Below are 57,671 nucleotides of genomic sequence, written 5' to 3'. Positions count from 1 at the left end.
CCGGGCGCGAATCCGTGCTGCGACTGGTCGTCGACGGTGTCGGCCCCTCCCGGAACGCCGGTACCGACACGGCCTCGGACGGCGTATCGGTGCGCATCCTGTGGTTCGACCCGACCGCCGACGCCGACTGGGCCGACAAGGATGATCCCCGTCAGCCGGCCACCATTCATCACGATGGCCAAGGGCAGATCCGCGAATGGTGGTGGCGCGACGGCGAGATCGTCGTCTCCGACAAGCGGTTCTCGCGGGCCATTCAACGGGATGACGGGTACGCGTACAAAACCTACGTGCTCAGGCATCAGCCTGCGATCCCGTCCGACCCCGACTCGACCAGCACCGTCATCGTCGCGTACGACGAAAACCTCTATTCGCTCGGTTCCGGTTCCGACTGACCATGAGTCCTGGTTCCGGAACGTGGCTGAAACCGGCCGATAAAAGGGTCATACATGACCGATTTCAGCCGCGGCATGGAACGGATGAAACGCAAGCGGCGTCAGAGGACCGTGACTCACGGTCTCCTGACGCCGCATACGTTTCGGTGCAATCGGCTCAGCGTTTGCCGGCGTAGATCTGCTGGTCGATCACGTCGGCGAAGACGCGGTTCACGGCCGGCCGCACGACCTTCAAACTCGGCGTCAGGCACTTGTTGTCCTGCGTGAAACGGTCGGCCAGCACCACGAACTTGCGCACCGACTCGGCGCGCGACACGGTCGCATTGGCGCGATCCACATACCGCTGGATCTCGTCGTGCACGTCCGGCAGCTGCGCCGCGTCCGTGATCGGCAGATCGGCTGCGAATCCGTGCGCCGGCAGCCATGCGGCAAGCCCGTCCGGGTCGAGCGTCACGAGCGCGCCGATGAACGGCCGCTGGTCGCCCACCACCACCGCATGTTCGACGATCGGGCACTTGACGATCTCCTGCTCGAGCGGGATCGGCGACACGTTCTTGCCGCCGGCCGTGATGATGATGTCCTTCTTGCGTCCGGTGATCGTCACGCGGCCCTCGTCGTCGATCGACGCGAGATCGCCCGTGCGCAGCCAACCGTCCGACGTGAACGCCTCCGCGGTCTTCTCCGGCAGGTTGTGGTAGCCGCGGAACACGTTCGCGCCGCGCACCTGCAGTTCGCCGTCGTCCGCGATGCGCACCGACGAGCCGGGCGCGGGCTGACCGACCGTGCCGATCACGTTGTCGTCCACGCGCGTCACGGTGAACGGGGCGGCCGTTTCGGTCATGCCGTAGCCCTGGATCATCGGCAGGCCGATGCCGTTGTAGAAGTGCGCGAGATCCGGGTCGAGCGGTGCGCCGCCGCACGCGACGAACCGGATGCGCGGGCCGAGCGCGCCGCGGATCGTACGGTAGACGAGCGCCTCGTACGTCGCCCGTTCGGCGATCGCCTTGGCTGAATGCGGCGTGCCGGCCTGTTCGTCGCGCGACCACTGACGCGCCGCGGCCACGGCCTTGGCGAACAGGCGGCCCTTGAGGCCCATGCCGGCCTTCTGCGAGGCCGCGTTGTACACCTTCTCGAACACGCGCGGCACGCCGAGTAGGTACGTCGGCTGGAACGAGCGCAGATCCGGCAACAGCGAACGCGTGTCCGGCAGGTAGCCGACCACGCCGTCGTCGGAGCCGATCGAGCAGTACTGGATGTAGCGCGCGAAGCAGTGCGCGAGCGGCAGGAACAGCAGCAGTCGGGGATGCCCGTCGCAGATCATCTCCGACAGGCACTCGTAGCCCGCGCGCACGATCGACAGGAAGTTGCGGTGCGTGAGCTCCGCGCCCTTCGGCGCGCCGGTCGAACCGGACGTGTACACGATCGTCGCCAGATCGTCGGCGCGCACCGACGCGATGCGTTCGTCGAGCTCCTCGTCGGAGACGGTGACGCCGAAGCCCTGCAGCGCGCCGAGCGCGTTGCCGTCCATCATCAGGATCTGCTGCAGGGCAGGGCAATGGTCCTTGACCGAGTCGAGACGGTCGAAGCGCTCGCGGTCGTCGGCGATGGCGAGTTTGACGGCGGAGTCGTTGAGGATGCGTTCGGCCTGTGCGGCGGAGTCGGTGTCGTAGATCGGCACGTTCACTGCGCCGATCGCGGCGAGCGCGAAGTCGAGCACGCCCCACTCGTAGCGGGTGGCGGAGAACAGGGTGACCGCGTCGCCTTTCTTGATGCCGAAGGCGATGAGGCCCTTGGCGGCGGCGAGGACGAGTTTGTGGAATTCGCCGGTGGTGATGTCGTCCCAGCGGCCCGGGCCGAGCTTGCGCGAGGCGATGACGGTGTCTTCGCCGGTGCGTTCGATGCGTTCGGTGAGGAGCGAGTAGAGGGTTTCGTCGTCGCGTACGACGATCGAGCCGGGGGTGGTGTATTCGGTGCGCATGATGTGCCGTGTTCCGTTTCCGCGACCGGTTGCGGCCGGTCGCTGCTGGTGCTGTGCTGGTGTGCTGTGTGCCGTGCTGCGTCGTGCTGTGTGCCGTGTCGTGTGCGATGGGCAATCGTGATGCGCGATGAATGATGCGCGTCGCGTGACCTCGCCGTGCGGGATGACGCGCAGCTGACGTTTGCTTCTGTTCTGTCAATTAACTTACGATGCCGTAGGTTATGTCGCGTTGTATGCCGTCACGAATTCCGGGCTGCGCGTTTGTATGCGGCCACAAACGACATGCGGATTGGACGGATTGAGCGGATGTTGTCCAGCCGTGTTCGACTCATGCGATGGTCGTGTTCACGTCTGTTCAGGGCTGTTCCTTTGCATGTGTGATGTTGAGCGATACAATGTGAAGAAATGGTGAAGTTGTGATCGCTCACATATTAACTTGAATCGAGTCAGCGTAAACCATACTTGGCTGTTAGCGTTCATATAGAGAGAGGTACACCATGTCTGCTGCCGCCACGGAACGGTTGGCGAAAACTTCCGCCGCCAAATCACATGAAACGAAAGCCAAGGCGGACGCCGATTTCAACGGCGTCCTGCCGCTCAAGGAGAAGGTCTCCTACCTGAGCACCGATATGGCGGGCAACCTGCTGTATTCCTCGCTCGGCACCTACATCATGTTCTTCTACACCGACGTGTTCGGCATCACCGCCGCGGCCGCCGGCTGGATCCTGCTCATCGCCCGCATCGGCGACTGCATCTCCGCCCCGGTCTGGGGTTCTATCGTCGACCACACCAAGACCAAGTGGGGCCAATCCCGCCCGTTCTTCCTGTGGATGGCCGTGCCGTTCGCGCTCACCGTCTTCCTTGCGTTCACCGCGCCCGACCTGCCGCCGATGGGCAAGGTCGTCTACGCCACCATCACGTACATCCTCGCCGCCGGCCTCGTCTACACCGGCATCCAGACGCCGATCACCGCGATCCTGTCCAACCTGACGCCCGACCCGGCCGAGCGCGTCAAGGCCAACACGTTCCGTCTCTCCGGCGGCCTGTTCGGCACATTCATCACCGCCGTGTGCACCATCCCACTGGTCAACTGGGCCGGCAAGGCGCTCACCGGCCAGACCAACCAGAAGGTCGGCTTCATGTTCACCTTCGCGGTGTACGGCGTGATCGCCGTGGCCCTGCTGTGGTTCGCGTTCCGCAACATTCGCGAGCACAACTACGATCCGAAGACCCAGAACCCGCTGCCGTTTAAGGAAAGCCTGCACGCCATCAAGGGCAACTGGCCGTGGATCACGCTCATCGTCGCGTTCGTCATCTTCTGGATCGCGCAGGAGGACCGCATGTCCGTGGCCGTGTACTACGCGAAGTACAACCTGAACAACGAGAACCTCGCCACCGTGCTCAACGGCATGCAGATCCTCGGCCTCGTCACCACCTTCCTCATCCCGGTCATCTCCAAGCGCCTCGGCAAAGCCGGCAAGACCGACACCATGATCCTCGGCATGGTCATGGCCATCATCGGCCAGCTGCTCCTGCTCACCGCGTCCAACAGCTTCGCCCTGTTCGTCGTCTTCTGGGCGATCTCCATCCTCGGCGCGGCCATGGCGCTCGCCATGCCGTTCGCGATGCTCGCCGACACCGTCGACTACGGCGAATGGAAGAACGGCATCCGCGCGGCCGGCCTGCTGTCCGCAGTCGGCGCATCGTTCTGCATCCAGTTCGGCTCCGGACTCGGCAACCTGATCCCGTCCAAGATCATGGCCGCCGCCGGCTACGTCGCCAACCAGCAGCAGAGCGCCCAGGCGCTCGACGCGATCAAGTTCTGCTTCATCTGGCTGCCGATCATCGTGTACGCGATCTGCATCTTCATCATGCTCTTCTATCGCAAGTTCGAGAAGAACGAGCCGGCCATCCGCGCCGAGCTGGCCAAGCGCCGCGCCATCGCGGACGCCGCCGCCTGACCCGATCGCGTTCGTCACGTTCACCCGCAAGGCATCCTCAAACGCAGCCGCCCGCGTACCCCGCAACAAAGGTCCGCGGGCGGCTGCGTTTTTTGCGATTGAGCCGAGTTGAATCGTGTGGGAAATGGACTAATATATGCTTCTGCTTGTGATTGTGAGCGTTCACGACGTGTGACAGGCGACAATGAAGCCCGACCATCGCAACAGCATGAGAGAAAGAACATGCCGCCCGTTTCCATATGCGGCGCGGCATCAAGGTGAATGAGGTTTCCACCATGGGCAATCCCAGTGATTCCATCGCGCTCGGATCGGACGAGCGCAACCAACGCGGCTCCGGCCGCTACATCGTCGGCCTCGCGCTGAGCGCCGGCCTCGCCGGTCTGCTGTACGGCTACGACACCGTCTCCATCTCCGGCGCCATCGACTTCCTGCAGACCAAGTACTCCCTGAGCCCCGCGCTGCAGGGCATGGTCATCTCGTCGATCATGATCGGCGGCGTGATCGGCGCCGGCTTCTCCGGCTTCCTGTCCGACCGCTACGGTCGCCGCAAGCTGCTCATGTTCGGCGCGGCGTTTTTCTTCGTCGCCGCACTGTGGTCCGCCTTCACGTTCAGCCCGTTCACGCTGATCCTCGCCCGCATCATCGGCGGCGTCGGCATCGGCCTGGCCGCGGCGCTCGCCGTTACGTACATCACCGAGTCCGCGCCGACCAACATCCGCGGCGCGCTCACCAGCGCGTACCAGCTGCTCACCATCTCCGGCATCTTCCTGACCAACGTCATCAACTACTTCATCGCGTCCTCCGGCTCGCACGACTGGGGCGTGAACATCGGCTGGCGCTGGATGCTCGGCATCGGTGCCATCCCCGCCGCGATCTTCTTCGCCGCGCTGTGGTTCAGCCCCGAATCTCCGCGATTCCTCGTGCAGGCCGGCAAGGTCGAAGAGGGCTTCAAGGTGCTCGAACGCATCAACGGCACCGAAAAGGCGCGCCACGACGTCGAGGAGATCCAAAACCAGATCGCCGAGGAGAAGAAGGCCAACGCCCAGTTCTCCGACCTGTTCAAGCCGGGCCTGCGCAAGGCGCTGCTCATCGGCATCTTCCTCGCCATCTTCAACCAGGCCATCGGCATGAACGCCATCAGCTACTATGGTCCGGTCATGTTCAAGGACATGGGCTTCGGCGGCAACACCGAATTCCTCGCGTCCTCCTGCGTGGGCGGCATCGAGCTCGTGTTCACCGTCGTCGGCATGTACCTGATCGACACCGCCGGCCGCAAGAAGCTCATGGCCGTCGGCTCGGGCCTGATGGTGCTGTTCGCGCTCGGCATCAGCTTCGCGTACGCGAACAACTACCAGCTGCTCATGCTCATCTTCGTGATGTGCTTCACCTCCGCGTTCGCGTTCTCGATGGGCCCGATCCCGTGGATCATGATCCCGGAGCTGTTCCCGACCTACCTGCGCGGCCGCGCCACCGGCATCTGCACCGTGTTCCTGTGGGCCACGAACTGGGCGATCGGCCAGTTCACGCCGGTCATGATCAGCTCGATCGGCGGCATGGGCACGTTCCTCGTGTTCGCCGGCACCAACCTGCTGTGCTTCCTTGGCGTGGTCACGTTCGTGCCCGAAACCAAGGACAAGACGCTCGAGGAGATCGCCGAACTGTGGAAGCCGAAGTCCGAGCAGTCCAACGCGCAGCTTGAGGTGGTGCGCGCCACCGCCGACCTGCGTCAGGCCGAGTCCGACATCAAGGCTGCTGAGGCCGAACTGGCCCGCGCCCGCCGCGCCAAGGAGCGCGCGATCGCGACCAAGGCCGCGGCCGAAGCGCTCGTCGCCGCGCAAAAGCAGCACTGACCCGCTTTTCCGGTTTTCGGAAAGGATATCTGCGAGTTGTAGGTCCCTCGATCCGCGTGCAGACGAATCAAGGTCAATGGCGGCAGCCGAAATCGGCCATTTCTTGGTATGGCCGATTTGATGTGGATGCCGGGAAATCCCACAAGGGACCTACAACTCGCAGATATGCGATCCGCATGGCCATCACATTGCCTGTGACGTGGTCTTGGTCACTCGGTCACTCGTCCGATCCGACGTCGTTTCGCTGCCACGGTGCGGGCCGTAATCCTCGAACGGGATCGTCCCTTGTCTCCCCAGGCCTCCGCTGGGCGCGAACGTTCGCGGCGACCTTAATGACACCCCTAGCGAAACCCAACGCCGATTGTTAGTGTGGACACGGTGATTTTCGCGGCGCGGTACGGCCGCTCGGACGCACGGGTTCGCCGTGCACGACAGATGTTGAGGTGGGGAATGTTCGACAAGCGGCTGTTTGCGCTCGCTGACGGCATCGGCCGGCTCGTCGCCGGCAAAGTGGCGCTGATGTGGCTGGGACTGCTCGCCAACGTCGCGTTCGTGGCGACGCTGGTCATGATGTTGGGCGATCTGCTGTGGTGGTTCGATCCGATGGCCGCGCACGGCACGTTCGGTGGGGCTGCGTTCGGCGGGGCTGCGTTTGCTGCCCGGCTGCCGTGGTATCTGCTTGCGCTCGCGCTGATCGCGGTCGTGCGGTATCTAACCACGCGCGGTGCGACCAAACTCGGCTTCGAGGCCGCTGAGCGCGTCAAACTGTCGCTGCGCGAAAAGCTCTACCGCAAGATGCTGGCGCTCGGCCCCTCCTACGGGTCGCGCGTCAAAACCGCCGACGTGGTCCAATCCGCCGGCGAGGGCGTCGAGCAGATCCAAAGCTTCTTCGAACTGTTCCTGCCACAGCTGTTCTACTCGGTGCTCGCGCCGCTTACCCTGTTCGCGGTGCTGCTGCCCGTCAATCTGCCGGCCGCCGTCACGCTGCTCGTGTGCGCGCCGCTGATCGTGGTGATCGTGGGGCTCGTGGCCATGCGCGCGGCCCGCGTGTTCAAGAAATACTGGGGCAAGTACACCGACATGGGTGCCGCGTTCCTTGACAACCTGCAGGGCCTCGAAACGCTCAAGATCTTCGACGCCGACGAACGCGCCGCCCGCGACATGGACCGCAAGGCGGAGGAATTCCGCGTGATGACTATGAACGTGCTGCAGATCCAGCTGCGCTCGCTCACTGCGATGGACACCGTCGCCTACGGTGGCGCCGCGGCCGGCATCGGCGTCGCGGTCTGGCAGCTGGCGACCGGCTCGCTCGGCCTGCCCGGCGCGATCATGATCGTATTGCTGTCCGCTGACTTCTTCATTCCGCTGCGTCAGCTCGGCTCGTTCTTCCACGTCGCGATGAACGGCATGACGTCCACCAAGCGCATCTTCGCGCTGCTCGACGCGCCTGAGCCGCGGCACGGTTCTGCAACGCTTGCCGACGATGCCGGGGCGCCGGTCGTCACGTTCGAACGGGTCGGCTTCGCGTACGGGAACGACGATTCCGCTGCCGATTCCGACGCCGGCACCGTGGTGCAATCATCTGTGAAACCTTCCGTGAAACATTCAGGCTCGGCTGGTGAAGCCGTCGATGCACCTGCCGACGCGTCCGATTCATCCTGGGTGCCGCATCCGGCGCTTGTCGACGCGACGTTCATGGCCAATCCCGGTCAGGTGACCGCCATCGTTGGCGTGTCCGGTTCGGGCAAGTCCACTGCGGCCGCGCTGCTCGCCGGCACCACCGTCGGCTACACCGGTTCGATCGCGCTGTTCGACTACGCCGGACGCCACGAAGTCCGCGATCTAACCGACGAGTCGCTCATGCGCGCGGTCACCGTCGTCGGCGCGCGCAGCCACCTGTTCGCCGGCACGCTGCGCGACAATCTCGCGATGGCGTATCGCACCGCGCATGACGCTGCAGACGGTTCCGCGGCGGACGGTTCGGCCGATCCCGAGGCGGAAGCTACGATGTGGGACGCGCTGCGCCGCGCCCGCATCGACGACTTCGTCCGCGTGCACGGCGGACTCGACATGACGATCGAACCGGACGCGGCGAACCTGTCCGGCGGCCAGCGCCAGCGCATCGCGATCGCTCGTGCGCTGCTGCACGACAGTCCCGTCATGGTGTTCGACGAGGCGACCAGCAGCGTCGACGTCGAAAGCGAATCGCTGATTCTCGCGTCGATCCGCGAACTGGCGAACGAGGGCAAAACCGTCATCATGATCACGCATCGCATGGCGAACGCGGCCGACGCGGATGCGATCGTCGTGCTCGACCACGGCCGCGTCGTCGAATCCGGTAGCCACGTGCGCCTGCTCGCCGCCAACGGCACGTACGCGCGGCTGTTCCGCACGCAGCAGACCGTCGAACAGGTCGGGCGGCGCGACGGGGCGGTCGATTCGGACGCGGACCGCGCCAAGGCATCCACGGCGGGCAAGCCGAACGTCCATGCCACAGGGCAGCGGGCTGGTGCCAAGGTGAACGCGACGAACAAAAATCGTCGCCGTGCCGGTACGGCAGACAAGGCCGGTAATTCCGCCGTCATCGTCGCCACCGCCGCGGCCGGAACTATTACGGGCGCCAACGGGACCGCCGACAACGCCGAGGCAGTCGCGTCCTCGACAGCCCGCCCGTACCGTCTCATCCCGCGCCTGCTGCGCGAGGCCGCGCCGCTGTCGCGCTTCATGGTTCTCGCCTGCGTGTGCGGCACGCTCGGTCACCTCGCGGCCACGTTCCTGCCGGTCTTCGGCGCCATGGCGCTGTTTGCCGTCGCCGGACACCCGGTCTGGGGTATGGGCGTCGCGCCGTCCGTTGTCGCCATGGCCGTGTGCGCGTTGGTGCGAGGGCTCATGCGCTACGCCGAACAGTTCATGAACCACAACGTCGCCTTCCGCCTGCTCGCCCTGTTCCGCGCGAAGGCGTTCGCGGCGCTGCGCCGGCTCGCCCCCGCCAAGCTCGACGGCAAGGGCAAGGGCGATCTGATCGCGCTTATCACCACCGACGTGGAAATGCTCGAGATCTTCTTCGCGCACACCATCTCCCCGGTCGTGATCGCACTGTCCACCAGCGTGGTGTACGCGATCGCCCTGCTGCTGCTCGACCCGTGGGCCGCGCTGCTACTTGTCGCGGCGCACTTGGCGGTCGGCGTGCTGCTGCCGTGGCTGTTCTCGCGCAGCGTGCGCGGCATCGGCGACGGACTGCGCAAAGCCTCCTCCGAGCTTGACAATCAGGTGCTCGACGGCATGCGCGGCATCGGCGAAATCATCCGATTCGGCGCGGGAGAGCAGCGCGTGGCCGACATCGTGACCCGCACGCGCGACCTGTGGGCGCGCCGCGCGAAGCTCAGCCGCATCAACGGCCATTACGCAGGCGTCGGCGGCGTGCTGGTTCTCGTCTTCACTGCCGTGGCCGCATTGCTGGCGGTCGCCGTTGCAGCCGGCATGTTCGGCTCCGCCGGTGTCGCCGGGACGACCGGTGCGCTGCCGGGCGCGCCGAAGCTGATCGTCGCCGTCGTGCTGATCGCCAGCTCGTTCGGACCGACGCTCGCGCTCGCCGCACTGCCCGCGAACCTGACGAACACGTTCGCCGCCGCGCGTCGACTGTTCTCGCTGATGGACGAGGCTCCGGCCGTCGTTGAAAACGGTGCCGATCGGCCCGCATATGACGGCATGACGCTCGACCGTGTCACATTCGCGTATCCGACGGTCGCGTCCGGCAAGGTTGCGTCTGACGTTGTGCCGGTACTCGTCGACGTGTCACTCGACGTGCCGCGCTCCGGCATCCTCGGCATTCAAGGCCCGTCCGGCCGTGGCAAATCCACTATGCTCAAACTGCTCATGCGCTACTGGGATCCCCAGTCCGGGCGCGTCACGCTCTCCGGCGAACCGCTGCCGAACATCGATGCGCATCACCGCCGGCGCATCCAAACCATGATGAGCCAGGAAACAGCCCTGTTCGACGGCACCATCCGCGACAACCTGCTCATCGCCCTGCCCGACAGACAATCAGGCATGCCGAGTGCAGCAGCTGCTTCTGCGACCGCATCGCCCGCCGATGACGTGCGTCACGCGGCATCGAATGCGTCGACGGCCGGCGGTTCGGCCGTCATGTCGGACGGTGCAGGTGGTGCGTCCGGCTCCGTCGACGACCTGCTGCGCGAGGCGTGCCGCAAGGCGTCCGTGCTCGACCTGATTGACTCGCTGCCCGATGGGCTCGACACGCCGGTCGGCGAACTCGGCGACCGCTTGTCGGAAGGTGAACGCCAGCGCATCGGACTGGCCCGCATCTTCCTGCGGCAAGCCGATCTCGTGCTGTTTGACGAGCCGACGAGCCGGCTCGACGCGCTCAACGAGGCCGTGATCCTCCAGTCGATCAACGCGCTCGCCGGAGAACGGGACGCTGCCATCGTGCTCGTCTCGCACCGTGGATCCGCCATGCGCATCGCCGATCGGGTCGTCGCGGCCTGATAATTAGGTCATCCAGCCGTTCGTTGTGCGGGCATATGGTCGTTTCGATGCGTAGAAACGACCGTATGTCCGCAGTCTCGTACTGATCCCGCTGTGACCTGACTATGTTGGCCGACTTTGTCGATATGCTGCTGTGTCATAGTCGTTGCAAGTGGTACACTGGTGTACCAGCAATGTATGCAAGCAACCAAGGACGGCGACACGACATGACGACCACGACCATGAACGCAGCTCCGAGCACGGTCTCGGGCTTGATTCCAACCCCGGCCGCGACCACGCGCAGACCCTTCCGTTGGCCCGCACTGCTGACGCAGAATGGCCAGGGCATTGCTTTTGGTGGCGACTACAACCCGGACCAGTGGCCGGACGACATAGTGGACGACGACATTCGCCTCATGAAGCAAGCGTGCGTCAACACCGTGGCGCTTGCGATTTTTAGCTGGGACCGCATCGAACCCGTCGAAGGCGAATTCGACTTCACCTGGCTCGACCGGGTGATCGACAGGCTCGGCGAGGCGGGCATCGCCGTCGATCTCGCCTCCGCGACGGCCACTGCGCCGCTGTGGCTGTACGAGCGGCATCCCGAAGTGCTGCCGCGCGACCAATACGGCCACGTCGTCAACGCCGGATCCCGTCAGTCGTGGCAGCCCACCAGCCCGGTGTTCAAGCAATACGCGCTTACCCTGTGCCGCAAGCTCGCCGAACACTACAAGGACAATCCGACCGTCACCGCATGGCATCTGGGCAACGAATACGGCTGGAACAACCGCAACGACTATTCGGACAACGCCCTTGCCGCCTTCCGCCGCTGGTGCGAAGCCAAATACGGCACGATCGACGCGCTCAACAAGGCATGGGGCACCGATTTCTGGGGGCAGCGCGCCAACGGATTCGACGAAGTGCTCATTCCTCGGCACATGGGCGCCGACTCGATGGTCAATCCCGTGCAAAACCTCGACTTCACACGCTTCGGCAACGACATGCTGCTCGACTTCTACAAGGCCGAACGCGACGCGATCGCCGCAATCTGCTCCGGCAAGCCGTTCACCACGAACTTCATGGTCTCCACCGACCAATGCTCGATGGACTATGCGCGTTGGGCCGAGGAAGTTGACTTCGTCTCCAACGACCATTACTTCCACGAAGGAGAATCGCACCTCGATGAACTCGTATGCTCCGACGCGCTCATGGATGCGTTCGCGCTCGGCAAGCCGTGGTATGTGATGGAACATTCCACGTCCGCCGTGCAGTGGAAGCCGCTCAATGCACGCAAACGCAACGGCGAGCTCCTGCGCGACTCGCTCGCCCACGTCGCGATGGGCGCCGACGCGATCAACTTTTTCCAATGGCGGCAGTCCGCTTCCGGTGCCGAAGCGTTCCATTCCGCGATGGTGCCGCACGCGGGCGAGGACAGCAAGGTGTACCGCGGCGTGTGCGAGCTCGGCGCGGCGCTGCGCACCCTGTCCGACGCGGGCGTGCAGAGCACCGAACTGCGTCGTTCGCGCACGGCGATCCTGTTCCATGCCGAATCCGAATGGGCCACGGGCAGCCAGACCCTGCCGAGCATGAAGCTCAGCCACTGGCACGACGTGCGCGACTGGTACCGTGCGTACTTGGACGCGGGGGAGCGCGCCGACGTGGTGCCGCTCGCCTATGACTGGAATGCGTATGACACGATCGTGCTGCCGACCGTCATCATGCTGTCCGACGCCGACGCGCGTCGCGTCGCGCGGTTCGTCGAGTCCGGCGGACGCGTGGTCGTCGGCTATGCGACTGGACTGGTCGACGACGATTTCCGCGTCGGTCTCGGCGGCTACCCGGGTGCGGGCGACGGCCTGCTGCGCGAGATGCTCGGTGTGCGGAGCGAGGAGTTCAACATCCTCGGTTCCGAGGCGGCCGGCGAGCCGGAGTCGATCGAACTCACGAACGGCATGACGACGCGCCTGTGGCAGAACGACGTGACGTCCGTCGCAGCGGACGCTACCGTGGTCGCCATGTACGCCGGCCCGGCCGCCGCCGACTGGGAGCTCGACGGCACGCCCGCGATCGTGCGGCACCCGTACGGCAAGGGCGAAGCCGTGTATATCGGCTGCGACCTGAACCGCGAGGATATCACGCGACTGCTGACGGAACAGGGACTGGTCACGAACGACAATGACGCGGACACGGCCGCCGCAACCGATCCGCGCATCATCCACACCGTGCGCGAATCCGACACGCTCCGCTTCGACTTCTACATGAACCGCAGCCGCGACACGATCACCGTACCGAACGTCATCGGCGAGCCGGTGCTGGATCATCGGACGAGCGCGCTCGCGGACGGCGAGTCCGGCACGTACGTCATCGACCGCAATGGCATACTGGTCACCAGAACCAGCCGCAAGTAGGCTGCAGCGCAAACCGAGGGGAGCACCATGGGCGAAACCGTCACGACAGCCAAAAAGCGCGTCACGCTGCGCGACGTCGCCCAAGCGGCCGGAGTGTCGCTCAAAACCGCGTCGAACGTGATCAACGGCAACGGCCGCATGAGCGCCGACACGCGAGCGCGCGTCGAACAGGTCATCAAGGACCTCGGATACCGGGTCAACGTGGCCGCACGCAACCTCAACCGCGACCACACCGGATTCATCACGCTCGCCGTGCCGTCACTCACCGCGCCGTATCTCGCCGAACTTGCCAATCGCATCATCGACGCGGCACGCCAACACGACTACCTCGTGTACGTCACCACCTACGCGGAAGGCTCCGCCAAAGGCGCGCGCGACCTGCTGCGCAACTTCAACGCCAGCGTATCCGACGGCATGATCCTGTCCATGAGCGAGGTCGAGGACATCACGCCCGACGATCTCGCTGTCGACTTTCCGCTCGTCGTGGTGGGCGCGCGCACCACGTGGGGCGTGGCCGACCACGTCACGCCCGACGACACTGCCGCCGCGGCCACCGCAGCCGGATACCTGTACGACCACGGTTCGCGGCGTCTCGCGGTCGTCGGCGCGCGCGACGACTACGACGAGGCCGCGCTACTCAAGGCCGAGGAAGGCAACGCGCAGCTGCGACTGCGTGGATTCATCGAGGAAACGCATCGGCGTGGCATGACCGTCGACCCGCGACTGGTCGGATACACCGGTCAGGATTGGACGATCGGCTCCGGCGCACGCGTCACGCAGCGGCTCATCGACTCGGGCATCCCGTTCGACGGCGTGGTCGCGCTCAACGACCAGCTCGCCATCGGCGCAATCGCCAACCTACGCGCCAACGCGATCGACATTCCCGGCCAGGTGCAGGTGATCGGCTTCGACAACATCGAAGAGGCTGAATACCTGCAAATCCCGCTCACCACCATGGATTCGCGGCTCGAATGGACCGCGCCCACCGCCGTCGAACGCATTCTCGGGCGCATCCGCGGTGAGATCGACAAGCCGGAACTGCTTACCACGCGGGCAGAAGTCATCCCGCGCGCGTCCACGCGGTCCGAGTAATCGTAGTCCGCGCGGTTCGTATCATGCGCTCGCAGACAGGACGTTCACAGTCTTGTAGGTCGCATATATGTTCGCGTCCGTGCCATCCATGCGTGAACAGGCCAATGATGGGACGCAGGCAAGGGGAGTCTTCTTCCGCCACCGCCGTCCCGCGCGATGACGGTCGCAAGCGCCAGCCCGGTATTCCGGTGTTATTGTGAGTTGCAGGACTTACCGCACCACTATTGCAAGGAGGCTGTCATGACGAACATCAACGCATCCGCGCCCGAAACCGCGCCCGCAAACGTACCCTACATCACCCTTAACGACGGCAACAGGATCCCGCAGATCGGCCTCGGCGTGCTGCGCATCGACGACGACGGCGTGGTCCCCGTCGTCGAATCGGCGCTCGCCGCCGGATACCGCCACATCGACGGCGCCGCCGGCTACAACAACGAGGCCGGCGTCGGCCGCGCGCTCGCCGCCACCGGCTACAACGCGGGCGAACAGCGCAAGAGCCTGTGGCTGACTACCAAGCTCAAGGACTCCGAACAGGGCTATGATTCCGCTCGCCGCGCCTTCGACCGCCAGCTCGGCCTGCTGCAGGTCGACTACGTGGACATGTACATGCTCCACTGGCCCACCCCGTTCAACTGGCGCAGTGGAGAGACGTGGAAGGCGTTCGATGAGTTCCGCGCCGAAGGCCGCGTGAAGACGCTTGGCGTGTGCAACTTCCTGCCCGAACACCTCGAACGGCTCCACAAGGAAACCGGTGAATGGCCGGCCATCAACCAGATCGAACTGCACCCGACCTGGCAGCAGCGCGACGTGGTCGCCTACTGCAAGGAGCACGGCATCGCCGTCGAAGCCTACTCGCCCATGGCCCGCGGCGCCGACCTCAACGCAGGCGACGGCACCATCGCGCGCATCGCCGCCGCGCACGGCGTCACCGAAGCGCAGGTGATCCTGCGCTGGCACATCGAAAACGGCACGATCATCATCCCCAAGTCAGTGCACGCCGACCGCCAGAAGCAGAACCTCGACCTGTTCGGCTTCGCGCTCACGCCGGACGAGCATGCCGCCATCGACGCGCTCGACGGCCCCACGCGCGCCGGCCACGACCCGCTCACCTTCACCTACGCCTGATCGGATCCCGGAATATACGGTTTTTCTTTTTGGCGAGGCAAGACGCGGGATCCTTGGAAACCTGTATGTACCACCACCTCAAGCCCCCTCCGACGAGGGGCTGTCAGCGAGGCTGACTGGGGGAGAGGACTTCCCGACACCTATACGAAGCCGATGAACTCGGTTGCATTCCGTCCATCGATCCGTAAGGATTCCGGTCATGTCACGTCGACGTCCTACCCACTTTCGCAAACGCCGGTTCGACCCGTCCACGCCGGGCGGACGCGTGACGGTATTGCTGCTGGCCGCCGCGTTCGCCGGAGTGTCGGTCGGGCTGATCCTGCCGCACGTCAGCCCGACCGTCGGGCAGATCGTCGGCCTGTACACGGCCAGCGGCCCGGCTGCGGACGCGCTCGCAACGCTCGTCGTCGACGACGAGCCGAGCACAGCCGGCTACGATCGCGACCTGTTCGCCTACCGCCAGACCGACGACGACGGCAACGGCTGCGACGTGCGCGACGACGTGCTCGCCCGCGACCTGGCCGACGTCACGTATCGCGCGGCCGGCAGCTGCCAGGTCCAATCCGGCACGCTCGACGACCCGTACACCGGGCAGACCATACGGTTCGCGCGAGGAAGTGACACCAGTGCGGCCGTGCAGATCGACCACATCGTCGCGCTCGAAAACGCGTGGCAGTCCGGAGCGCGCGATTGGGATGCGGCCACGAGACGCCGGTTCGGCAACGACATGAACAATCTTGTTGCAGTGGATGGTCCGGCCAATCAGGACAAAGGATCCGCCTCGGCCGCATACTGGCTTCCCACGAACGCCGAGTATCGTTGCGAATACGTGGCACGACAGATCGGCGTCAAAGCCGCGTACGGGCTCACCGTCACCACCGCGGAACAGCGGGCCATGCAGGCCGTGCTGCGCTCGTGCCCGGCGCAGGAATTGTTATAGCTGCATTCGTAACATAGGCGCGCTATAACGGGCCGCGCTATGGAAGAGAATAATCAGATCGAACAACCCACCACCGAACTCGACGTCGAACGCGCGCACGTCGCGGAACAACAGCGCGTCCGCGGATCGAAACGCACCAACGGACGCCACGGGCACGCGCTCGCGTCCATCCTCGGCCCGGCGTTCGTGGCGGCCGTCGCCTACGTGGACCCAGGCAACGTGGCCGCCAACATCACATCCGGCGCACGATACGGCTACCTGCTCGTATGGGTGCTGGTGCTCGCCAACGCAATGAGCGTGCTCATCCAATACCAATCCGCAAAACTCGGCATCGTCACCGGCAAATCGCTGCCGGAACTGCTCGGTGAACGCCTCAGCGACGCCGGGCGGTTCATGTTCTTCATGCAGGCGGAGGTCATCGCCATCGCCACTGACCTAGCCGAGGTGATCGGCGGCGCCATCGCCCTCAACCTGCTGTTCGGACTGCCGCTGTTCGTCGGCGGACTCGTGATCGGAGCGATCTCCACCGTGCTGCTGTGGTTCCAAGGCGGCAAAACGCACCGACTGTTCGAGAAGATCGTGATCGCGCTGCTGCTGGTCATCACGTTCGGATTCATCTTCGGCCTGTTCATCGCGCCGCCGAACCCGGCCGACGTGCTCGGCGGCCTGATCCCGCACTTCACCGCCACCGACTCGGTGCTCATGGCCACGTCCATGCTGGGCGCGACCGTCATGCCGCATGCCATCTACCTGCACTCCACGCTCGTCAACGACCATTACGGGCCGGGGGAGAAGAAGCCGAGCGTGCGCCAGCTGCTCCATGGGTCGAAGATCGACGTGGCGTGGGCGCTGCTGCTGGCCGGTTCGGTGAACGTGGTGCTGCTCATCATCGCCGCGAACTCGCTGTATGGCATGAAGGGCACCGATTCGATCGAAGGCGCGCAGCATGCGATCGTGTCGGTGCTGGGGCCGGTCGTGGGCACGATCTTCTCGATCGGGCTTTTGGCATCTTCGCTGAGCTCCACGTCGGTGGGCACGTACGCCGGTTCCGAAATCATGCACGGGCTGCTGCGCATCAAGGCTCCGATGTGGGCGTGCCGCGTGGTCACGCTCGTGCCGGCGCTCATCGTGCTGTGGTTCGCGCCGAACCCCACACAGGCGCTGGTGGTCGGTCAGGTGATTTTGTCGATCGGCATTCCGTTCGCCATCATCCCGCTCATGCGCTATACGCATGACCGCAAGCTCATGGGCGAATACGTGGACGGCACGGCCAAGCACGTGATCTTCATCGCCGTGGCCGCGCTCATCGTGGCGCTCAACGTGCTGCTCATCGCGCTCACGCTGCTCGGCAAGGCGTGAGCGAGTCGGCGGCGGTCAGTGCTCGCGGGCCGCGCGCAGCTTCGCCGCGGCCTTCTGCGCCGCCTCGTGCGAGGAGCCGGCGCCGTCGCCCTTGACGCCGAAGATCACGATGAGCATCTGCACGAATACGAGGAACGCGCTCACGCGCAGCGTCCACTGCGTGCCGAAGATGCTTGCTGCGATGTGGTCGCCGCCGTGCAGCTTGGTGAGCGTTTCCATGAGGATCACCAGCACCGGTGCGCCGATCGCGCCCGCTATCTGACGGACGGTGTTGGTGACGGCCGAGCCGGCGGACACCTCGTCGTGTTCGAGGCAGTTGAGCGACCACGTGGTGATCGGCATGATGATGAAACCCATGCCGATTTGCCGCACGAACTGCCAGATAGACACCCACCAGATCCACGTGTGTAGGTCGATCAGGCTCATCATGATGGTGCCGAACAGCAGGATCATCGTGCCGGACAGTGCCACCGGGCGTGCGCCGAGCCGGTCGAGCAGCTTGCCGCCGAAATACTGGGAGATGCACATGCCGAACGCGCCCGGCATCATCACGAGGCCGCTGATCGTGGCGGAGTAGCCGCGGTCGTTCTGGATGTAGAGCGGCATGATGACCATGATCGAGCTGAACGCGAAGAAGCTCAGCGCCGCGCAAATGGTGCCGACGGTGAAGCTGCGGTTCTTCAATACGCCGAGGTCGAGCAGCGGGGGCTGGGGGCGACGCTGCGGCTGGCGCGTTGCGGACGACGATGATGTCGACGATTCCGCCGACGACGGTGCCGCGGACGGTGCTGCCGTTGACGACGACTCCGACGTGGCCGCCGACGACGCAGCCGGTGCCGCGTTCAACGCCGCCGTCTCCGCCGCATACCGCCGCGCCCCGCGCACCTGTCGCATCACGAACCACACGATGCCGACCAGGCCGATCAGCATGGCCAGCCACACCATCGGATGCGTGAACGGATACGCCTCGATGTTGGTGAACCCGAACATGAGTCCGCCGAAGCCGATTACCGAGAGCGCTACGGAGAAGAAGTCGGCGCGCGCGTCCGGATCGTTTGTGCCGAAGTTGCGCAGACCGAACAGGGCGAGCAGCAGCGAGACGACGCCGATCAGCGTGAGCGTGAGGAAGATGGACCGCCAGCCGTTCGCGTCGGTTTGGATGCCGCCGAGCGTGGGGCCGATCGCGGGGGCGACGCTCATGGCCACGCCGACCGTGCCCATGGCCGCGCCGCGCCGTGACAGCGGATAGATGGAGAACACGGTGATCTGGAGCACCGGCCACATGACGCCCGTGCCGATCGCCTCGAGCAATCGGCCGGCCAGCACCATCAGAAACGACGAGCCGACCCAAGCCAGCGCCGAACCAATGGTGAACACGATCATCGACGTGATGACGATCTGCCGCGTGGAGAAACGGCGGGTCAGGAATGCGGTGAGCGGCACCATCACGCCCATGACGAGCTGGAAGATGGACGTGAGCCATTGACCCGTGGTCACGGAGATGCCGAATTCGGAGACGATGGTCGGCAGTGCCGCGCTCAGCTGGAGTTGTGTGAAATTGCCGACAAACGTGATGAACGTGAGGATCGCGATGGATGCGAACGCCGCGTGCGTCAGGTGCCCGTCGACGAACGATTCCTCGTGGCTGAGCGCGCGGGATAGGGCTTTGCTGTGAATCGTGTGATTGCTTGTCTCGCTGTGGTTTTCGCGTTCCGCCATGAGCCGCCTTCTTCCCTCACCTCGCTAAAATGACCTAGATACTCTACGCCTACCCGTGGGCATCGCCGTGCGTGTTCCGTTTGCGGCATGTCCCGTGTTCTGTTTCCATGTGTTCCGTTTGCAAATGTGCTTCCAACGTGTTCGCGTCGCGTGTCGGGAGCGTGCCTGGCGAGGTTTGCGGGCGGGAGGTGTTCGCGCGTTTCGCGCCGTTCGCGTAGTTCGCGCAATTTATGAGACGACTTCATGCTCTGTTTACCCCCTTACGGCTATAGTATGGTGGAGTTGTGCCGGTCAGGTCGGAGCGGTGTCGGAAGTAGGAGTTTCCGGTCGTCGCGCCACTTGCCGAACCGGCGAAAACCGTAGGGAAGCAGAGTAAAAGAGAACACGCGGATGAAGTCTGAATCCGAAACCACCGCATCGCCCCGGACGGGCGCGCCGCGCAGGGTCGCGGGCAATTCCGGAGCGCCACGCAACGGCAAGCCCGGCAAGTCCGACACTGCCAGCTCGTCGTCGCGCATGTTGAACGATTACCGCGCGCATCAGCTGTCGCGCGTCCAGCAGTGGCGTTTCTTTCTGAACGTGGCGCTGCTGCTGTGTGACTGCGCCATGTTTCTGATCGGTTCGGCCACCGGCCTGCTGTTGTTCCGTCATGTCGGTCGCGCGTCGTTCATCGCCTCTCCGGTGTTCGGCGTGACCGTGTATCTGCTGATCGGCGCGTTCGTGTGGGCGGTGTGCCTGCGCCATGCGGGCATTTATCACCGGCATGTGATGGGCGACGGCTACCAGCTGGTGCCGATGATCATCAAGGCTGCGTGCGTGAGCTGGGTTACGCTGTGCGCGGTGAACTACATTTTCGCCGTGAGCCTGCCGCTGCCGACCATCACCGCGATGGTCGTGCTGTCTTGCCTGTTGACGATTGTCGAACGCATGGCCGCGCGGGGACTGATCACGCGCGACCGGCGCAAGGGCGCGTACACGTATGCGACGATCGTGGTCGGTTCGCCCGATGGCATTGCGCACACGCTCAGGTTTCTCGCCGACCGCACGCAGCTGAACTACAATCCGGTCGCGATCTGCCCGATTCGCGAGACCGCGGACGGTACGGTCGTGTCCGCGAGCCTGTCCGACGCCGAGTTGGAGAAGCTGTCGCAGGCGTGGGATGTGAACGATCTGCCCGTGCTCGCGTATGATGCGCGGCTGGGCGAGACCGCGGTGCGCATGAAGGCACAGACCGTGATGGTCGCAGACGTGCTGCGCCGCGATTCGGACAATTTCGCCGCGTTTTCGCTTGGACTGGAGTCGCTTGGCCTAGAGATTTCACTGCTCACGTCCGCCGCGGACATTGCGGGCCACCAGCTGTCGGTGCGCACGTTGAAGGGTGTGAACATCCTGACGATCAGCTTGCCGCAGTACGGCATCGCGACGCGGATTTCCAAGCGCCTGTTCGATATCGTCGTGTCGGCGATCCTGATCGTGCTCACGTCGCCGTTCATGATCGGCACGGCGATCGCGATCAAGCTGGACGACCACGGGCCGATCTTCTACAAGCAGAAGAGGATCGGCGTGCGCGGCAAGCCGTTTGAGATGATCAAGTTCCGTTCCATGGTGGTGAACGCGGACGCGCTCAAGAAGAAGCTGGCCAAGGAAAACGGTCAGGAGAAGCGTTTCATCTTCAAGATGAAGGACGATCCGCGCATCACGCGCGTGGGCCATATCACCCGCAAGTTCTCGCTCGACGAGCTGCCGCAGTTCTTCAACGTGTTCCGGGGCGACATGTCCATTGTGGGCCCGCGCCCGCCGCTGCCCGAGGAATACGCGATGTACGACGACATCTACGCCCTGCGCATGCTGGTGCGCCCCGGCATCACCGGCCCGTGGCAGGTGTCCGGACGCTCCGACCTGAGCGAGGAGGAAAGCCGCCAGCTCGACGTCGCATACGTGCAGAACTGGTCCATCCTTGGCGACATCGTCTACATCTTCCGCACCATCGGCGTGGTCCTCAACCCCAAGGGCGCCTACTGACGGTTCTGACTGGTTTCTGATGCTTATTCAGAGACCAGTCAGGGCGGAGATATTCGTTGCTGGTTCCGTCGGTCTCTATAATCCCGGAGTATTTGGTTATACCCCGAGCGTGCCGATCGGGATCACGTAGATTCCGTCTTCTCGTTGGTACGCGAAGTTTCCAATGCCTACCAGAACGGCGAGAAATTCAGGTGTTCTGGTTCTTGCCCCGGGGTTTTTCAACAGCTTGTTGCGCAGCCGCAGCAGGTTGGCGCTGGCTTCGGGGACCTTGTCTGCGCTGGATTTAATCTCGATCCCAGCCCATCTGCCGTCGGCAAGTTCGATGATTGCGTCGCATTCCAAGCCGGAATCGTCATGGTAGTATCGTACGGGTTCCATGCCGATATCTGGCAGCGCTCGTGCATAGACCAAAAGGTCTCGGATACATAGGTTTTCGAACAGGAAGCCGAATGTCTGCCAGTCATCGATCAATGCCTTTGGATTCATGCCCAGAATGGCTGCCGCGATGGATGGATCGGCGAAATACCGATGGGGTTTGGTCTGCAGTCGCTTTGGGTCTCGTGCTGGCGGTACCCATCCTTTGATCGGATCGATAAGGAACATGTCCTCAAACATGTTTGCGTATTCGGAGACGATTCGTTCCGAAACGAAGTTGTCGGGATTCTCCTCCATTCCGTACATGTCTTTGCGCAGCGTCCGGAACGTGGCGGATTGGCTGATGTTGCGGGCCAGCGAGTTCGCGAGTCTTCTTGCGACATCCGGGTTTTTGCCGAGTCGACTGACGCTTTCGGTTATAGTGAGGCGGATATATTCGCGGATAAGTATTTGCGCGTCCGAAACCGTTATGTCGTAGGCTTCCGGCCATCCGCCTCGGCATACAGCCTCGAGCAGAGTTTGTGTTTCGACCGTGGTTTGCGCGGGATCGAATTGGTGTTCGAACAGTCCGTGCAGGCTGACTATCCCTGAAGAAATTCCCGACTCATACAAGCTCATTGGACTCATACGGATGCGGCCTATGCGCCCGGCCCCGCTGTGTTGGGGCATGTCCTGCTTGCGTGGGGTGGATGATCCAGTCAACAGCCACTGTCCTTTGCTGCCCGGTTCGTCATCAACGCGATGGCGGACTTCGTCCCAGATTGCCGGCACCAGCTGCCATTCATCCACTACATGCGGACGGTCGCCGATTAGCATCAGCGAAGGATCGGCCTTGGCGACGGATATGTTGTTGCTGCGATCCACATACGTGATACTTGCTGCATGCGCTCGCGCGGACCACGTTTTGCCGCACCATTTCGTTCCCGCGATTTCAACCGCTCCGAAAATACGCTGATAACGCTCGATCTGCGCGTCAACGATACGAGGACGGTATCCAAGCGGGGTGATGTCATGTGCATTTGAACTGTTCATATAGACGCCTTTTCTGTATTTGAGTGAGTGCGTACAAGAATCCGAATACTATGATAACAAGAATCCGAATAGCGGAATGACAAAAATCCGAATTGTTGAATGACAAGAATCCGAATGATAGTAGGATTCGGCACCTCCTAGAGCCCACTGCGATCACCCCCCTCTACTACACTGAAACCCGGTTTTGTGTGGTGGAGGGGGTTTCGTTTCGCACGGAGTGTGAGGCGTGCAAACGAAGCCCGTCTACGGAAGGAATGGTGATCGACCGGTGGCCGACGACGAGTTCACGTTCATGACCGATGAGAACGCCAACGGCAGCGCGGCCGACGGTGGCAACGGGGGAGTCGAGTCGCCGGTCCAGCAGCCGCATCATCACCGCCGTCGCATGAGCCCGCAGCACATTCGCCGCATCAAGCGCCGCCGCCGCATCAAGCGCATCCTGATTGGCCTGCTGATCGTGCTGCTCGCGCTCGCCGGCATCGCCGTATGGTTCGGTGTGTCCGCGATGAAGACAAAGAACGAGATCCAGCAGGCCGTGTCGGTTGCGACCGGACTGCAGGATTCGCTGAGCGGCGGCGACACGTCCACGCTCGACAAGACGATCGACCAGTTCTCCGTGCACGTCGGTAAGGCATACGGCGAGACCAGCTCCGTGTTGTGGGCCGTCGCCGCGCGCACCCCGTACTATGGCAACGACATTTCCGCCGTGCGCACTGCGGTCACCGCGCTCGAGAACATTTCCTCGCAGGGCTTGCCCGCGTTGAGCGATGCGCTGTCCACCATGAATCTCGACAGTATCAGCGTCTCGAACGGCACGATCAGCGTGCCCGGCGTGGACAAGGCCGCCGACAGTCTCAAGCAGGCTGACACGGTGATCACGAACGCGAACCATTCGCTCGCCGCCGTGCCCACGACGCATATCCAGCAGGTGACCGACGCGATCGGCAAGGCCAAGGACTATCTCGACAAGATCGGCGACACGGTGCACAACGCGTCCGTGTTCGCCCAGCTCGCCCCGAAAATGCTCGCCATGGACGGCCAGACCCGCACGTACCTGATCCTCGCCCAGACGAACGCGGAGATTCGCCCGACGGGCGGCATGCCCGGTTCGTGGGGTACGATGACGATCACGAACGGCAAGGTCGACATGCACGAGTTCGTCGCCGAGTCGACGGTGAAGACTCCAGCCACGCCGATTGTGCCGCTGACCGGCGAGGAAACAACGCTGTTCACGAACAAGCTTGGCCGCGTGCCGCAGGATGTGAACTTCACCCCCGATTTTCCGCGTACTGGCGAGATCGCCAGTGCGTTGTGGACGAATACGTATAAGACCAAGATCGACGGCGTGATCGCGATCGACCCGGTGTTCCTGCAGAACATGCTGACTGTTACCGGCGGCGTGACGTTGGAGGACGGTACCACGATCGACGGTACGAACGCCGCGAAGTTCCTGTTGAGCGACGTGTACGCGCATCAGGAAGTGAGCAATCAGGACGAGTACTTCAGCGCGGCCGCGGCGAGCGCGTTCAAACACATCATGGAGCAGTCGGGCGAGCCGAAGGCGTTCATGAAGGCGATCACCACGTCCGTGACGAACGGCCACATGCTGGTGTGGAGTGCTAATGCGGACGAGCAGAAGCTGCTTGAGGAGACGCCGATTTCCGGCAATCTGGTCACCAAGGCCACCGATCCGCAGGTGGGCGTCTACTTCTCGGATATCACGCAGTCGAAGATGGACTGGTACCTGAAGCGCGAGATTTCCACCGAGTTCGACAAGACGGCCGAGAACGGTGCGAACCAGTATACGGTGCACATCAAGGTGACCAACATGATGACAGCCGACGAGGTTGCGTCCACGCCGCAGTACGTGCTCGGCGACCAGCTGGAGGGCATTGCGAACGGTCAGATCAAGACCGCGATGTTCCTGTACGCGCCCGCCGGCGGCCGTCTGGTCGATTGGAAGCTGAGCGACGGCAGCAAGCTGGACGGCATCGCCGTGCACGACGGGCTGACGCTCGGCCTCAAGACCTTCCTGCTCAGCCCCGGCGAATCCCTCGAAATCACCGCCCACGTCCAAACGGCTCCCGGCGTAAGCACACCGCCCACCCTCCGTCAGACTCCGCAGATCGAAGGCCGCACCGACTGAGCTTGCTTTTTGGTCTGGAATCTTTCCGTTTCTATGGATTGTGAATCTTGATGATGATGCTCGAAAATGTGCGCAAGGCGCATCATTGCGCCTTGCGCACTGACAAAGCACTAGGGAAGTACCGTGTCTTTTCCGAGCAGCCAGTCGATGATGTTGACGTATCGGATGCCGTCTTCACTTGAGGTTGCCGGCGTGTCCAGTGCGAAGATATATCGCGGTTCGTATCCTCCGATGGCCCGCAATGAGGCGGTTTCCCTGTTCAATGTCTCCGCGTCGTGGATGGTCAGGGCTACTTGAATGTAGGCATTGGCGTATTGTTCTTTGACGACGAAATCAACCTCCCGTCCTTCGATGTTGCCGACGAGGACGGGATATCGGCGTCTGATCAGTTCTAGGTATACGATGTTTTCCACCATGTGACCGATGTCTTCGGATCGGTACCCGGTGACGTAATTGCGTAATCCCGTGTCGACCGCGTAATACTTGGCCAATGATTTGAGATAGTCCTTGCCTTTGAGGTTGTATCGTTGCGCCTCATAGAACAGCATGCCGTCCGTCAGGTAGTCAATATAGTTGTCAACGGTGGGTTGCGAGATCTTGTGTCCGGCTGATGTGAGCGCTCCTTGTATTTTATTGGCGGAAACGAGGGAACCGGCGTGGGCGAACATGTATCTGGAGATGCGCTTGAGCGCGGTCATGTCGCGGATTGCGTGACGTTCCGACACGTCATTGACCAGTACCGTGTTGTATACGCCCTCAAGATAGCTTGACATGGATTGCGGGTTATCCGCGAAATGGAGCATTTCTGGGAAGCCTCCCCATTCGAGGTATTGGTAGAACCTTCTCTGAGTGTCCGGTTCGGTTGATGCCAGACTGAATTCCGCGAATGATAGGGGGAGGACCGGTATGGTCATGAATCGTCCGGATAATAGCGTTGCCAGTTCGGACGACAGCATGTGTGCATTTGAGCCGGTTACGTATACGTCGGTGAAGTCGCGCGCGTACAAGCTTTCCACGGCGTCTTCGAACCCGGGGCATCGTTGCGCCTCGTCGATGAAGATGTAGTTCATGCCGTCGGGCTGCATGCGAGAGAGCACGTATTGGTGGAGCGCATGTTTCTCTCTCAGTTCTTCGTTCTCGAAGAGGTCCAGATCGACGGTGATGATTCGTTGTTCCGGTATTCCTTGAGCGACAAGTCGTTGCCGATAAAGTTTGAGCAGCGTGCTCTTGCCGCTGCGGCGCACCCCGGTGACGACTTTGATGACGTGCTTGTCCCGGAGGGATTCGATCCAGTTCAAGTATGTTGTACGTTCGACCGTGTTTGCGGTAATTCTCACATTCATATTATGAATTATAGCATGAACGACGATGTTTTCAAACTGTACTTTGAAAAACTATAGCAAAAATCATATTCATAAAAGATATCTGAGATTCGGGCGACGTGGTTCGTTGGTAAAGCTGTCTTTCCTGATTGGGGTGTGTAAAGGACGTGCGGTTTCATCAGGTGTGTGATCACCGGCAAAAACTGGATCATCTGCGCCCTGGCCCGACAGGCGTGCCGCAACCGGTACCGCGCCCGCTACACCCGCATCCCCGACCTCGAGGAGGAATGGCGTCAGGCTGACGGGCCCCATGGACGCTCGAAACTGCTCAAACGATACAGCGCGTATGCGGTCCTTGCGCTCGACGAATGGTTGTTCGACCCGCCCGAGGGGAGCGCTTCCGCGCCTTTCTGTTCGAGCTTATGGAACGACGCCATGACACCGGCAGAGCACCCTGTTTGCCGCCCAATACCCCTAGAAGGATTGGCACCAGCGACTCGGCGGCGGCACCCACGCCGATGCCATTATGGACAGGATTGTGCACAACACCACTTGGATAGAAATCGGCGACTGAAACATGCGCGAACACGCCACCGGCAAGGAACCATCAACAAGCCACAGCAAACAAGGACGACACCGGCGGTGTCCAACACCACGCACATAGGTGCCGTCCCGCAGTAACCAAAGTACCGGAATAACACCCGGCACTCAACCCTCCAAAATTTTTTGCCATTGAACAGATGCCAACAACCTTTGATGGCAAAGCCTGAGCACGAGTCTCGCCTTGATTCGGTGTATCATTATCGATACTTCTCATCATACGTCCATCGCATGGATAGAAGGAGGCCCGACAAGTGTGGGATGCAACAAAGTTGCCGCACCTATATCATTCAGTGGTCAAACCTTCGAAGAATTTAATATACGTACAGGATTATATGTAGTATTTGCAAACCGGAGTATGATCCAATCGTTGATTTTTAACAGAGCTAACAACGGTATAAAAGTACTGGCAAACACGGCAAAGATATTTTGTGTGCTATAGCCCATGCACATTGCGCAGCAAAAACCCATATACGCATACAAATATCTATAGGATATCTTGGATGTGCTGATCATCAACGAATCGAATTTGATGACGAAAAATTCAAACATAATGGTGAAGAAAAACGGGAAAGCTGGGAAATAGTCATAACCCGTTCCCAGTACCGGGGCAATTAGAGTTGAATTATTTATGTTGTTATAGCTATTGAAATAGTAATTGATTCTGTTGGTTTGGTCGACATAGTTGGAGACAAAAGGAACGCTACCTAAGAAGTCATTGAAGAAAGTAGATAGGTTAATTTGTCTATGATATGTGGAATGCATATCGATCATTTGACCTACTAGCCTTGGGCCGGCGAAATAATCTTGGAATTGTGCGGTCATCGTTGCAGTCATCAATTGAATGTTATTTGTTCCATTCAATGCATATGAGAATTTGAACAGAGATATATTGATGAAGCCGACTATGCAGATAATGGCGGCAAGAATATACGCAGTTTTGGGAATGCGCTTGAAGAGGAGACTTAGGAAGTACAGGCCGATTACGGCCGCGAAAATCATGCGTATGCGTGTGATACTGATATTGAAGTATACATTGACAAGGACGACAACGATTGCGCAGAAGATAAAGAATCCGCTGCGCCATCGGTCATATGCGCGTTTACAAAGGATGAGCAGCACGCAGAATAGCACAATTTTGCTAGTGTTGCCTAGAATAACAAAAATGCCGCTGCCAGCGGTGTCCTCCGCTTGCCGGGTAGCCACGGTTTGCACATTGTCAGAGTTTACGTCCGCGGGAAGCACGAGAACGGGTTTCACTGCCAAGGTGAGCAGAAAGGCCAACACACCGTAGAGGCCGATGATGCCTATATGTTCACCGCGTGCGTCTATGGCCCGTTGCTGGGGTAGCGCATGTGTATGGCGTGAATAATGACGAATCGCGATGTACAAGGTTACAAAGACGGTTATCTCTTCGATGCTCATCAATACGATTGCCTGAAGCATGACCTTTGACGATGGATCAGGTCCCCACCCCCATTTGATTAATCCATCGGAATACACGGTGAAAAAAGGGGTTGCTACGTAACGAATGAAAATAACTGCGTTCGAGAAATAGTACAGAAGGCTCAATCTGTAGGTGCGTTTCGAACTGATGCCAATGAAGAATAGTGCGCTGACGACAGAGTACAGTAGAGGAAGAAAGAAAACGTACTCGTACATATCGTTGGTATTGACGCACAGGCAATAGATGGAAACTACCAACGAAATGCCACTCAGCAGACACAACTTCATTATTCTTCTTCCTCTTATAAGCCGTGTATGGGGACGATTTTAGTCTTTGAACACCTTGTTGATGGTGAACCTATGCGATGTACAGGTAAAAGTTTTATTAGGAAAATGCCCGACTGCAATATACATGATGAAGACCTCATAATCCGGGATTCCCAGCAGCTGTCTGGTTTTCTCTTCGACGTCGCGATAGAACATGGCGTTGAGCGGGCAAGCAGCAATGGATTCGTACTCCAACGCATACAGCATGGACATGCCGAACAGGCCCCCATCGACATATGCCTCATTGCGTTCGTTTTCGCTCATGAATGCGCGGAGATCGGCGGTGATGAGCAGCAGTCCGGGAGGGCATGCATACCCGCCGAATCCGCCTTGGAGTTTCAGGATTTGTGATACCAGATCGGGATTCGTATACAGTCGGATGCGAGCTGGTTGTCTGTTGCACACGGAGGGGGAGCGCAATGCGATATGCACGGCCTCCTCGATCTGTTCATGCGTGATAGGAACGTCCTCACGAAACGACCGGACCGAATGACGATGCTCGGCGAGTTCGGCGAAACCGATTTCTTTGTTGTGGCTTTTGCTCTCGGCGGTGATGGTCATGAACCCGTTGCCGCGCGGTGCGACGACGATATCCTGCCACACGTCGGAGGGCATCATGTGCTGCAGGAACGTAATGTCCTTGCCGGCGTCGAGGTGCCGGGCACGGTATTCAGCTAACGCGCTTATAGCCTCCCGGTAGATATCGTTGGCGTGCCATTGCGGGTCGATCCGCTTCATGACGCCGAACAGTCTAGACAAATGTTGCAAGGCCACTTTGCCGCGCCCGTACCCGTAGTGGTCGAAGGTGAATCCCTTCTCCAGTTGATGCGTGTAGAAGATCATGCGTGCTTCCACACCACCAATCTCTTGTACTCCGTTGTAGGCCTCCCAACGGGAGAAGCGCTTCGCCTGCGCGAGATAATTCCGCCTGAGCGTATGGAATGACCGCTTCCTTCTTGTCCAGATCAGGAAGGACTCGGGCAACATGCTTTTGATGACATTCTTCAATCCCATGATGGACTTGCCCTCCTACTTTCCCTTGATTATGGACTTTACTATATTGCGTATGGCCGAATAGGCGCCTAAGACACCTGCGTCCAGCAGAACCATCTTGCACCTATAGGTCAAAGGAACTCCGTCATTCCGTAGAGACTTCGATTCGTCGGAAATAAGAGCGGCCACGGACCTCGCTACAGCACGATCGTTCGCATAGATGTAATGCGCGAACAAATGGTCGAGCATGTTGATGTCGGCGGCGATGAGTAGTTCTCTGTCATCGTGGAATGCGGCCCTCATCTCCCGGAACGATGTCACCTCGTCCTTGTAATAGGAAAGCTGCTTCTCCTGAGAACGTCCGATGATTGAGTCACTTCGCACTTGATATCGATACAAGCAGTCGGGGAGCGCGTACACTTTGTTGGCTCGGGATATGACGCGATAGGTCACCGCCACATCTTCCGCAACGCGGCCAACGGGGAACGTGATCCCTTGATATAGCGACCTTTGCGCGACGAATTGCCATGCGTGCGATGGGATGACGCCTCGGACAATGTTCCACAGTACGTCACGCCTATGATTCGCGTGATCGGTCAGATTGGCGGGCAGGGCGTATTTCCTCGCTCTGCCCGGGACCGTGTATCCGAAATACACCACATCCACCGTGGAATCCATATGAATGGCGTGAGCGCATAACTCGAGCAAATCGTTTTCGATGGCATCATCCGAATCCACGAACAGAACAAATTCGCCGCGTGCTGCGTCTAGTCCGGTGTTGCGGGCGCCGGAAAGCCCCTTATTGGTTTGGTGGATGACCCTGACACGGGTGTCTTTTGCCGCCCATCGATCGCATTTTGCCGGGCAATCATCCGGAGATCCGTCATCGACGAGAATGAGTTCGAAATCGTCGAAGGACTGTCCCAGTATGCTCGCCACACATGTGTCCAGATACTGTTCTACCCCGTAAACCGGTGCCACCACGGAAAACAGTGGGGCGGTCTCATGCTGCTGTGTCATATTCGTCTCAGGCATCCTTACCTCAGGTATTCTTCTTGGATTCGGGTGAGCATCGTGTCGACGGTGAAGTTGTCGAGGAACGTCTTTCTGACGGTGTCCGGATCGTAGGCATCCGCAAGCACGGTTTCAACGGCTCTCGCCCCTGCGTCGGCATCTCCCACAGGGAACATCAGACCATTGCCATGGGGACGCACGATTTCGGTGTTGCCAGTGGTCCGAGTCGCCACGATCGGGACGCCTGCGCGTAGCGCCTCGACCGGGGAATAAGGGAACCCCTCATACAGTGAGGTCAACAGGTATACGTCGAAGGCAGAAACCACCAGCTCGGCGTCTGCGCGGTAGCCGAGCAGATGGACATGGTCGTCGATACCGTGTTGCCGGCAGAAATCCGCCACCCGATTATGATACGGGCCGTCGCCGATGTATACGAAATGTACATCAGGGTTGTTTACAATGACCTTTTTCGCAATGCGGGCGAACGTCATCGGGTCTTTCTGATCCACCAAACGCGCGGTGACTCCGACGACGGGCACGTTCTGGGGCAGCCCCAGCTTGCTGCGCGATTCCTCTTGCGACGGCACCGCGATGTCCGGGATGCCGTTGTAGATAACCTTGAACTTCGATGGTCTGTCCAGATTATGAGACAATGCGCTTTGCTTCTCGCCTTGCGACACGTTGAACGTCAGCGTGGTCATATGACGACTGAAGAACCGCTCGATTGCGATGAATGCACGACGCTTGGTCCCCGAGAACTCCGGAGCGAGGAAGGAATACGCATGCGGTGTGTAGAACACCTTCTTCACGCCCGTACTCTTCGCCGCGGCCCGGCCGATGATACCGGCCTTGGAACTATGGCAATGCACGATGTCCGGGTGAAGGTCCCTGATCACGGATTTGATGAACCGATACGCTTTGATTTCCTGTTTTGGACTGATTTCACGAACCAGATGCGCGCACGGAATCATGGTGGCCTTGGCCATCATCTCGGGCATCGCGTCACGATAGTAATCATCCATGCGGGATGTACCGTAAATCACCGTCACATCAAAACGACTCTGGTCTACGCCTCGTACGATGTCTGCGACGTTTCGTCCGCAGCCTCCCATCGCCTCTTGAATGATGAGCAGCTTCTTCCGCATGTATTCTCTTCCCTCCTCAGATGATCATAGACCCAGACGTTTCAAGCCAGACAACAACCGGTTGCCGTAATCAATGCCAAACGTCCGCCATACCAGACGCGACACGCGGTATTTGGGCGTGCGTGTCAGGTATTGCATCAGATCCATATTGTCTTTGACGATGCGCATGCAATCCCGTTTCTCGGATCCTTTGAGAAGATTGATGAGAATGATGATATTTGCGTATTTCTCAGCGAAATACCGGCTCATTAAGGCTACGTCGGGGAAAATGTCAGCGTGACGTGCTGCGTTCGCGAACACCTCGAGCTGCCCTTTTACGGCACAATAGGAGGGGGAGGTGATGACTGACCCCTCACGCATAATCCTGTACTTCACAAGAGGGAAATCCACAAATCGGAAGGATGACACTCTGGGCGCCAGCTGAAGGAAGAAGTCACAATCCTCCGCGCCGATCAATCCTTTCTTATACTCCAACGAATTCGATTGAAGGAAGTCCTTCCGATAGACGCTTTGATATGCCTTCCAAGGAAGATAGACATCCTGTTTGGCGTATTCCTGCAACACCTCGAGGAACGAACGTCCGTCTTGGTTACTCCAGCATGATTGGTGATCGGCTTTCTTCTCCTTACCGTCATGCCAGTACACAATTTCCCCAACAACGATCTGCGGCCGTCCATTCGATTCGATAGCTTTGTTCACATGTGACAGCACACCGTTACACATGGCGTCATCGCTGTCGATGAAGACTACATATTCGCCCTTACACATGCTGAGCCCGGTGTTGCGGGCGTCCGACAGGCCTCCGTTACGCTGGTGGACGACACGAATTCTTTTGTCCTGTTTCGCATAGCGGTCGCATATCACCGGGCAACCGTCAGGTGACCCGTCGTCGACGAGAATGAGCTCATAATCTATGAAATCTTGGGATAGGACACTGTTGACGCATTCCTCCAAATACTGTTCCACGTTGTATATAGGCATGATGATGGAAAAACGCATACCCACCCTTTCCCGAATAGCGCTGTCGGCTCAGAACCCGGATACATCTGGCCTACAGCATGCACTGGCTCCATCCTGCAAGGACACCCCCCTATACTAGTCTAGGCTGAGGAAGCTTGCACGCTGTGAGATTGGATATGGAGTTACATCATGCCTGACACCTATGTGATTGTTCCCGGATGCTCGGATTTGAACCGCGGTGATCAAGCGCTGGCGTGGGAGACAAGGGAAGTCGCGCAGGATGCTGGTTTCTTCGGGAAGTATGCCATTGTTTCCGAGACGAATGAGCCTGTCGCCCAAACGCGTCGACAAGGGTTTGACAGCATCGCCCCAGTCTTGGAGCATCCTTCCCGTCTGTTCAAGAACAAGCAGAACATGGAGTACACTAAGGCGCTGAAGATCAAATGGGGCATTGTCGCGATCGGTGATTTTCTGCGCAGCCTTATGCTGCTTTCCCCCATCACTCGCGGTGTGGGACTCGCATTGTCCAGCAAGCGCAACAGAGAGTCGTTTAATGCCATCAAGTCAGCCAAGGCGGTCTTTATGAAGGGCGGTGGTCTGATTCAGACCTACGGTGGGCTTTCCTCCACTTATTCCGCCTACTTCTGGGTATTTCATATGAAGCTTGCCATCAGTCTGGGTATCCCCGTCTATATCATGCCGAATTCCTTTGGCCCCTTCAAAGGCCCGTTCGTCAAGAGCATCGTGCGGTCATTATTCAAACAGTGCAGGCTGGTAACTGCCCGTGAGGAGTTCTCTCAGGAGATGGTCCGAAAGGATTTAGGCATCAGCATCCCCTTGTTCCCTGATTTGGCGTTCTATCTCAAGCGCTCGCAGCGCATGAGCAAGAAAGATGTGGCGAAACACTACGATCTGCCGAACGACCGCAAGTGGGTGGCGATAACGGCCCGTCCTTATCGTTTCCCGGGTTCAGACAATCCCGAGGCGGATTACGTGCACTATAAAGAGTCACTTATTGAGTTCGCAGAATGGCTCTATGCTAGTGGCTATATGCCAGTGTTTATCGAACACACTTTGGCGGTCAATGCCCACGAAAATGATGGTGCGTGCATTCGCGAAATTATTCAGCATCTTAATCCAATGCATTATCGTTTCATTTCCGACCCGGATCTCAACTGTCGCGATCTCAAAGCGATCTATAGCTTCTGCGACTATACGGTCGGAACGCGGTTCCATTCCGTCGTTTTCAGCCTCAGCGAGGGCACGCCCAGCATCGCCATCTCCTATGTGGGTAACAAGGCCACTGGCATCATGCATGATATCGGTTTGTCCGATTATGTGCTTTCGATCCGTGACATCTCATCGGATTCGCTGAAAAGCCGGTTCTCCAAGCTTGTCAACAATGAGGAAGCGGTGTTGAAGAAGGTTGATGATTACAAAACTCGCTGCACGGCACGACGCCAGCAGCTGATTACGCTTATGCAACAGGCGTGAGCATCCGAAAGAGACAACTGCCATGACAATCGTTTTCGCCCATGATCACCCGCTTAAAGTCGTTGCGGGAAAGTACTACACGGCTGGAGGTTTCTCGAACGCTGTTACCTCGCGGTACACGGAACTCTTCGGCGATATGGTGTTCATCCTTCGTGCCTCGCAGACCTCGCAGGTTCCGGAAAGGTACTCGGAGGTTTCCAATCCGAAAGTATCGGTGCTCGGCATCGCTCCCTCCGAATTGGCGAAGATTGTGCCAGCAGCCAAGCGCATCGCGGCAGCCGTGCGTTCCGCGGACGGTGTGATTGCGCGTCTCCCTAGCCGCATCGGCACTCTCGCCGTACATTACGCGAAAAAGTTCCGCAAGCCCTATCTTGTGGAATCCGTGGCGTGCCCGTGGGATTCTTACCGCAGCGAAGGTATGGCCGGCAAAATCGTAGCCCCTATCATGTGGGCGCTCACCCGTTACGCCACTTACGACGCGCCGTATTGCCTCTATGTCACCTCCTCGTTCCTGCAACGACGCTACCCCTGCAAGGGTCATACTATCGGATGCTCGGATGCCGAGATCTCGCTGGCTGGAGACGAGGCTGTGAACAGCAGGATCAAGCATATCCCCCAGCATGGGGATACGCTCATTCTCGGTACATTGGCACGGGTAGATTTGGGGTACAAAGGTCAGGCGGATGTAATCCGAGCGATCGCTGAACTTGATCCATCACGGCGTTCGTGCTTCGTATATCGTCTTGCGGGTCAAGGCAATGCGCATCGTTTAGCTGATTTGGCGAAGCAACTCGGTGTCCAAGACAATGTTGTCTTCAACGGCCCTCTTACCCACGAGGAGGTCTTCGCTTGGCTGGACGACCTTGATGTATACATCCAGCCCAGCAAGCAAGAGGGGCTACCTCGTTCTGTGATTGAGGCCATGGGCAGGGGTTGCCCGGTGATCGGCAGTAATGCTGGTGGCATCCCCGAACTGCTTGATTCGTCTTGCGTGTTCCCCATCGGGGATGTCCACGCCATCACATGCATGTTGGGCGCCGCGACGCCGCAATGGCGTCGCGAAGAGGCGAAAAGGAACTACGCTTTCGCCCATCAATTCGAATCGAAAACACTATCAGCGCGTCGAAACGGCTTCTACCGGGAATTTACCCAGACCATCGCGACACGACAGTAAGGATCGCACGTGACCATGAAAATCGGAACCATCACCTTTCACTGCGCCTACAACTACGGCTCCGTGCTGCAGTCTTTCGCACTAAAGACGTATCTGGAACGTCTAGGCAACACGGTGTCCGTGATTGACTACCGCTCCCCAAACTTCGACCAATACAAGTTGTTCCACCCTACCAATCTACGGCATCTGTGCTCCGACATCCTGTTCTTCCCTCGTAATATCCGCAGGAAGCACGCCTTCGAGAGCTTCCAGCGCCGGCACCTCAATTTGACAAGGCGTTATGAGGGGCCGAATGCAGAACAAGAGCTATCCAGGGACTCAAATGAGTTCGACGCTGTCATCTGCGGCAGCGATCAGATCTGGAACTTGGATTGTACACAAGGTTTGGACGGATGCTACTTCCTGCGTTTCGCGCCGGATTCCGTGCGCAAGATTGCCTATGCGCCGAGCCTGAGTCAAGCACAGTTCCAGCCCCGGTTCTTCGATGAGAAGACGAGGAACGAACTCGGCAGACTCCTTGACAGGTTTCACGCCATCTCTGTCAGAGAACAGAGCACAGTGCCCGTATACCAGCAATTGACGGACAAACCCATTCAAGTCGCCATCGATCCGACGTTGCTTCTGGACGCCTCAGTCTACCGGAATATTGAGTCCAAACTGCCCAAGCCGGTGTGCAACGCCGGGTTCATCTTCGCATATACGCTCTGGCCAAACAAAAAGATGATCGACTATGTCGACCGGCTCGCCCAGAAAGAAGGCCTGACGATCGTGTATTCCTCGAAGATTCCGATTCGATACCGTTCACGTGCCATCAACTGTTATGGCATGTCCCCCGAGCTGTTCCTTGCGCTGATCGATAAGGCTCGATATGTCATTTCGAATTCGTTCCATGCGACGGTGTTTTCCGTGCTGTTCCATAAGGCTTTCCTGACGTTTGGCAAAGACAGAAGCACCTCGCGGATGTCTGATTTGCTTTCTCGACTTGAGATCGAAGACCATATCGTCAGAGACGATTATGATGGCGATATGGTTCCCGCCGGTGCCGATTACGCTGCGGTCGACGGTCTGTTGGACAGGATGCGTCAGGATTCCGAACAATTCCTGAAGAATGCGCTCGCCTGAGATTACCGGAAGATCTTGATCGAGGTAGTTGTGAACAAGTACAAGAATCTTCTACTCAATGTGGGGTTGTTCCTGCTGAGCGCGATCAGCACGAAGCTTATTACCTTCATCCTGATACCTCTTTACACCACGTATCTCACGAATGCCCAATACGGCATTACGGATATGGCGTATACGATCATCTCGTTGGTAGGCCCCATCGCGAGCTGTTCGATCAATGATGCGGTCGTGCGGTATGTAGTGGACGATGAGCGGAACATCAAGCGGTACGTCACGTTGGGAACGTGGATCACGATTCTGAGCTGTCTCATTGCCGGGGTGCTGTTGCCATTGACCGATCTTCCCATGTTCGGTGGTCTTGGCGAGTACAAGCTTTGGTTCTTCCTGAACTTCATCACGTGGTCATTCAACGGTTTGTTCTCAACTACGATGCGTGGTTTGAACCACGTCAAGCTCATCACTCGTACGTCGATTTTCTCGGGATTGGTCACCGGCGTTTCTGCTTTCATTTTCATCGGAGGCCTCCATTTCAAGACCGAGGGCTATTTCATTTCGATCATTCTGGGCGGTGGCATCGGAGCCCTTCAGTATTTGTTCGCCGGCAAGCTCTACCGCTATATCGGTCTCCCGAAGCTGAAGAGTGACAGGTCTCTGCTTTGGAAGATGCTGATGTTCTCGCTGCCGCTCGTCCCCAACGCCGTGTTTTGGTGGGCCGGCAACAGCGTAAACCGTTTTTTCATCACCAGCATGCTTGGTATCGGTGCTTCAGGCTTGTTTGCGGCCGCGAGTAAGATCCCAAATCTGATGAATATGGTCTCTACCATTTTCTGGCAGGCTTGGAGTCTGTCTGCCTTTCAAGAATACCGCAAATCCAATATCTCCGGATTTTTCACCAATGTGTTTGCTATTTTTAAAGCATTGACGGCAGTGGTCGGCAGTACGGTCATTATGCTTTCGCCATGGTTGGCATCATTCCTTTTGCAAAAGAAGTTTTTCCAGGCATGGCCGATAATTCCGCTGTTGGTGTTTGCCTTTTGCTTCAGCGTGTTGTCGGGATTCTACGGTACAGTTTTTACGACCGGTATGAAGACTCAATATTTATTGATCACCACCGGTGTGGCCGCTGCGATCGTGGTTGCAGGCACGTGGTTGTTTATCCCCTTTTACGGGCTGCGGGGCGCCGCGTATGCCATGATTCTCAGTAATTTGGTGATGTTGGTTATGCGAATCTTCGAAGTGCGCTTGTTCATGGAGATCAAAGTGAATTGGGCGTTCACCGTGCCCACGTTCATTCTTTTGGGCGCGCAGGCGTTCGTCATGTCATCGCAGACGAAGAATTACATAATGATTTCCATCTGTTTGTGGGTGATGATTGCCGTGCTGCAGATTTTGGAGATTTTACCCTCGGCCAGACTACTACTGTCGAGGTTTAGCAAGCATCGACATGCTAGGCATGGCAAACGCCAGTGATTATTGCGTCATTAGGGGAGCATAATGATTGTAACTAGGCAGGACTTGCGGTAGTATTTGAACGCGGATTATGTCGCGCAGTACGGTAATGAAAAGGCGACGTTCATGCGTCGTAGGAACCCGGTTTATCGTATGAAAAGACTGCTCAGAATTTATGAGTATCGTCTCAACAATGCTCATAAAAGTGTTTTTCATAGGATTGCATCTTTCGTGGCGAAGATTCGGTACAGGCGTGTTTCCCGGAGTCTCTGTAGTGAAATTTCTCCTAACGTCTTCGGGAAAGGATTGCAGATTTGGCATGGTACACGCATCATTGTCAATGGTCATGCGACAGTGGGAGAGAACTGTAGCATTTCCAGTGGAGTGATTATCGGTCAGGCGCATAACAAATTTCCATCAATTGGTGATAATGTGCAACTGAACATCAACACTACCGTGCTTGGTGGCATCACGATCTCAAACAATACAGTCATTGGCGCTAATGCCTTAGTGGTGAAAGATATTCCCGCCCCATATACGGTCTGGGGGGGGGGGGGGGTACCTGCGAGGCAAATTAGCATAGTCGATCATGATAATTAATTGCGGTCGAGTATACAAATTCAATGACAGAAATTGTAATCGGGCCGCTCACGGAATGTGGGTTCTGGGAGCGGCCCGATTGATTATTGTTGGTTAGTGATTATTGATGTTTGGAGATACAGTTAGGTGTGACGTTGGCGATGACTTGTCTTCCAGTGACAGTGAGTGTGTCTCCGGTTCCCCAGTAGCCGTTGCCGTCTGAATTCAGATCCCAAGTGCCGGCTCCGTTGCTGAACGCTGTTTTCACTTTGTATCCTTGCGTATCGGGAATCATAAACTTCATCCATCCACCGCATGTCGCAGTCATGTTACCGTGGGTGAGTTTGCCGTTGATTCGATAGGCAATCGTGGTCTTTTTCCATGAGGAGGCTGGCTTATAGTACACCGTCATCGGAGATTTCTCAGCAGGCTTGGTGACGGTGAGCTTGACTGTGGCCTTCACATCGCCGGATTCGGCGGTGATGGTCGCGGTGCCAGTGGACTTCGCGGTCACCACACCAGTACCCATCACCGACGCAACAGACGAATCAGACGAAGACCAGTACAGGGAAGCGGAGGAGGCGCTTTCCGGTGTGACGGTAGCCTTCAACGTGGTGCTTTCGCCCACGGTGAGATTCAGCTTGCCATTGGAAAGCTTGTCGCCGGAGATGGTGATCTTTTCCACGGTCGGCTTTTCAGGCTCCGGATCAGGGTCGGGTGTGGCCTTGCAGGGGATTACCGTACCGAGTTTGCCGTTCTCGACCACAATGGTGGAACCAGACGCCACATAATTTTTGCCGCCGTTGTTGTCCCAACTGTTGCCGTTGTCGGTGATGTCGAACTCGAGTTGCGCTCCGTCGGTGCGCACCGTGGCCTTGACCCAGCCGTCGCACGCCTCTTCAAACTTCACGCGTCCGTTCACATCGGAATCCCACTTGCCGTTCACACCGTTGCCGACTTTGTAATGCAGGTAGTAGCCGGCCCAGCCGTTCGTGGTTGGATAGTACACGGTCGTCATTGCGGTGGTCGGAATCTCACCGGTCAACGTGAGCTTCAACGCAGCGGACTTGCCACCGGCGGTCGCAGTAATCGTCGTCGTACCGGCTTTCAAGCCGGTCACCACGCCGTCCGTATTCACGGTCGCTACGGACTCGTCGCTCGACTTCCACGTCACGGTCTTGGCCGATGCGTTGCTCGGCGTGATGGTGACGGTCAGCTGCGCGGACGTCGTCTTGGCGAGATTCATGCTGAGAGCGCCGTTCTTCACGCCGTCGCCGGAGATTGCGACCGATGTCACGTCGATCTGCTTGGTCTTCGTGTACGAATACGTATGCGACACGGCCTTGCCGTTGTTGCCGGTGCCTTTCACGGCCACGGTTACCTTGGAACCGCCCTTGGTCTTGCTGCCGACCGTGACGATCTTGCCGTCGGTGAGCGCGCCGGAATCGCCTTCGGACGTGGTGTAGGTGGCGTTCTTCATGTTGAACGAACGCATGGTCACATCAAGCGTGTCTTCGAACTCGCCGGTGTTCGGCATCGCCTCGGCGGACGAGATCTTCGTGTGCTTGACGGTCGGATTGTAGAACACGGCGACCTGGTTGTTCGCGATCGAGCCGGCCGTGATCTTGCCGCCGGACACGGTGATCGTCGCACCGGTGACTTCGTCGGTGTACGTGCCGTTGTCAAGCTTGACCGACTGGCCGACCAGCGACGTGCCGCCGTCCTCGTCCGCGGCGACCATCACGCCATCGTTCGCGGAGTTGCCGTCGCTCACGTAGCGTTCGACCATAATGCAGCCGTCGTTGCCGCAGTTGCTCAGATTATCGGCTTCGCCTTCCATCTGGTTACGGAAGTGGTTCACGGCCACAACTTCCGGATCCTTCCACAGGTCGGAGCCGACGTCGCCGATATGCGACTTCTCCGAGAACCATTCCTGCGTGCCGCCGGACGCATACGGGCGGCTGAAGAACAACGACATGCCGTTCTTGCGCGCGGTGATCACGGCCCAGCCGAGCTTGATTTGATCGTCGGTGAGCTTCTCGGACTGACGGTCGCAGTAGTTGTCGTGCGATTCGACCCACGTGACCATGTTCTCGGGGTCGGTCTCGACCTGGTAATCGGTGAAGAAACGCGTATTGAGGCTGTGATCGTTGAGCGCGTTGCGCACCTCGTGACCGTAGTTCGATGTGGTGATACCACCGCCGCCGACCGCAGAGTTTGCGAACATGGTCGCATAATCGCTTTCACGCACGTTCGCATCCTGCAAGACCTCGCCGTACTGGAATTGTGCGCCGTTTGGCAGAATCGTCTTCCAATACTGCGAGCCGCCGAACTCGTTGGTCAGTTCGATGTGCTTGGCCGCGTCGAAACGGAAACCGTCCGCGCCGTCGGCGACCGTGCGCTGAAGCAGCTCATGCATTTTCTGCGCCACGTAATCGTTCTGCGTGTTGAGATCCCACAGGCCGGAGAGCGTGTTCTGCGTGCAGTCCTCGCGGTTGTTGTAGTCGCTGATGGCCTTCTGTGCGTGGAAGTACGCCTTGTTCTGCCATTCCGGGTCGATCGCGTCCCAATCAGAGGTGAAGTGATTCGAGACCGAGTCGACGATGATGCGAATGCCGTACTTGTGAGCCTCCTTGCACAAGGTTTTGAAGTCGTCTTCGGTGCCCATCACGTAATTGCCGATGTTCATGCTGACTGGCTGGTACACGTAATACCAGTTGAGATACCAGCGTCCCTTGCCGAGTTCGCGGTTGTCTTTGATCTCCACAATCGGTTCGGTCTGGATAGAGGTATAGCCGGCTTCGGCGATTTCGGGCAGATGTTCCTGAATGGTTTTGAACGACCACATGAACGCATGAAGCGTGGCGCCGTGGCGCATCTCCTGGGCGAGGCCGTACTGCTTGCGCGCGGCTTCGAACGTGGCGTTGCCGACGGTGTCGGAGTAGCTGTCGCGGGTGGTGGCGGCTTCGGCGGTGTGGATGGTGGCTGCGGTGGTCGCGGTCAGGCCGGCGAACATGGTGGCGGTGACGGCCAACCATGTGGCGGTTTTCTTGCTGATGGTGGTCAGCCAGGTTGGGTATTGCATATTAGGGTTCGCCTTTGAAAGGATGTTGTAGGTTTGGACTACCCCTCAGTCATGCTTCGCATGACAGCTCCCCTGGCAAGGGGAGCCGAGGATGTGATTTTAAATGGGCCGCTCTCGGAACTTGAGTTCTGGGAGCGGCCCGGGTTGGACGGTTTGTCATTTCGAGCGGAGCGAAGCGGAATGGGGGAATCTATGGAGCTGGAAGCAGTGAAAGATTTCTCCGTTCGCTTCGCTCAGTCGAAATGACAGTTGATGGGTTATTGTTTGACGATGCAGTTGGGGGTGACGTCGGCGATGACTTGACCGTCAGAGACAGCGAGAGTATCTCCGATTCCCCAGTAGCCGTTGGGATATCCATCCCAATTGTTGGATCCATCGGTGAAGACGACCTTAACCTTGGCACCATTGGTGTCTGCAATCTTGTATGAATACCAGCCATCGCAGGATTCGGTCATGTCCGCGTGTGCGAGTTTACCGTTGATGCGGTAGTACATCACAGTCTTTTTCCATGAGGAATCCGGTTTGTAATATACTGTCATCGGAGATTTGGAAACAGTGCATTCCGGGGCAGAGGAAGAGATCTTTTTATCTGCAATGCTCATCACGTCTCCGGTTCCCCAGTAGCCGTTGCCGTCTGAATTCAGATCCCAAGTGCCGGCTCCGTTGCTGAACGCTGTTTTCACTTTGTATCCTTGCGTATCGGGAATCATAAACTTCATCCATCCACCGCATGTCGCAGTCATGTTACCGTGGGTGAGTTTGCCGTTGATTCGATAGGCAATCGTGGTCTTTTTCCATGAGGAGGCTGGCTTATAGTACACCGTCATCGGAGATTTCTCAGCAGGCTTGGTGACGGTGAGCTTGACTGTGGCCTTCACATCGCCGGATTCGGCGGTGATGGTCACGGTGCCAGTGGACTTCGCGGTCACCACACCAGTACCCATCACCGACGCAACAGACGAATCAGAAGACGACCAGGAGACGCGAGCCGTGGACTGCGCGGAGGAGGGAGAAACCGTAGCCTTCAGGGTCGCGGACTCACCAACCTTCAGCGAGAGAGCACCGTTCTTCACCCCATCACCCGAAATCGCGATCTTCTCGACGGTCGCCACGCACGGGCTCACGGAGCCGAGCTGGCCGTCCTTGAGCACGATGATCGCGCCGGAGGCCTTGTAGTTCTGGCCGCCGTTGTTATCCCACTGGCCGGAACCGTTGGTCACCACGAACTCGATGGGCTGTTCCTTCGCGCCCTTGATGGTGTATGAGACCCATCCGTCGCACGCCGCGGTCATCTTCACGCCCGGAGCAGTAGTCCACTTGCCATCAGCCACACGGTAGTGCAGGTAGGTGGAGTTCGCACCGAAACCGGTGCTCGGGTAGAACACGGTCGTGTTCGCAGCCACCGGCTTCTCGCCGGTCACGGTCACCGCAACGGTCGCGGACTTGCCGCCGGCAGTCGCCGTAATCGTCGCCGTACCGGCCTTCACGAACGTGACCAGGCCGTTCTTGTCCACGGTCGCGACCGACGTATCGGACGACTTCCACGTGACCTTCTTGTTCGTCGCGTTGTCCGGCTTCACGGTCGCGGTCAGCTGCGCGGTCGTGTCTCCCGCAGCCAGATCGGCCGAAAGCTTGCCGGACTTCACGCCGTCGCCGGAAACCGTCACGGACGTGACCTTCACCGTGTCATCCTCACCGGAACCGGAATCATCCGAACCGCCGATGCGCGCGAAGTTCACCGTGAAGTTGTCCTGATCGGACTTCTCGAAGCTGTTGTTCTCCTGCGAGCCGGCCGAATCGTCCAGATCGGCGTTGTCGTTCACCGCAAGATCGTACGGGAGCGAGTCCATGCCGGACTTGCCCATCGTGGCAACCAGTTGCACGCCGATGCCGCTCTTCGCGATCTTCGCCGCGTCGGTGCCCAGTTCGCTCAGCGGAATGGACATCTCATAGTGGAAGTCCATCGTGGAGGAGTTGTGGCCCTTCTCGTTGAAGTTGACCCACTTCGCGTTCGAACCGGCCTTCATGTCGCCGGGCACGCGGCCGTTGTTGGTGCCGTACGCGCCGTCGATGCCGTTGACCGCGGAGCTCAGAATGCCCTGGCCGTACTTGAACACGATGCCGGACTTCTCGGTCTCGGTCTTCGCGTTGGCCGCCGGGCCGTACTGCGCGTTCGCGTTCAGGCCGTCGCTGTCGCCGCCGTAGATCCACGGGCCGTTCGCGCCGTTCGTGGAGATCGCGAGCACCTTGTTGAGCTTGTTCTGCCAGGTGATGCCGGAATCCCACAGCGTGCCGCCGGTGTTCAGCTGCGCGCTCTTGCCGATGCGCGTGGAGCTGTCGCCCGTGTCGAACGCGAAGAAGAACGGGACGTTCATGTTGTTGAACAGCGTGCCCTGCGTGAGCGGATAGTTGTCGTTCGGCGCGACCACGTCCTGAACGTTGGTCATCTCCCACATCAGGTACAGGTTGTCGTCATCGTACGTGCCGTACAGCGTGTACAGATCGATCGGGACCTCGTACATCGAGTTCGGACGGTACACGCGCGGATCGTCGTTCGCGGCGCCCTGCGCGATGATCATCGAGCTGTCCCAGTCGTTCGTCTTGCCGTCAACCGTGATGGTCTTCTTCGCGGCGTTCGTCTTCGTCTGGTACTGGCTGGCGAGATTCTGCGCCTCGACCTCCGTCTTCGTGTACGTGTACGTGTTCTTGAGCGTCTCGCCGGTCTCCGCGTTCGTGGCGGTCACGGTCACGGTGACCTTGCCGCCAACCTTGACGGAGGAGCCGACCTCGATCGTGTCGCCGTCCTTAAACGAGCCGGACTCGCCCTCGGACGTGGTGTACTTGGCGTTTTTCACATTCTTCGCGTACAGCGTGACCGTGGTGGTGTCGGTGCTGAACGACTTGGACGCGGTAGCGGACACGGACGCGACCTTGGTGGTGGAGCCCTCTGCGTCATAGTAGACGCTCACGGCGTTGCCCTTGGCGGTGCCGGCCGTGATCTTGCCGCCCGCGACGGTGATCTTGCCGCCGTTGACCTGATCCTTGTACGTGCCGTCGTCCAGTGTGGTGGCCGAGCCGACCAGGCTCTGGTCGCCGCCCATGTTCGCGATCACCACGCCGTCGTTCGCATGATTGCCGTCGGACACGTAACGCTCGACCATCAGGCAGGAGTTCTGGCCGTTGCAGTTGCGCAGATACTCGGCCTCGCCGTCCATCGCGTTGCGGAAGTGGTTGACCGCCACAACGGACTTGTCTTTCCACATGTCGTCGCCCGCGTCACCGAGCTGGCTCTTCTCCGCGAACTGCGGGTTCGAACCGCCGGAGCCGACCGGACGGTTGAAGTACAGCGGCGCGCCGGCCTGACGGGAGGCGACGAGCGCCCAGCCCATCTTCAGCTGGTAGTCGTTCAGGTACGTGGACTCCTTGTCGCCGTTCGCATAGTTGTCGTGCGACTCGACCCACGTGACGAGCTGGTTGTTCTTCGCGCCGCCGTTGCTGAGATTGTTCAGCGTGCCGGCGCTCAGGTTGCCGTTCTTGATCGCGGCGCGCACGGTCTGGCCGTAGCTGGACGCGGTGTTGCCGCCGCCGTCCTTCGAATACTTGGTGAACAGATCAGCGTAGCCCTTGTAGTTCAGACTGGAATCGCCCTGCAGCACCTCGCCATACTGGTACTGCGCGCCGTTCTGCAGAATCGTGTCCCAGTAGATCGAATGCGTGCCCAGCTCGTCCGGCAGCTCGACGTGCTTGGCCGCGTCGAAGCGGAAGCCGTCCACACCGTCCGCGACGGCCTGAACGAGGAATTCCTTCATCTTGTTCGCGGCGGTCTGGTTCTGCGTGTTGATGTCCCACAGGCCGAGCAGATGGCACTGGGTGACCTGCCAGCGGTTGGAATAGTTAATGTTGTCGCCGTTCGCGCCCGAGCAGTTGGAGCGCGAGTGGAACAGGCTCTTGTCCTGCCAATCGGAGTCGATCGCGTTCCAGTCGGAGGTGAAGTGGTTGGCGACCACGTCGACGATGATGCGCACGCCGTACTTGTGCGCTTCGGTGGTGAGCGCCTTGAGATCGTCCTCGGTGCCGACCACGAAATTGCCGATCTTCGTGTTCGTGGGCTGGTAGACGTAGTACCAGTTTTCGGTGAACTTCTTGCCGTTCGCAGTGTTCACCTTGATGTGGCTCATCGGTTCGGTCTGCACGGAGGTGTAGCCAGCCTCGGCGATGGCGGCCATGTTCTCCTTGATGGTGTTGAACGACCACATCCACGCGTGCAGGATCGCGCCGTCCGCCATCGATTCGGTCAGACCGTACTTTTCGCGGGCCGCTTCGAACGTGGCGTTGCCGCGCGTGTTGGCGTAGCTGTCGGTGACGCCGGTGTCCGCGCTGGCCGACATGGTCGCGACGGACATGCCGCCGAACAGCGTGGCGGCTGCGGCGAGCCAGGCCACGGTCTTCTTGGTGAATTTGGCGATGGGGGAACGGCGGTGGGGTTGCGCGTGGCGCGGGCCTTGCTGGCTCGGATGCACGGCGTCCTCCCTCGAATCCGATGGTTGCCCGGTGTACATTGATGCTCCTTTGCTTGTGCTGCTGCCTGCATTTGATCGCCGCCTGGGATTTCGGCCGTTGCCCGGGTTTTGGCGGTTGCCGTCGCGTCGCTTGTCGCTGCGGCTACAGCTGTAGCTTCTTGCCCTTGCTTCGGTCCTCGTCTTTCGGCGGTTTCTCGGCAGTCCGGTGATGCCAGCGTTATCATTACGCCGACGGCTGCTGCGCCACCTGCATAATGGGTACGTTGGCATTCTGGGGATTCACTTTTCGAGGGCAAAGCTCGACCTAAGCCCTGAACTTTTGGTTCCGGCTCATTCCGGGTGGAGCGAAGTCGTGCTCTTCGCAGCGTCTTTGCTTATCTCTTGGTAATTATCGTACGGATATCTGCAAATGTTGTCAATCTGGTGAGTCGCGTTTCCGGACGCCGACGACCACCTCCCTGCCAACGTATCCAATAGGTACGGCGCGATTCTCGCCGTTGCGATCCCATGTTGCTCTCTTGTCGATAGAGTCGCGGACGATGGAAAGGCTCGCATTCCGCGGGCGTGAGCCGGCACTGTCCCGCGCACTCGACCTTGGCGTGTTGTTTGCTCCGCATCCGCGGGGATGAGCCGGAAAACCAAGGCAAAAACATTAAGGAATGCTGGTTTGCTCTGCATACGCAGCGCGTTAGGGGGTGGATAGTATGATGGCGGGAGGTTGTAGGGTTGCGGCGAAGCCGCGGTAAGACATGGAATAGGTGTTTGCAGTGCTGGATGATGAATGGCAGGGTCCGTCCGACGAGGACGGGGAGGATCCCGCAAAGGACGTTGATCTGAGCTTCCCCTCGGTTGATGGGGATGACGGCATGCCGGTCGCAGGACCGGATTTGGACGCGCCGTTGCTGGATACGTCGACTGTCGACCTGTCGTCGGACATTCCGTCCGTGGAAATTCCGACCGTCACCTTGCCTCCGACGCTGCAGGAGGACGCTCGCCGGAAGCCGTCGTTGCCGGATCTGCCGCCGATTCCACCGTTGGGTGTGCTTGCGGACGAGCAGACGACGCAGCCCGAGGCGACGACTGTGCCGGACGTGCCGTCCGCGACGGTCCCGTTGCCGATCACGCCGAATTCTGGGCAGACCAATCCGAAGCAAGCGAATGTGACGGCCGATGCGCCGACTCAGGCCATGCCGGCGGTCGCCGATCATACGACCAGCGCAAACCAGACGGACGCCACAGACATCAATGACCAACCGACGACGGTGATCCCCAACGCTGGACTGCCGCTGACCCCGGGAACGGGAACCGTGCACGGCGGCACGGCAACCGGCCCGCACACTGCCGGCACAGGCGCGTTCGACGACGCGGCGACGCAGATCATGCAGCCCGATGACGCGGACATCAGCAGCACTGTGCTCAATAACACGGACGAATTCGCGAAGGTCGACGGTATGCCCGTCGTTGCGCCCACCGAAAGCGACGTGAAACCGGACGATTCGCTCACGCGCGAACTTCCGTTCAACCCCAAGGTCGTTATCGCCGCGGTCGCGTCCGTGGCCGTCGTCGCGGCGCTCGTCGCCGGCGTCGTCGTCTGGAACAATCGTCGCGACGGTACGTCCGACGCCGACCGTCTCGCCGCGTGCCAAGCCGCGTACTCCGACTACAGTGACGCGGCAAAAACGCTGCAGACCGCGCTCGCCGACGCGAAAACCGCACAGTCGTACAAGGCCAGCCAGGTGGCCGACGCGTCCACGCTGACCACGCTCAAGCAGGCCGTCGCCGACGCGCAGAACATGGACGACGTCAAACAGTGTGACGCCGACCTGAGCGTCGGCGTACTCGTGCAGCGCACCACCGCGGCACGTACGGCGACCGACACCGCCAAGGATGCGGCGCAGACGATCACCAACGCGACCTAGGCCGTGACCGACAGCTACGACAAGAAAACCGAGTCCGACCGGACCGCGGCCAAGAAGAAGCTGCAGTCCGCGTTCGACGATGCGCAGACGCTGCTGACCGACAGTGAAGGCAACGTTGCGGACGATGCGACGCGGCAGGCGCTGCAGAAGGCGATCGACGTGGCGAACGCGCTGCTCAAGCGGGACAAGCCCGATACGGCGGCGATGAAGAAGGCCCTGAGCGGATTGCAGACCGCCAGCGATGACGTGAACGCGTCGATTGAAGCGCTGAATTCCGCGGCGGCGGGCGACGGTACCGGCAACGGTACGACGACCGATGGCACGGGTGATGGCACCGGTACCGGCACTTCGAACGGAACCGGCACCGGAACGACCACGAACAACGGCACCGCCAACCAGCAGACGCAGCAGAATACGCAGTCGAACACCAATACCAATACGACGCCGAGCACGCCGTCCACGAACAATAATTCGACGAATAATTCCACCAATAATTCGACGAATTCGAACGCCAATACGGTGCCGTCAACGCCGAGTGAGCCGGAAACACCGAGCACCGGCGGGGATGAGAATAATAGTACCGACAACAGCGGCGAGACCGACAACGGCACCACCGACGTCCCCGTTCCCGGGGAGAGCGGCGATACCGCAGTGCAGTGATACGTGCATCGCGCTATGAACATTGCGGTCCTAGGAACGTTGCGTTCGTGTGATGTGCAGTGCATGATGCATATCACGCCATGAAAAAGGGTGGTGGGATGCTCCGGAAATTCCGGAACGTCCCACCACCCTTTGTTGACGGAGAAGAAGGCGGAAAATCAGGCGGCCTTCTTGCGGCCGCGGCGCTTCATGGTGCCGGGGGTCGCGTCGGCAATGTCGAAGATGACGACCTTGTCGCTCTGGTACGGGGTGCCGGTGATGGACGAGTAGGCGATCTCGCCTTCCGGAGCCTCCTCCAGCGTGAAGTACGGGGCTATGGCGGCCACGATGGTGGCGTCCTTGATGCTGATCGACGAGGCCTGCTTGCCTTCGGCCTTGCTGAACTTCACGGCGTTGTCGGACTTGGCAGTGGCCGGCGTGACGGCGATCTGCTTGGTGCGGTCGTTGATGAGCACCTTCACGAGCGCCGGGAAACCGAGCGCCTCGGCGGTGGCCTTATTGAAACGGACGGCATTGTCGGTGACGGTCATCACGGTTTTGCCGAGCGGCTTGACCAGCTTGACCTCTTCAAAACCCTGCAGCAGAGAAGCCATATTGAACTCCTTATCAATAGACGACGAGTTGGAATTATTATTTATCTTTTTCAGTGTAAACCCATTGCAATGAAAAAGACAATTTCCGTATTATTTCATACGATCGCCGTTCGCTTTATCGCGCGATCCAATGCCAATTCACGGACGAAAGACAGCAGGGAAGGCTGGTGAATCAGCTAATCGCAGACTGTCTATTGACGTGTCTCTGACGCGGCGCTTTCGTGGTTTCCGTGTCATACAGGGAAACGGCCCACAGCAACAGCGGGAGCGCATAAAACGCGTACGATTCGAACTGCACGTACAAATACGCGACCAGCACCAGCCAGCACACGTTCCGACGGTTCCACGCATGATGCCGCGTGATATGCAGCAGCACCAGCACCGCGAAGACCACGAAACAAAGCACGCCGAATTCGGTGATAAAACTCGCGTAGGCGCTCATCGTGAACGTGTCGGCCGGAGGATTGGCCAACCCGTCGATTTCCTGGCTCGACATGCCGCCATGCGCGTCGTACCATCGCCGCGCGCCCGCATAGCCGGTGCGCACCGCGTCCGAAATGTTGCCCGCGCCCCAGCTAAACAACAGGTGCGTTACGTCGTGCTTCCAAGCCCACATGGGAGCGAGCATGTGGAAAATACGCGCGCTCATCGAATTGTCCCCGGACAATAATCCCTTCGTCGCCAACGAATTCAACCGCGAGTCGAACAACAGCGCACTCACGCAGCCGGCCGCCATCAGGCACAGCGCGCCGACGAATCCGGCCGTGACCTTGCGCGAACGGAAATTCACCGCGCCAAGCATCCACAAAAAGGCCGCGACGATCGAATCCAACACGATGCGCGTGCCGGATCCCATCGCGATCGCGACGATCGCGAAAACCGGCACCAGTGCACCGATGCGACGGTCCTTCGTCAGCCAAAACACGGGCAGCAATACGCCGAACACATGCATGCCGATATAACTCGGTTCGGCGAACAAAAACTGCGGTCTGGTCGACGCATAATACCGGTAGATCAGATTCCAGAAATACGCGCGCACCGGCTGCCAATTCCAGTTCCGCTCCAGCGAAACATACTGCAATATGCCGGTGCCCAACGCGAGCACGTACGCGGCGAACAGCGTGGTCAGCAGCGTGCGCAGCGGCACTTTTTTCAGACGGATGCCAATGTCAAGCGAGGCGAGACAGGACAGGCATAGCAGCAGCGACAATAGTGATTTGGCTAGCGCCGACGGGTGCACGCCGATCGTGCGCCAACCGTAGAACGACATCGTCACCAGCAATAGCGGCAGCAGAAAAAACGGCAGGAAACGCCGCATCGTGTTGCACAGATACCGTGCGTTGACGATCGCGTACGCGGCGAACAGCCACGGGGAGATCGGCGTCCAATACGGCAGCGCCACGCCAAGCTTGGTGCCGTCGAACGGGAGCATCGCCACGGCGGCGAACAGCAGCAGATCGGACGTCGTGACGGTGATGCGGGACACCGTTTCCGTCAGTGCGCCGGATTGCAGCGGCGCGATTCGCGTGGGCGCGGCAGGCCCGGCGGACGCTGTGGACGCTGTGGACGCGGCTGATACAGCTGATGCGGCTGATGTTGCGGATGCATTGGAGGACATGCTCGGATTGTTCCTTCCGGTCGATTTCCGTGAGCCACTGTACCAAGCGAATGTGTGGAAGACGTGAGGCAAGGGGCGATATGTGGAAGGCGTCGAGTAGGGGGTACAGGAGTGTTGGTACGATTAACTTCGTTTTGTGTGCACTGATTGAAGAGGGAGAGCCTCGTGGTCGCAGAAAAAAGCGAACCAATACAGGGCCAGGCGCCCGTAGAAGCCGTTGAGCAGCGTGACGGCGGCGTCACGCTCATGGATATGCTGCGCATCATCCGCAAGCATCTCATCTCGGCCATCATCACGTTCGTCGTGGTGTTCGCCGCCGTGTGCGCGTACACGCTGCTCGTGCCGCCGAAGTACTCGGCCACGGCGCAGGCGTTCGCCACATACAACCAGACCGTCGCCAACAGCGAGGATATTTCCTCCGTCAACAACGCGAGCTCGTACATCTCCAACCAGATCAAGTCGTACCCGACGCTGACCACCACAGAAGCGGTGCTGCAGCCGGTCATCGACGATCTTGGCCTGAACGTGACCGTCGCGCAGCTTGGCCAGCAGCTGACCGTCACCAACCCGACCAACACCGCATTCGTGAACATCACGGTGGAGGACGACTCGCCGCAGCAGTCGGCCACCATCGCCAATGAGGTCGCCAAATCGCTGCAGAGCGTCGTTCAGAACTCGCTGTACGACTCCTCCCAGAAGTCGCCGGTCAAGCTGACGATCGTGCAGCAGGCCACCGAGCCGACCTCGCCGAGCTCCCCTAAGGTGGCGCTCAACATGGCGATCGGCCTGGTCGTCGGCGCGATCCTCGCCGTGTTCGTCGCGTTGATCCGCGACCTGCTGTCCACCAAGGTGCAGGAATCGCACGATCTGCAGGAGATCATCGACGCGCCGATCATGGGCCGCATTCCCGACGACGAGTCGCTCAAGCAGCCCGTGCCGGTCATCGTGTCCGCGCCGAGCAGCTCCATCGCCGAGGAGTACCGCCGCGTGCGCACCAACTTGTCGTTCACGTCGCCGGTCGAGGGCAGCAACGCGCGACTCATCGTCATCTCGTCGGTCAGCCCGAACGAAGGCAAGACGACCACGTCCGTGAACATCGCCGCGACGCTCGCCGAGAACGGCGCGAGCGTGTTGCTCATCGACGCCGACCTGCGTCACCCGTCCGTGGCCGACAAGCTGTCGCTCGAAGGCAATGCGGGCCTCGCGCACGTGCTGTCCGGCCAGGCGTCCGTCAAGGACGTCGTGCAGCGCTACTGGAAGCCGAACCTGCACATCATGCCGGCCGGCCCGAAGCCGCCGAACGCGTCCGCGCTGCTCAACTCCAAGACCATGAAGGAGCTGATCCGCCAGGCGCTCACCCAGTACGACTACGTGATCATCGACACGTCGCCGATGATCGTCGCCAACGACGCCGCCGTGTTCGGCGCAATGGGCGGCGGCATCGTGCTCGTGTCCGGCCGCGACGTGACCGACAAGCGCGAGCTGCGCGACATCGCGTCCCAGCTCGACAACCTCGGCGTGACCGTGACCGGCTTCGTCTTCAACTTCGCCAAGGAGACCAAGAAGACCAGCAGCTACGGCAACTACTATTACGACGATGACGATTCGACGCAGCACCGCAAGGGCAAGCGCCGCTCGTCGTCCAAGAAGAAGTAGCGTCTGTGCGGTGCGGCGCGCGTACGGCGTGCGCCGCTCGTAGTAGCACGCAGAAGGCCCCTCTCCGATCATGGAGAGGGGCCTTCTGCGTGTCTCTTGCGTGTTCGTTACGCGCGTGTGCGCCCGGCGGGCAGCGTCGTCGGACGCACACACCCGTAGCGCTATTTGGTGGCGTTGGCGATGATGTGCAGCGCCTGGCAGATCTGGTCGTGCGCCTTCTGGAAGACGGGGAAGTCCTTGCGGTGCGGATCCTCGATCGTCAGCGGCGCGGGCAGCATCGGGCGGATCATGGACGCGTTGTCGATCACCGACGCGAGGTGCTCGGCGCGCGTGGAACCCTCCAGATAGCCCTGCTGGGCGCAGTACGTGCACATGTTCGCAAAGTCGGTCAGCAGGAACGTGTGACGGCCCGCACGCGGCGCGATGGTCGCGATGTCCTGACGCTGGTGCGGCTCGAAGCACAGGATCAGGTCGGCCTCGTTCGCGAGCTGCGGCGTGATGCGCTTGGAACGGAACGTGCTTGAGTCGATGCCGTCGGCCGCCAGCAGTTTGGCGCTGGACGGGTCGATCTCATGGTCGATCAGGCCGCGCGTGCCGGCGCTGTCGGCTGTGATGGACGGATCGTCGAAATAGCGGGGGAGCAGCAGCTCGCCCATCGGAGAACGGCAGATGTTGCCGGTGCAGACAAACAGTACTTTCATGATTTCACCATACTATTCGTGTCGTGGCGGATCGCTCGGGAATTGGCTGAACGATCGCGGAGAAATTGCGGAAGGCATACAAAAAGACCCCGAGCAAGCCCGGGGTCTTGAGAAGATCAGCTACGCTGAGTGAATTCAGCGAACGGAGGTCTTGCGGACGGCGAAGACGGCGATGCCAGCAGCGGCCAGCAGAGCGACGGCGACGGCATACGGAGCGACGGCAGCACCAGTCTCAGCGGTGGTGGCACCGGAGGCAGCGCCGGAAGCGGAGCCCTTGCCGGTGGCCGGAGCGGTCACGGAAGCGGTGTAGGTCTTGCCAGAGGTCAGGCCCTTGACGGTGTAGGTCGCGGTGTAGCCGTTGGCCAGAGCAGCGTCGGTCAGGGTCAGGGTGATGGTGGCGGAGCCATCAGCGTGAGCGTTGCCGGTGTAGGTCTTGTCGGCAGCGAAGGTGACGTTGGAGACGTAGGTGTCGTCAACGGTGATGGACAGCTCTTCGTTCGGGGCGAAGGTGCCAGCCGGAGCGGACAGGGTCACGACGCTGCCGGACACGGTGCCGGTGATGCCGTAATCGTCAGCCATGGCAACGCTGGAAGCGAAGCCGAAACCAAAAACAGTAGCGATGGCAGCCAGCAGGGCCACGATCTTCTTCTTCATAATGAACCTCCACAAATCATTGTTGTGCATCAGCACGAAGTCCTCAAGTTTCCCCAATTCCTTGGTGCTGCCGATTACTATACTCACCGTTTCGACCGTGGCAAGTCCCGGTTTCCCGACAGAACGGGGGTATGTGACATCGCCGTCACACGAGGTGACAACGGCATCACGCGATGCGACAATGTCCGCACACGTTGATTTTTTGGTAGATTATGTGCGAATCGTTGGAATTCCAACGATTCTGAGTGAACGCCGTATGAATTCCGACAAAAATGCCCCGCGACACGCCGAAGAAGGCGAATCGCGGGGCGCAATAACCACATAGTGAACGGATTATTTGGCGGGGGAGGGGGCGTCGGTTTCGTCGTCGAAACTGAACAGGTCCTCGACCGTGGTGTCGAAAATCTTGGCGATGTCCATCGCAAGCCGCAGCGACGGACAGTACTGGCCCTGCTCGAGACGCCCGATCGTTTCGCGCCGCACGTTGACCAGATCCGCAAGATCGGACTGCTTCATCCCGCGCTCCATGCGACGCAGCTTGAGACTAGTCCTCATCGTCACCCCCATGCAGCCCGTCGGACTCCAGCCACAGGTAGCGCGCGTCCGACAGCGACAGTGCGAGCATCGCCAGCGTTGGCAGCAGCATCGGGCTGACCTGCCACGGCGCGTGCATCGCCAGCGACGAGATCATGCCAGCGAATCCGATGATCGTCAGCGCGCCGACCAGCGTCATGAACGAGAAACGCACCGCCGCATACTGGTGACGGTCTGACAGTTCGTCCGTACGCGGATTGCTGCGGTTGAACATCGTAATCACCACGATCTCGCCGACGATCCACAACAGCGCGATCACGCCGGTCACCAGAAACCCGGCCAGATCGTTCTTGACGAACACGAGCACGGCGCAGGAGATCGCGCCCACGATCTCCAGCACCATTCTGAACGCGATGTATCGGTTAAACGTCATGCGACGGCCCTCCTTCGGAGCGGAAACGGATACGGGGGCATTAATCTACTACGGTAGCACTTCGGCGCGGGCGGCCCGGCTTCCCCCGACGGCGAATGGGCCTGGCGCGGCAGGCGGGGGAAGCCGGGCCGTAAACGACAAGAGGCCGTCGGCGACATGCCGATGGCCTCTCAGACGAATCGTGCGCGGATATGCTCAGCACCCGCCCAGTGGCGGATCAGTACCAGTTGTTGGCGACCCAGAAGTTGTACGCGCCCTGAATCGAGCCATAGCGGCCCGCGCAATAGCTCCAGAACCACTTGAGCTGCGTCTGGTAGTTCGTGGCCCAATCCGCGCCCGCGGAGGCCATCTTGCTGCCCGGCAGCGCCTGGGCGAGACCGTACGCGCCCGACGACGCATTCGTCGCGTTCACGCGCCAGCCGGATTCGTGGCTGATGATGTACACGGTGGCTGTGAAGTCGGATTCCGAATAGCCGTTCGCGAGCAGATAGTCGTGCGCCCACTGCTGCATGTCGCCCACAGGCGTAGTGGTGCCGATGACGGACGCGGTGTCGGATGCGGCGTTCGATTCGGTTTCGGCCGTCGTGTCAACGCCGGTGCCGACGAGGATCACCTTGTCGACCGGAGCCTTCTTGACGTACGAGGTGAACACGTTCGACGAGACGACCGTGTCACCGGAACGGGTGACCAGGCTCGTGATCTCCATCACGCCCTTCTGGCCCTCCGTTTCGACCTTTTCGGTGCCCTTGGGCAGGTCGTCGGTCTCCTTCTTGACCGTGTTGAACGCGATCGGCTCCTGGCTGGTCTCAACCTGCGTGCCGGCTCGCTCGATGGTGATCACCGTGGATTCGCTGACCTCGCTGGTCAACGACGGGCTCACCTTGTCGTCCGGCTCCAACGTAATGTCACCCGCGTCAAGCACGGACTTGACGTCGGTGAAATGATAGCCGAGCACGGTACGCGACTGTCCGTTGACCTTCACCGTCACATAGGACGCGTTCTTGTCGGCATGGCGCAACGCCTCGCGCGACGTGCCACGGGACACTTCAAGCGCGTCGGAGTCGGTTGCCGAATACGAGGACACCTGCGACGACGCGGTCGCGGCGTGATGCTCGGCGATGTAGAAATTGCGGGAGATGAAGCCGGCCCCGGCAAACATGCCCACTGCAGCGACAACCGCCGTGAACTTGATCCACTGACGCTTGCTCAACGACCCCAACGTGGGCGTCTGTCTGCGGTGATTGGCCATATTGCTCCTTGGACGATCGGATAATGCTTGCCGGTTTGCCGTACGACGGTGGACTGGCACACTGCTCACCAGTGTAGTCCGCTTGCCGGATGAACGGCGAAACCGGCGGAATGCCGGGCTTACTCGGCGGACGGCTCCTGCGCGGACGGCTCGGCCTGGGCGTTCACGTCAAGACCGCGGGCCTGGACGATCAGATCGTCCAGATCGGAGGCGCGCAGCGCTCCGGCCTGCTTGAAGATGACCTGGCCCTTCTTGGCGATCATCAGCGTCGGCACGGCCTGGATGCCGGCGGCGGTGGCCAGCTCCTGGTTCTCGTCGATGTCGACCTTCGCGAACACAATGTCCGGGTTCGCCTCGCTCGCCTTCTCGAACACCGGGCCGAACGCGCGGCACGGGCCGCACCACGTGGCCCAGAAATCGACGAACACCAGCTCGTTGTCGGAGATCGTCTGCTCGAAATCCTTGGTGGTGACTGCAACGGTAGCCATGATTCTTGTTCTCCTTATGCTCTGTATATGCTCTATTACCCCTATAGGCATAGCTTGACACCAGCATGTCAGCACCACTCAACAACTTCCACCCAAAGCCGAAAAGCCAGTGTGTCGCGTTTCGCTGTGCGAGGCGGTCGCGCGCCGCGCAACGAAAGCGGGTCATAATGGAAAACATGCCAGTCATGAATGATGAGGTGCCCGACGAGGGCGACTTTGACGCGGGCCGCCGCCGCGGGGAATTCGACAACATCACGCCGGAGGATTTCATCCACGGAACCGGCCGCGGCAACCCGCCGGGATGGCTCGGACCGGCCGACATCGACCGTGCCCGCAGGCAGATGCCGATCGCGTACGTCGAGATCGTGCCGGTGCGCACCGACGATCTTGGCCGCGTCGCGCAGGTCGGCTCGCTGCTGCGCGTCTCCGATGACGGGTCGATCGAGCGCACGCTGATCACCGGCCGCGTGCTCTTCCACGAGACGCTGCGCGAGGCGATCGCCCGCAACGTCGCCAAGGATCTCGGCGACATCGCGCTGCCGGTCCTGCCGCAAAGCCTGCAGCCGTTCTGCGTGGCCGAATTCTTCCCCACGCCCGGGGTCAGCGAATACTACGATCCGCGCCAGCACGCGATCGCCCTGTGCTACGTGGTGCCGATCGCCGGTGACTGCAAGCCACAGGACGAGACGCTCGACGTGGAATGGGTGGACCCGCACGGCGACATGATGGAAACGTTCATCGGCCAGATGATCAACGGCCACGGCGACATCGTGCGCCGCGCACTGGCATGGCTAGGAAGATAACACGGCCGGGGCATGACAGCGAGATGCATAACCATATGACATTGCAGACCTTTCAACTGAACAACAACGTGTACCGCGACGGCGACGGCAAGTCCGCGCCGCTCGTGCTCGTCCATGCCTTTCCGGTGGACCACCGCATGTGGGACGACTGCGCGGCCGAAATCATCCGCCAGGCCGACGCGGCCGGACTGCCGCGGTTCGCCGTATGGGCGCCCGACATGCCGGGCGCGGGCGACGGCCCGATCCCGG

Annotated in this window: 41 protein-coding genes (1 of these 41 running past the window's edge); 22 read left to right on the top strand and 19 right to left on the bottom strand. The window is 60.0% G+C overall.

What is annotated here, in order from left to right:
* Positions 1-392, top strand: partial view of a hypothetical protein gene (locus BBIA_RS07995; protein WP_152600587.1) — the 3' portion only. Its footprint begins 274 nt before the window's first position; the window shows 392 of its 666 coding nt (coding positions 275-666); the start codon falls outside the window, past its left edge; the stop codon is at positions 390-392.
* Between the two features lie 157 nt (positions 393-549).
* Here BBIA_RS07995 and BBIA_RS07990 read toward each other — a convergent pair whose 3' ends face one another.
* Positions 550-2,370, bottom strand: a complete 1,821-nt coding sequence (locus BBIA_RS07990) for an AMP-dependent synthetase/ligase (protein WP_033494534.1) — start codon at positions 2,368-2,370, stop codon at positions 550-552.
* Between the two features lie 497 nt (positions 2,371-2,867).
* Here BBIA_RS07990 and BBIA_RS07985 point away from each other — a divergent pair, with 497 nt between their 5' ends.
* The 8 genes from BBIA_RS07985 (at position 2,868) to BBIA_RS07950 (ending at position 17,590) form a co-directional block, all read left to right on the top strand.
* A complete protein-coding gene (locus BBIA_RS07985; RefSeq protein ID WP_081892168.1) occupies positions 2,868-4,331 on the top strand; it encodes a glycoside-pentoside-hexuronide (GPH):cation symporter in 1,464 nt (487 codons plus the stop codon).
* 275 nt (positions 4,332-4,606) lie between these two features.
* The gene (locus BBIA_RS07980; RefSeq protein WP_081892180.1) at positions 4,607-6,181 is read left to right on the top strand and encodes a sugar porter family MFS transporter; all 1,575 of its coding nucleotides are present in this window, start codon (positions 4,607-4,609) and stop codon (positions 6,179-6,181) included.
* Between the two features lie 450 nt (positions 6,182-6,631).
* Positions 6,632-10,687: a thiol reductant ABC exporter subunit CydD/CydC gene (locus BBIA_RS07975; protein WP_033494533.1), complete on the top strand. Its 4,056-nt coding sequence runs from the start codon at positions 6,632-6,634 to the stop codon at positions 10,685-10,687.
* A gap of 221 nt (positions 10,688-10,908) precedes the next feature.
* Entirely contained in the window at positions 10,909-13,074 is a 2,166-nt protein-coding gene (locus BBIA_RS07970) for a beta-galactosidase (RefSeq protein ID WP_051923915.1), read from the top strand.
* 27 nt (positions 13,075-13,101) lie between these two features.
* Entirely contained in the window at positions 13,102-14,166 is a 1,065-nt protein-coding gene (locus tag BBIA_RS07965) for a LacI family DNA-binding transcriptional regulator (protein ID WP_033494532.1), read from the top strand.
* Between the two features lie 240 nt (positions 14,167-14,406).
* Positions 14,407-15,291 (top strand): aldo/keto reductase, encoded by an 885-nt coding sequence (locus tag BBIA_RS07960; RefSeq protein WP_051923908.1) that lies wholly within the window; start codon positions 14,407-14,409, stop codon positions 15,289-15,291.
* Between the two features lie 199 nt (positions 15,292-15,490).
* The gene (locus tag BBIA_RS07955) at positions 15,491-16,231 is read left to right on the top strand and encodes an HNH endonuclease family protein (protein WP_033494531.1); all 741 of its coding nucleotides are present in this window, start codon (positions 15,491-15,493) and stop codon (positions 16,229-16,231) included.
* 39 nt (positions 16,232-16,270) lie between these two features.
* Positions 16,271-17,590 carry an Nramp family divalent metal transporter gene (locus tag BBIA_RS07950; RefSeq protein ID WP_033494530.1) on the top strand — a complete coding sequence of 440 codons (1,320 nt, stop codon included), beginning with the start codon at positions 16,271-16,273 and terminating at the stop codon, positions 17,588-17,590.
* 15 nt (positions 17,591-17,605) lie between these two features.
* Here BBIA_RS07950 and BBIA_RS07945 read toward each other — a convergent pair whose 3' ends face one another.
* Positions 17,606-19,309, bottom strand: a complete 1,704-nt coding sequence (locus BBIA_RS07945; RefSeq protein WP_033494529.1) for an MDR family MFS transporter — start codon at positions 19,307-19,309, stop codon at positions 17,606-17,608.
* A gap of 390 nt (positions 19,310-19,699) precedes the next feature.
* Here BBIA_RS07945 and BBIA_RS07940 point away from each other — a divergent pair, with 390 nt between their 5' ends.
* A complete protein-coding gene (locus BBIA_RS07940; RefSeq protein WP_081892166.1) occupies positions 19,700-21,331 on the top strand; it encodes a sugar transferase in 1,632 nt (543 codons plus the stop codon).
* 96 nt (positions 21,332-21,427) lie between these two features.
* Here the strand turns inward: BBIA_RS07940 and BBIA_RS07935 are convergent, their stop codons facing one another.
* On the bottom strand, positions 21,428-22,738 hold the full coding sequence (locus BBIA_RS07935; RefSeq protein WP_033494528.1) for an ATP-binding protein: 1,311 nt from the start codon (positions 22,736-22,738) through the stop codon (positions 21,428-21,430).
* A 226-nt stretch (positions 22,739-22,964) separates the two neighbouring features.
* On the opposite strand from BBIA_RS07935, the gene BBIA_RS07930 reads away from it, so the two are divergent.
* Positions 22,965-24,884 carry a DUF4012 domain-containing protein gene (locus tag BBIA_RS07930; protein ID WP_152600586.1) on the top strand — a complete coding sequence of 640 codons (1,920 nt, stop codon included), beginning with the start codon at positions 22,965-22,967 and terminating at the stop codon, positions 24,882-24,884.
* Positions 24,885-24,994: 110 nt separating this feature from the next.
* Here BBIA_RS07930 and BBIA_RS07925 read toward each other — a convergent pair whose 3' ends face one another.
* The gene (locus tag BBIA_RS07925) at positions 24,995-26,182 is read right to left on the bottom strand and encodes an ATP-binding protein (protein ID WP_051923906.1); all 1,188 of its coding nucleotides are present in this window, start codon (positions 26,180-26,182) and stop codon (positions 24,995-24,997) included.
* Positions 26,183-26,392: 210 nt separating this feature from the next.
* Here BBIA_RS07925 and BBIA_RS15245 point away from each other — a divergent pair, with 210 nt between their 5' ends.
* Positions 26,393-26,887 carry an ATP-binding protein gene (locus BBIA_RS15245; protein WP_420796693.1) on the top strand — a complete coding sequence of 165 codons (495 nt, stop codon included), beginning with the start codon at positions 26,393-26,395 and terminating at the stop codon, positions 26,885-26,887.
* 216 nt (positions 26,888-27,103) lie between these two features.
* Here the strand turns inward: BBIA_RS15245 and BBIA_RS07920 are convergent, their stop codons facing one another.
* The 5 genes from BBIA_RS07920 to BBIA_RS13415 all read right to left on the bottom strand — a co-directional run bounded on the left by BBIA_RS07920 (position 27,104) and on the right by BBIA_RS13415 (position 32,730).
* Complete coding sequence (locus BBIA_RS07920; RefSeq protein WP_152600585.1) at positions 27,104-28,231, bottom strand: hypothetical protein; 1,128 nt, start codon at positions 28,229-28,231, stop codon at positions 27,104-27,106.
* A gap of 348 nt (positions 28,232-28,579) precedes the next feature.
* A complete protein-coding gene (locus BBIA_RS07915; protein WP_051923905.1) occupies positions 28,580-29,593 on the bottom strand; it encodes a nitroreductase family protein in 1,014 nt (337 codons plus the stop codon).
* Between the two features lie 15 nt (positions 29,594-29,608).
* The gene (locus BBIA_RS07910) at positions 29,609-30,592 is read right to left on the bottom strand and encodes a glycosyltransferase family 2 protein (protein ID WP_051923904.1); all 984 of its coding nucleotides are present in this window, start codon (positions 30,590-30,592) and stop codon (positions 29,609-29,611) included.
* Between the two features lie 17 nt (positions 30,593-30,609).
* Positions 30,610-31,731 (bottom strand): glycosyltransferase, encoded by a 1,122-nt coding sequence (locus tag BBIA_RS07905; protein ID WP_033494525.1) that lies wholly within the window; start codon positions 31,729-31,731, stop codon positions 30,610-30,612.
* Positions 31,732-31,755: 24 nt separating this feature from the next.
* Positions 31,756-32,730 carry a glycosyltransferase family 2 protein gene (locus BBIA_RS13415; protein ID WP_051923903.1) on the bottom strand — a complete coding sequence of 325 codons (975 nt, stop codon included), beginning with the start codon at positions 32,728-32,730 and terminating at the stop codon, positions 31,756-31,758.
* Between the two features lie 150 nt (positions 32,731-32,880).
* On the opposite strand from BBIA_RS13415, the gene BBIA_RS07895 reads away from it, so the two are divergent.
* The 5 genes from BBIA_RS07895 to BBIA_RS15110 all read left to right on the top strand — a co-directional run bounded on the left by BBIA_RS07895 (position 32,881) and on the right by BBIA_RS15110 (position 38,530).
* Positions 32,881-34,185 (top strand): polysaccharide pyruvyl transferase family protein, encoded by a 1,305-nt coding sequence (locus tag BBIA_RS07895; protein ID WP_033494524.1) that lies wholly within the window; start codon positions 32,881-32,883, stop codon positions 34,183-34,185.
* A gap of 22 nt (positions 34,186-34,207) precedes the next feature.
* Positions 34,208-35,359, top strand: a complete 1,152-nt coding sequence (locus tag BBIA_RS07890) for a glycosyltransferase (protein WP_033494523.1) — start codon at positions 34,208-34,210, stop codon at positions 35,357-35,359.
* A 15-nt stretch (positions 35,360-35,374) separates the two neighbouring features.
* On the top strand, positions 35,375-36,481 hold the full coding sequence (locus tag BBIA_RS07885; RefSeq protein WP_033494522.1) for a polysaccharide pyruvyl transferase family protein: 1,107 nt from the start codon (positions 35,375-35,377) through the stop codon (positions 36,479-36,481).
* Positions 36,482-36,511: 30 nt separating this feature from the next.
* Positions 36,512-37,951 carry a lipopolysaccharide biosynthesis protein gene (locus BBIA_RS07880; protein WP_033494521.1) on the top strand — a complete coding sequence of 480 codons (1,440 nt, stop codon included), beginning with the start codon at positions 36,512-36,514 and terminating at the stop codon, positions 37,949-37,951.
* A gap of 105 nt (positions 37,952-38,056) precedes the next feature.
* Positions 38,057-38,530 carry a hypothetical protein gene (locus BBIA_RS15110; RefSeq protein WP_081892163.1) on the top strand — a complete coding sequence of 158 codons (474 nt, stop codon included), beginning with the start codon at positions 38,057-38,059 and terminating at the stop codon, positions 38,528-38,530.
* 100 nt (positions 38,531-38,630) lie between these two features.
* Here BBIA_RS15110 and BBIA_RS13410 read toward each other — a convergent pair whose 3' ends face one another.
* Both BBIA_RS13410 and BBIA_RS13405 read right to left on the bottom strand, forming a co-directional pair.
* Positions 38,631-41,594 carry an Ig-like domain-containing protein gene (locus BBIA_RS13410; RefSeq protein ID WP_051923902.1) on the bottom strand — a complete coding sequence of 988 codons (2,964 nt, stop codon included), beginning with the start codon at positions 41,592-41,594 and terminating at the stop codon, positions 38,631-38,633.
* A 257-nt stretch (positions 41,595-41,851) separates the two neighbouring features.
* A complete protein-coding gene (locus tag BBIA_RS13405) occupies positions 41,852-46,153 on the bottom strand; it encodes an Ig-like domain-containing protein (protein WP_051923901.1) in 4,302 nt (1,433 codons plus the stop codon).
* A 728-nt stretch (positions 46,154-46,881) separates the two neighbouring features.
* Between BBIA_RS13405 and BBIA_RS07850 the strand changes: the two genes are divergently transcribed.
* Both BBIA_RS07850 and BBIA_RS14265 read left to right on the top strand, forming a co-directional pair.
* Entirely contained in the window at positions 46,882-48,033 is a 1,152-nt protein-coding gene (locus tag BBIA_RS07850; RefSeq protein ID WP_033495844.1) for a hypothetical protein, read from the top strand.
* 3 nt (positions 48,034-48,036) lie between these two features.
* Positions 48,037-48,693, top strand: a complete 657-nt coding sequence (locus BBIA_RS14265) for a hypothetical protein (RefSeq protein WP_033495842.1) — start codon at positions 48,037-48,039, stop codon at positions 48,691-48,693.
* Between the two features lie 158 nt (positions 48,694-48,851).
* Here BBIA_RS14265 and BBIA_RS07840 read toward each other — a convergent pair whose 3' ends face one another.
* A complete protein-coding gene (locus tag BBIA_RS07840) occupies positions 48,852-49,286 on the bottom strand; it encodes a hypothetical protein (protein ID WP_033495840.1) in 435 nt (144 codons plus the stop codon).
* A gap of 172 nt (positions 49,287-49,458) precedes the next feature.
* Entirely contained in the window at positions 49,459-50,904 is a 1,446-nt protein-coding gene (locus BBIA_RS07835; protein WP_238548470.1) for a hypothetical protein, read from the bottom strand.
* A 246-nt stretch (positions 50,905-51,150) separates the two neighbouring features.
* Here BBIA_RS07835 and BBIA_RS07830 point away from each other — a divergent pair, with 246 nt between their 5' ends.
* A complete protein-coding gene (locus tag BBIA_RS07830; RefSeq protein WP_081892178.1) occupies positions 51,151-52,560 on the top strand; it encodes a tyrosine-protein kinase domain-containing protein in 1,410 nt (469 codons plus the stop codon).
* A gap of 161 nt (positions 52,561-52,721) precedes the next feature.
* Here the strand turns inward: BBIA_RS07830 and BBIA_RS07825 are convergent, their stop codons facing one another.
* From BBIA_RS07825 to trxA, 6 genes are all read right to left on the bottom strand, one after another.
* On the bottom strand, positions 52,722-53,261 hold the full coding sequence (locus BBIA_RS07825; RefSeq protein ID WP_033495836.1) for an arsenate reductase/protein-tyrosine-phosphatase family protein: 540 nt from the start codon (positions 53,259-53,261) through the stop codon (positions 52,722-52,724).
* Between the two features lie 135 nt (positions 53,262-53,396).
* The gene (locus BBIA_RS07820) at positions 53,397-53,915 is read right to left on the bottom strand and encodes a hypothetical protein (RefSeq protein WP_033495862.1); all 519 of its coding nucleotides are present in this window, start codon (positions 53,913-53,915) and stop codon (positions 53,397-53,399) included.
* 333 nt (positions 53,916-54,248) lie between these two features.
* Positions 54,249-54,470 carry a helix-turn-helix transcriptional regulator gene (locus tag BBIA_RS07815; protein ID WP_081892161.1) on the bottom strand — a complete coding sequence of 74 codons (222 nt, stop codon included), beginning with the start codon at positions 54,468-54,470 and terminating at the stop codon, positions 54,249-54,251.
* On the bottom strand, positions 54,460-54,882 hold the full coding sequence (locus BBIA_RS07810; protein WP_033495832.1) for a hypothetical protein: 423 nt from the start codon (positions 54,880-54,882) through the stop codon (positions 54,460-54,462). Before BBIA_RS07810 ends, BBIA_RS07815 begins: the two co-directional genes overlap by 11 nt.
* A gap of 217 nt (positions 54,883-55,099) precedes the next feature.
* Entirely contained in the window at positions 55,100-56,131 is a 1,032-nt protein-coding gene (locus BBIA_RS07805) for an aggregation-promoting factor C-terminal-like domain-containing protein (RefSeq protein ID WP_033495830.1), read from the bottom strand.
* 119 nt (positions 56,132-56,250) lie between these two features.
* On the bottom strand, positions 56,251-56,619 hold the full coding sequence (gene trxA / locus BBIA_RS07800) for a thioredoxin (RefSeq protein WP_033495828.1): 369 nt from the start codon (positions 56,617-56,619) through the stop codon (positions 56,251-56,253).
* A gap of 176 nt (positions 56,620-56,795) precedes the next feature.
* Here trxA and BBIA_RS07795 point away from each other — a divergent pair, with 176 nt between their 5' ends.
* Together BBIA_RS07795 and BBIA_RS07790 are read left to right on the top strand one after the other, a co-directional pair.
* The gene (locus tag BBIA_RS07795; RefSeq protein WP_033495860.1) at positions 56,796-57,422 is read left to right on the top strand and encodes an NUDIX hydrolase family protein; all 627 of its coding nucleotides are present in this window, start codon (positions 56,796-56,798) and stop codon (positions 57,420-57,422) included.
* A 35-nt stretch (positions 57,423-57,457) separates the two neighbouring features.
* On the top strand, positions 57,458-57,671 hold a 214-nt coding region (locus tag BBIA_RS07790; RefSeq protein WP_035138238.1), incomplete at its 3' end, for an alpha/beta fold hydrolase.

The sequence above is a fragment of the Bifidobacterium biavatii DSM 23969 genome (assembly GCF_000741165.1).
Lineage (GTDB): Bacteria > Actinomycetota > Actinomycetes > Actinomycetales > Bifidobacteriaceae > Bifidobacterium > Bifidobacterium biavatii.
The sequence above is the reverse complement of the archived record's forward strand: the minus strand, read 5'-3'. Positions and strand labels throughout refer to the sequence as shown.

Coding starts and splice junctions, on each gene's coding strand:
- BBIA_RS07950 (WP_033494530.1), top strand. CDS start 16,271: ATGGAAGAGAATAATCAGATCGAACAACCCACCACCGAACTCGACGTC.
- BBIA_RS13410 (WP_051923902.1), bottom strand. CDS start 41,594: ATGCAATACCCAACCTGGCTGACCACCATCAGCAAGAAAACCGCCACA.
- BBIA_RS07885 (WP_033494522.1), top strand. CDS start 35,375: ATGAAAATCGGAACCATCACCTTTCACTGCGCCTACAACTACGGCTCC.
- BBIA_RS07955 (WP_033494531.1), top strand. CDS start 15,491: ATGTCACGTCGACGTCCTACCCACTTTCGCAAACGCCGGTTCGACCCG.
- BBIA_RS07940 (WP_081892166.1), top strand. CDS start 19,700: ATGAAGTCTGAATCCGAAACCACCGCATCGCCCCGGACGGGCGCGCCG.
- BBIA_RS07975 (WP_033494533.1), top strand. CDS start 6,632: ATGTTCGACAAGCGGCTGTTTGCGCTCGCTGACGGCATCGGCCGGCTC.
- BBIA_RS07795 (WP_033495860.1), top strand. CDS start 56,796: ATGCCAGTCATGAATGATGAGGTGCCCGACGAGGGCGACTTTGACGCG.
- BBIA_RS07970 (WP_051923915.1), top strand. CDS start 10,909: ATGAACGCAGCTCCGAGCACGGTCTCGGGCTTGATTCCAACCCCGGCC.
- trxA (WP_033495828.1), bottom strand. CDS start 56,619: ATGGCTACCGTTGCAGTCACCACCAAGGATTTCGAGCAGACGATCTCC.
- BBIA_RS07820 (WP_033495862.1), bottom strand. CDS start 53,915: ATGAAGAAGAAGATCGTGGCCCTGCTGGCTGCCATCGCTACTGTTTTT.
- BBIA_RS07905 (WP_033494525.1), bottom strand. CDS start 31,731: ATGCGGAAGAAGCTGCTCATCATTCAAGAGGCGATGGGAGGCTGCGGA.
- BBIA_RS07980 (WP_081892180.1), top strand. CDS start 4,607: ATGGGCAATCCCAGTGATTCCATCGCGCTCGGATCGGACGAGCGCAAC.
- BBIA_RS07890 (WP_033494523.1), top strand. CDS start 34,208: ATGACAATCGTTTTCGCCCATGATCACCCGCTTAAAGTCGTTGCGGGA.
- BBIA_RS07920 (WP_152600585.1), bottom strand. CDS start 28,231: ATGAGCATCGAAGAGATAACCGTCTTTGTAACCTTGTACATCGCGATT.
- BBIA_RS07805 (WP_033495830.1), bottom strand. CDS start 56,131: ATGGCCAATCACCGCAGACAGACGCCCACGTTGGGGTCGTTGAGCAAG.
- BBIA_RS07945 (WP_033494529.1), bottom strand. CDS start 19,309: ATGGCGGAACGCGAAAACCACAGCGAGACAAGCAATCACACGATTCAC.
- BBIA_RS07960 (WP_051923908.1), top strand. CDS start 14,407: ATGACGAACATCAACGCATCCGCGCCCGAAACCGCGCCCGCAAACGTA.
- BBIA_RS07835 (WP_238548470.1), bottom strand. CDS start 50,904: ATGTCCTCCAATGCATCCGCAACATCAGCCGCATCAGCTGTATCAGCC.
- BBIA_RS07910 (WP_051923904.1), bottom strand. CDS start 30,592: ATGACACAGCAGCATGAGACCGCCCCACTGTTTTCCGTGGTGGCACCG.
- BBIA_RS07915 (WP_051923905.1), bottom strand. CDS start 29,593: ATGGGATTGAAGAATGTCATCAAAAGCATGTTGCCCGAGTCCTTCCTG.
- BBIA_RS07840 (WP_033495840.1), bottom strand. CDS start 49,286: ATGGCTTCTCTGCTGCAGGGTTTTGAAGAGGTCAAGCTGGTCAAGCCG.
- BBIA_RS07965 (WP_033494532.1), top strand. CDS start 13,102: ATGGGCGAAACCGTCACGACAGCCAAAAAGCGCGTCACGCTGCGCGAC.
- BBIA_RS07990 (WP_033494534.1), bottom strand. CDS start 2,370: ATGCGCACCGAATACACCACCCCCGGCTCGATCGTCGTACGCGACGAC.
- BBIA_RS07815 (WP_081892161.1), bottom strand. CDS start 54,470: ATGAGGACTAGTCTCAAGCTGCGTCGCATGGAGCGCGGGATGAAGCAG.
- BBIA_RS07810 (WP_033495832.1), bottom strand. CDS start 54,882: ATGACGTTTAACCGATACATCGCGTTCAGAATGGTGCTGGAGATCGTG.
- BBIA_RS07935 (WP_033494528.1), bottom strand. CDS start 22,738: ATGAACAGTTCAAATGCACATGACATCACCCCGCTTGGATACCGTCCT.
- BBIA_RS07825 (WP_033495836.1), bottom strand. CDS start 53,261: ATGAAAGTACTGTTTGTCTGCACCGGCAACATCTGCCGTTCTCCGATG.
- BBIA_RS07985 (WP_081892168.1), top strand. CDS start 2,868: ATGTCTGCTGCCGCCACGGAACGGTTGGCGAAAACTTCCGCCGCCAAA.
- BBIA_RS15110 (WP_081892163.1), top strand. CDS start 38,057: ATGCGTCGTAGGAACCCGGTTTATCGTATGAAAAGACTGCTCAGAATT.
- BBIA_RS07895 (WP_033494524.1), top strand. CDS start 32,881: ATGCCTGACACCTATGTGATTGTTCCCGGATGCTCGGATTTGAACCGC.
- BBIA_RS07830 (WP_081892178.1), top strand. CDS start 51,151: ATGGATATGCTGCGCATCATCCGCAAGCATCTCATCTCGGCCATCATC.
- BBIA_RS13415 (WP_051923903.1), bottom strand. CDS start 32,730: ATGCGTTTTTCCATCATCATGCCTATATACAACGTGGAACAGTATTTG.
- BBIA_RS13405 (WP_051923901.1), bottom strand. CDS start 46,153: ATGTACACCGGGCAACCATCGGATTCGAGGGAGGACGCCGTGCATCCG.